45 protein-coding genes and 2 tRNA genes are annotated in these 52,178 nt (G+C 42.4%); 18 read left to right on the forward strand and 29 right to left on the reverse strand.

The window, feature by feature from the left end; translation table 11 throughout:
* Nucleotides 1-104 precede the first annotated feature (104 nt).
* From ACYVRA_RS03860 to ACYVRA_RS03885, 6 genes are all read left to right on the forward strand, one after another.
* Nucleotides 105-2,228 carry a GLUG motif-containing protein gene (locus ACYVRA_RS03860; protein ID WP_461251432.1) on the forward strand — a complete coding sequence of 708 codons (2,124 nt, stop codon included), beginning with the start codon at nucleotides 105-107 and terminating at the stop codon, nucleotides 2,226-2,228.
* A 427-nt stretch (nucleotides 2,229-2,655) separates the two neighbouring features.
* Complete coding sequence (locus ACYVRA_RS03865) at nucleotides 2,656-4,092, forward strand: hypothetical protein (RefSeq protein ID WP_461251433.1); 1,437 nt, start codon at nucleotides 2,656-2,658, stop codon at nucleotides 4,090-4,092.
* Nucleotides 4,093-4,117: 25 nt separating this feature from the next.
* A complete protein-coding gene (locus ACYVRA_RS03870) occupies nucleotides 4,118-4,639 on the forward strand; it encodes a hypothetical protein (protein WP_461251434.1) in 522 nt (173 codons plus the stop codon).
* Nucleotides 4,640-4,681: 42 nt separating this feature from the next.
* On the forward strand, nucleotides 4,682-5,080 hold the full coding sequence (locus ACYVRA_RS03875; RefSeq protein ID WP_461251435.1) for a hypothetical protein: 399 nt from the start codon (nucleotides 4,682-4,684) through the stop codon (nucleotides 5,078-5,080).
* 131 nt (nucleotides 5,081-5,211) lie between these two features.
* Nucleotides 5,212-7,881, forward strand: coding sequence for a CHASE2 domain-containing protein (locus tag ACYVRA_RS03880; protein ID WP_461251436.1), 2,670 nt, complete (start codon nucleotides 5,212-5,214; stop codon nucleotides 7,879-7,881).
* Nucleotides 7,882-7,915: 34 nt separating this feature from the next.
* Complete coding sequence (locus ACYVRA_RS03885; protein ID WP_461251437.1) at nucleotides 7,916-9,568, forward strand: hypothetical protein; 1,653 nt, start codon at nucleotides 7,916-7,918, stop codon at nucleotides 9,566-9,568.
* 224 nt (nucleotides 9,569-9,792) lie between these two features.
* Here ACYVRA_RS03885 and lon read toward each other — a convergent pair whose 3' ends face one another.
* The 6 genes from lon to ACYVRA_RS03915 all read right to left on the reverse strand — a co-directional run bounded on the left by lon (nucleotide 9,793) and on the right by ACYVRA_RS03915 (nucleotide 15,841).
* Nucleotides 9,793-12,366 (reverse strand): endopeptidase La, encoded by a 2,574-nt coding sequence (gene lon, locus ACYVRA_RS03890; RefSeq protein ID WP_461251438.1) that lies wholly within the window; start codon nucleotides 12,364-12,366, stop codon nucleotides 9,793-9,795.
* A gap of 4 nt (nucleotides 12,367-12,370) precedes the next feature.
* Entirely contained in the window at nucleotides 12,371-13,633 is a 1,263-nt protein-coding gene (gene clpX, locus ACYVRA_RS03895) for an ATP-dependent Clp protease ATP-binding subunit ClpX (RefSeq protein ID WP_461251439.1), read from the reverse strand.
* Nucleotides 13,617-14,219, reverse strand: a complete 603-nt coding sequence (locus ACYVRA_RS03900; protein WP_461251440.1) for an ATP-dependent Clp protease proteolytic subunit — start codon at nucleotides 14,217-14,219, stop codon at nucleotides 13,617-13,619. The genes clpX and ACYVRA_RS03900 overlap by 17 nt, the downstream gene beginning before the upstream one ends.
* A gap of 21 nt (nucleotides 14,220-14,240) precedes the next feature.
* The gene (gene tig, locus ACYVRA_RS03905; RefSeq protein WP_461251441.1) at nucleotides 14,241-15,590 is read right to left on the reverse strand and encodes a trigger factor; all 1,350 of its coding nucleotides are present in this window, start codon (nucleotides 15,588-15,590) and stop codon (nucleotides 14,241-14,243) included.
* Nucleotides 15,591-15,622: 32 nt separating this feature from the next.
* A tRNA-Leu gene (locus ACYVRA_RS03910) sits at nucleotides 15,623-15,703 on the reverse strand.
* Between the two features lie 3 nt (nucleotides 15,704-15,706).
* Nucleotides 15,707-15,841 (reverse strand): hypothetical protein, encoded by a 135-nt coding sequence (locus ACYVRA_RS03915; protein WP_461251442.1) that lies wholly within the window; start codon nucleotides 15,839-15,841, stop codon nucleotides 15,707-15,709.
* Nucleotides 15,842-15,993: 152 nt separating this feature from the next.
* Here ACYVRA_RS03915 and ACYVRA_RS03920 point away from each other — a divergent pair.
* Together ACYVRA_RS03920 and ACYVRA_RS03925 are read left to right on the forward strand one after the other, a co-directional pair.
* A tRNA-Lys gene (locus ACYVRA_RS03920) sits at nucleotides 15,994-16,066 on the forward strand.
* 329 nt (nucleotides 16,067-16,395) lie between these two features.
* The gene (locus ACYVRA_RS03925; protein WP_461251443.1) at nucleotides 16,396-18,333 is read left to right on the forward strand and encodes an AAA family ATPase; all 1,938 of its coding nucleotides are present in this window, start codon (nucleotides 16,396-16,398) and stop codon (nucleotides 18,331-18,333) included.
* A 132-nt stretch (nucleotides 18,334-18,465) separates the two neighbouring features.
* On the opposite strand, the gene ACYVRA_RS03930 is transcribed toward ACYVRA_RS03925, so the two are convergent.
* A complete protein-coding gene (locus tag ACYVRA_RS03930; RefSeq protein ID WP_461251444.1) occupies nucleotides 18,466-18,828 on the reverse strand; it encodes a helix-turn-helix domain-containing protein in 363 nt (120 codons plus the stop codon).
* A 111-nt stretch (nucleotides 18,829-18,939) separates the two neighbouring features.
* Here ACYVRA_RS03930 and ACYVRA_RS03935 point away from each other — a divergent pair, with 111 nt between their 5' ends.
* The 4 genes from ACYVRA_RS03935 to ACYVRA_RS03950 all read left to right on the forward strand — a co-directional run bounded on the left by ACYVRA_RS03935 (nucleotide 18,940) and on the right by ACYVRA_RS03950 (nucleotide 21,720).
* Complete coding sequence (locus ACYVRA_RS03935; RefSeq protein ID WP_461251445.1) at nucleotides 18,940-19,119, forward strand: hypothetical protein; 180 nt, start codon at nucleotides 18,940-18,942, stop codon at nucleotides 19,117-19,119.
* 20 nt (nucleotides 19,120-19,139) lie between these two features.
* On the forward strand, nucleotides 19,140-19,889 hold the full coding sequence (locus ACYVRA_RS03940; protein ID WP_461251446.1) for a hypothetical protein: 750 nt from the start codon (nucleotides 19,140-19,142) through the stop codon (nucleotides 19,887-19,889).
* A gap of 166 nt (nucleotides 19,890-20,055) precedes the next feature.
* Complete coding sequence (locus ACYVRA_RS03945; protein ID WP_461251447.1) at nucleotides 20,056-20,646, forward strand: metallophosphoesterase; 591 nt, start codon at nucleotides 20,056-20,058, stop codon at nucleotides 20,644-20,646.
* 84 nt (nucleotides 20,647-20,730) lie between these two features.
* Nucleotides 20,731-21,720: a hypothetical protein gene (locus ACYVRA_RS03950; RefSeq protein ID WP_461251448.1), complete on the forward strand. Its 990-nt coding sequence runs from the start codon at nucleotides 20,731-20,733 to the stop codon at nucleotides 21,718-21,720.
* 37 nt (nucleotides 21,721-21,757) lie between these two features.
* Here the strand turns inward: ACYVRA_RS03950 and ACYVRA_RS03955 are convergent, their stop codons facing one another.
* Entirely contained in the window at nucleotides 21,758-22,963 is a 1,206-nt protein-coding gene (locus tag ACYVRA_RS03955; RefSeq protein WP_461251449.1) for an N-acetylneuraminate synthase family protein, read from the reverse strand.
* Between the two features lie 65 nt (nucleotides 22,964-23,028).
* Here ACYVRA_RS03955 and ACYVRA_RS03960 point away from each other — a divergent pair, with 65 nt between their 5' ends.
* From ACYVRA_RS03960 to ruvC, 3 genes are read left to right on the forward strand one after another with little or no spacing between them, the layout of a single operon-like run.
* The gene (locus tag ACYVRA_RS03960; protein ID WP_461251450.1) at nucleotides 23,029-23,253 is read left to right on the forward strand and encodes a hypothetical protein; all 225 of its coding nucleotides are present in this window, start codon (nucleotides 23,029-23,031) and stop codon (nucleotides 23,251-23,253) included.
* Nucleotides 23,254-23,294: 41 nt separating this feature from the next.
* Entirely contained in the window at nucleotides 23,295-24,035 is a 741-nt protein-coding gene (locus ACYVRA_RS03965; protein WP_461251451.1) for a YebC/PmpR family DNA-binding transcriptional regulator, read from the forward strand.
* Nucleotides 24,022-24,540, forward strand: coding sequence for a crossover junction endodeoxyribonuclease RuvC (ruvC, locus tag ACYVRA_RS03970; RefSeq protein WP_461251452.1), 519 nt, complete (start codon nucleotides 24,022-24,024; stop codon nucleotides 24,538-24,540). Before ACYVRA_RS03965 ends, ruvC begins: the two co-directional genes overlap by 14 nt.
* A gap of 100 nt (nucleotides 24,541-24,640) precedes the next feature.
* Here ruvC and ACYVRA_RS03975 read toward each other — a convergent pair whose 3' ends face one another.
* Complete coding sequence (locus ACYVRA_RS03975) at nucleotides 24,641-25,057, reverse strand: PIN domain-containing protein (RefSeq protein ID WP_461251453.1); 417 nt, start codon at nucleotides 25,055-25,057, stop codon at nucleotides 24,641-24,643.
* Complete coding sequence (locus ACYVRA_RS03980) at nucleotides 25,054-25,323, reverse strand: type II toxin-antitoxin system Phd/YefM family antitoxin (RefSeq protein WP_461251454.1); 270 nt, start codon at nucleotides 25,321-25,323, stop codon at nucleotides 25,054-25,056. Before ACYVRA_RS03980 ends, ACYVRA_RS03975 begins: the two co-directional genes overlap by 4 nt.
* A gap of 107 nt (nucleotides 25,324-25,430) precedes the next feature.
* Between ACYVRA_RS03980 and ruvA the strand changes: the two genes are divergently transcribed.
* The 3 genes from ruvA to queA are packed head-to-tail and all read left to right on the forward strand — an operon-like array spanning nucleotide 25,431 to nucleotide 28,109.
* Nucleotides 25,431-26,018 carry a Holliday junction branch migration protein RuvA gene (gene ruvA, locus ACYVRA_RS03985; protein ID WP_461251455.1) on the forward strand — a complete coding sequence of 196 codons (588 nt, stop codon included), beginning with the start codon at nucleotides 25,431-25,433 and terminating at the stop codon, nucleotides 26,016-26,018.
* A gap of 1 nt (nucleotide 26,019) precedes the next feature.
* Nucleotides 26,020-27,045: a Holliday junction branch migration DNA helicase RuvB gene (gene ruvB, locus ACYVRA_RS03990; RefSeq protein WP_461251456.1), complete on the forward strand. Its 1,026-nt coding sequence runs from the start codon at nucleotides 26,020-26,022 to the stop codon at nucleotides 27,043-27,045.
* Nucleotides 27,045-28,109, forward strand: coding sequence for a tRNA preQ1(34) S-adenosylmethionine ribosyltransferase-isomerase QueA (gene queA / locus ACYVRA_RS03995; RefSeq protein ID WP_461251457.1), 1,065 nt, complete (start codon nucleotides 27,045-27,047; stop codon nucleotides 28,107-28,109). Before ruvB ends, queA begins: the two co-directional genes overlap by 1 nt.
* Nucleotides 28,110-28,296: 187 nt before the next feature.
* Here the strand turns inward: queA and ACYVRA_RS04000 are convergent, their stop codons facing one another.
* From ACYVRA_RS04000 to ACYVRA_RS04090, 19 genes are all read right to left on the reverse strand, one after another.
* A complete protein-coding gene (locus ACYVRA_RS04000) occupies nucleotides 28,297-28,884 on the reverse strand; it encodes an energy transducer TonB (protein ID WP_461251458.1) in 588 nt (195 codons plus the stop codon).
* Nucleotides 28,877-29,278: an ExbD/TolR family protein gene (locus ACYVRA_RS04005; RefSeq protein WP_461251459.1), complete on the reverse strand. Its 402-nt coding sequence runs from the start codon at nucleotides 29,276-29,278 to the stop codon at nucleotides 28,877-28,879. The genes ACYVRA_RS04000 and ACYVRA_RS04005 overlap by 8 nt, the downstream gene beginning before the upstream one ends.
* Complete coding sequence (locus tag ACYVRA_RS04010) at nucleotides 29,278-29,679, reverse strand: ExbD/TolR family protein (protein WP_461251460.1); 402 nt, start codon at nucleotides 29,677-29,679, stop codon at nucleotides 29,278-29,280. Before ACYVRA_RS04010 ends, ACYVRA_RS04005 begins: the two co-directional genes overlap by 1 nt.
* Before the next feature lie 9 nt (nucleotides 29,680-29,688).
* Nucleotides 29,689-30,345, reverse strand: a complete 657-nt coding sequence (locus ACYVRA_RS04015; RefSeq protein ID WP_461251461.1) for a MotA/TolQ/ExbB proton channel family protein — start codon at nucleotides 30,343-30,345, stop codon at nucleotides 29,689-29,691.
* An 8-nt stretch (nucleotides 30,346-30,353) separates the two neighbouring features.
* The gene (locus ACYVRA_RS04020) at nucleotides 30,354-31,202 is read right to left on the reverse strand and encodes a hypothetical protein (protein ID WP_461251462.1); all 849 of its coding nucleotides are present in this window, start codon (nucleotides 31,200-31,202) and stop codon (nucleotides 30,354-30,356) included.
* Between the two features lie 9 nt (nucleotides 31,203-31,211).
* Complete coding sequence (locus ACYVRA_RS04025) at nucleotides 31,212-33,821, reverse strand: TonB-dependent receptor plug domain-containing protein (RefSeq protein ID WP_461251463.1); 2,610 nt, start codon at nucleotides 33,819-33,821, stop codon at nucleotides 31,212-31,214.
* 1 nt (nucleotide 33,822) lies between these two features.
* Nucleotides 33,823-35,364 (reverse strand): methyl-accepting chemotaxis protein, encoded by a 1,542-nt coding sequence (locus tag ACYVRA_RS04030; RefSeq protein ID WP_461251464.1) that lies wholly within the window; start codon nucleotides 35,362-35,364, stop codon nucleotides 33,823-33,825.
* Nucleotides 35,365-35,382: 18 nt separating this feature from the next.
* The gene (locus ACYVRA_RS04035) at nucleotides 35,383-37,281 is read right to left on the reverse strand and encodes an adenylate/guanylate cyclase domain-containing protein (protein ID WP_461251465.1); all 1,899 of its coding nucleotides are present in this window, start codon (nucleotides 37,279-37,281) and stop codon (nucleotides 35,383-35,385) included.
* Nucleotides 37,281-39,515 carry a hybrid sensor histidine kinase/response regulator gene (locus tag ACYVRA_RS04040; protein ID WP_461251466.1) on the reverse strand — a complete coding sequence of 745 codons (2,235 nt, stop codon included), beginning with the start codon at nucleotides 39,513-39,515 and terminating at the stop codon, nucleotides 37,281-37,283. Before ACYVRA_RS04040 ends, ACYVRA_RS04035 begins: the two co-directional genes overlap by 1 nt.
* A 34-nt stretch (nucleotides 39,516-39,549) precedes the next feature.
* Complete coding sequence (locus ACYVRA_RS04045; RefSeq protein ID WP_461251467.1) at nucleotides 39,550-41,559, reverse strand: methyl-accepting chemotaxis protein; 2,010 nt, start codon at nucleotides 41,557-41,559, stop codon at nucleotides 39,550-39,552.
* 12 nt (nucleotides 41,560-41,571) lie between these two features.
* A complete protein-coding gene (locus ACYVRA_RS04050) occupies nucleotides 41,572-43,065 on the reverse strand; it encodes a CheR family methyltransferase (RefSeq protein WP_461251468.1) in 1,494 nt (497 codons plus the stop codon).
* Between the two features lie 2 nt (nucleotides 43,066-43,067).
* Complete coding sequence (gene cheB / locus ACYVRA_RS04055; RefSeq protein ID WP_461251469.1) at nucleotides 43,068-44,075, reverse strand: chemotaxis-specific protein-glutamate methyltransferase CheB; 1,008 nt, start codon at nucleotides 44,073-44,075, stop codon at nucleotides 43,068-43,070.
* Complete coding sequence (locus ACYVRA_RS04060; RefSeq protein ID WP_461251470.1) at nucleotides 44,072-44,530, reverse strand: hypothetical protein; 459 nt, start codon at nucleotides 44,528-44,530, stop codon at nucleotides 44,072-44,074. Before ACYVRA_RS04060 ends, cheB begins: the two co-directional genes overlap by 4 nt.
* A 2-nt stretch (nucleotides 44,531-44,532) precedes the next feature.
* Complete coding sequence (locus ACYVRA_RS04065; protein ID WP_461251471.1) at nucleotides 44,533-45,018, reverse strand: chemotaxis protein CheW; 486 nt, start codon at nucleotides 45,016-45,018, stop codon at nucleotides 44,533-44,535.
* A gap of 26 nt (nucleotides 45,019-45,044) precedes the next feature.
* Nucleotides 45,045-47,033, reverse strand: a complete 1,989-nt coding sequence (locus ACYVRA_RS04070) for an ATP-dependent DNA helicase (protein ID WP_461251472.1) — start codon at nucleotides 47,031-47,033, stop codon at nucleotides 45,045-45,047.
* Between the two features lie 134 nt (nucleotides 47,034-47,167).
* Entirely contained in the window at nucleotides 47,168-48,406 is a 1,239-nt protein-coding gene (locus ACYVRA_RS04075; RefSeq protein WP_461251473.1) for a M20 family metallo-hydrolase, read from the reverse strand.
* Nucleotides 48,403-49,371 (reverse strand): UDP-glucose 4-epimerase GalE, encoded by a 969-nt coding sequence (gene galE / locus ACYVRA_RS04080; protein WP_461251474.1) that lies wholly within the window; start codon nucleotides 49,369-49,371, stop codon nucleotides 48,403-48,405. Before galE ends, ACYVRA_RS04075 begins: the two co-directional genes overlap by 4 nt.
* Nucleotides 49,372-49,400: 29 nt before the next feature.
* The gene (locus ACYVRA_RS04085) at nucleotides 49,401-50,903 is read right to left on the reverse strand and encodes a hypothetical protein (protein WP_461251475.1); all 1,503 of its coding nucleotides are present in this window, start codon (nucleotides 50,901-50,903) and stop codon (nucleotides 49,401-49,403) included.
* 2 nt (nucleotides 50,904-50,905) lie between these two features.
* A partial coding sequence (locus tag ACYVRA_RS04090) for an efflux RND transporter permease subunit (protein WP_461251476.1) occupies nucleotides 50,906-52,178 on the reverse strand: 1,273 nt, incomplete at its 5' end.

The following is a 52,178-nucleotide window of genomic DNA, read 5'->3' on the forward strand; positions in this document are numbered from 1 at the left end:
CGCTCGCCCTTGAATAAGGCTGTCCGTCGGGACGGTTACGCGGTTCGGTTCTGGTAATGCGCGGCTGAGTATCGCACCAGGGGATAAGGGTTACAGGCTCGGCGGTGGAAGTTAAAACTCAGGTGGAACTTGCCGCCATGAAAGACGGTTTAAATAAACAGTATGTCCTTGCCGATGACATCAACATAACAGGCGCATGGGCTCCGATTGGCAGCAATACCGCTCCATTCAGAGGTAAATTATACGGGGCTGGCCATACCATAACGATAAACAGCGGTTTTAGCGGCAGTGGAGACTTGGGTCTTTTCGGCTATGCTGAAGGTTCGTCCGCTTCGCAGCCGTCGTCTGCTTCGCAGCCGGTGGTAATCCGCGATTTAACATTAGTGTACGCCTATACAGGTGAAATTAACGTAGCGGCAAATCTTTCTACTTCATTTGAAATGTACCAAACTAATCTTTATCCTCAGCCTGGACAGCCAGTTGGAGAGTTTTCTGGTACTTTTACTTTTAGAGCTTTAAAGGTTGGAGGGTTAGCGGGACACCTTAAAAATTCTGAAGTTTGCAATATAATCACTTCTGGCGGTACCATTAAAGTTAAATCTAGATTCATTAGCGGCTCTGTCCCTAATCCAGGTATTCAACTTCCACCAGGTGTGGATTTACCTGACGGTGGTGTCTTACTTGGCGGCATCGCGGGTTATGTTGAAGGCGGCACAATTAAAAACTGCCGCGCTGCACTTTCGACACAATTTAATTCAGACAACAATGTATCATTATTAGCCGTGACCGGCGCGATAACCGGACTAGCTAAGGGTGGCATAGAAAAAGTGACCATTGCCGCAGATGCTATAGCCGATGTTACGAAAGTTTTTTTTGGAGTAATTGGCGGCGCTGTGGGTGTAAGCCAACAAAACACCTTGACAGATATTACGTTTTCTGACGGGACAGTTTCATTTTCTGGAGATTCCATGATGAGCGCTTGCGCGGGCATAGTAGGAATGTCCTCAATGGTAACCATGGAAAGGTGTTCATTTTTAGGCGATATAACAGCAAACACCAATGCCGAAATAACAATTGGCGGGCTGGTAGGGAATAATGAAACAAATTCAGGAAGAATAAGTAACTGCTGGGTACAAGGGAACATCACTTTAACTAGCAACGGCAGCCCATTAGTCGGCGGTTTCCTTGGAGTTTCAAAAAACAGAGGTACTTTTGTGATAGAAAACTGCTCCTTTAATGGCGGGAATATAACGGTAAAGAAGGCGACAGATGCGGCAATAGCAGTGAATGAGGTTCGTCGTATTGATGTAGGCGGCTTTTGTGGAAGTTTTGCGGGCGATCCTTTCCCTACCTTAAGAAACTGCGGCGCTCTTTCAGGAACTTTAACCGTGAATGTTAAAGGAATACTCAGAGTCGGAGGTTTTATCAGCGATATAGTAGGAGTTATTTCCGACAGTTTTAGCCGTATGGATATTGTTGTGGATAGCAATGATTCACCAGCTTGCAGAGTCGGCGGGTTTTCAGGTATGTCAACTGGTACAATAAATAGATGTTTCGCAACAGGAACCGTAAGTGTAGTAACCGTAAGCACGAATTCTATGCAGGATAGTGGAAACGCATTTGGACGGCCATCTGCTGGAGGTCTGGTGGGTACTTGTAATGGTGGGGCAATAAGCAATAGCTATGCCTTAGGAAATGTCATGTTGTCTGATAGCGGCACTTTTGGTCCTGCCGCTGCCGGCGGTCTTGTAGGCCGTATTGATAAGAACAGTAGCAGCGTAAGCAACTGTTTCAGTGCCGGTCAGGTAAGTGCCCAGTACACCTACACAGGTAGTCAAGGTGTTGGTACTGAAGGGGGTGCATACTCAGGCGGTATTGCCGGGTTTAACGATGGGACTATTCAAAGAACTGCGGCTTTAGGCGCGAGTATCACAGCCAGAGGCAACGCAAAGGAGGCGAAACGCATTTTGGGTAGCGGATCAATTGGCAACTCTAATTATAATTACGCGCTAAAAACAATGTCCATCGGAGTGGGCGATGCTAACGCAACTACCTTGACACCGCAAACTGCCGTTTCTAACTTGGCTGGCGATGACGGTCAAGACACAGATTCCAGCATATTCTACAATTTGACTTTCTGGAGAGATACATTGAGTTTTTCTTCGGCTAACTGGAATTTTAGCCGTGTCGCAAGAGACGGCTATCCGCGGTTGTCGTGGGAACAATGAGGAGAGGAAGTTATTAGTGTGTAGTAGGTAGTGGATAGTGAGCGAGATTAGCAAACGAAGCATGATGTCATCAAGCTTAGATTTCTTACAACAACACTAATAACTACCCACTAATCCCCTTTGTGATCTTTGTACCTTTGTGTTCTTTGTGTGAAGTCTTCTCGTAAAAATCTCGTAAAAATCCAAATTAACAGTACAATTCAGATGTTACAGATTACTAATAACTATCCACTATAATACCTATAGCCCGCCATTTTGACATTTTAAGCAAAACTGTAAATTTGTAAACAGAAACCTTTAAAATGCTAAAAAAAGCTATTTTCAATCAATTTATTTTGCTTTTTTCCTGAAATCTTTTTAAAAAGGTGATATAATAATTACATATTAATAGGTATTTTATTTTAGCGTTTATAAAGGTGGTAGGTTTATGTTAAAAACGCGATGTTTGGGCATGGTTGCGGACAAAAATAATATTTCATTCCTCATTTGTTCACGTTTGTTTCTCATTATACTATTGTTCGCTCTTAATTGCACATTGCTCTTTGGATTGGATTTTAATATACGCCCCCGAGGTTTTGTCTATCTTCCGCCTGATATTAGCGTCGAGTCCGCCGGCGGCAATACGATGTACGGCATAGGCGGCGGCGGCGATATAGGCTTTGAGATTGACCTGTCAAGCGTCTGGCCTAACGCGGCGGGTATAGGCTACACATTAGGCATCGAAGGCGGAATGTTGTTTAGCGGCATTCAGGGCAATGGGGAAAAAAGCGTCAGTATTTATTCGGCAGGCGGCGGCGTGGGACTGTACTGCTTCCCACTTTCGCGGCTCTTTGTCAGAATTGACGGCTCTATCGGCGCGTACATTCCAAGCTTTGACGGAAATACCGGCTTTTCCGGTTTGTTCTGGCGCGGCGGCGGCGAATTAGGCTTCCGTTTTACGCCGGGCTTTACCATTGCAGCTAACGGCGGTTGGCGGCAATATCAGTTAGAAAATAGCGAAGTATTCAATTCGGGTTTATACGCGGGATTGACGGCGCAGATAAGCTTTCAAACCGGCAATAACGCGAACCGTGAAACGGTTGGAGTTAATTTTGACCAGTACGAGCCGGTGTACCCCGCTTTCATGCAGTTGTACCAAAAAAACGCCATTGGCTCGCTTGTTATACGCAATAATGAAAACGCTGAAATCCGCGACGTGCGGGTTAGTTTCCGCGCTTCCCCATACACGGCTTCGGAGTTTCCCTGCGGGAACATTCCGTTTATAGCGCGCGGACGCGGCGTTAATCTTCCTCTGTTAGCTGATTTCTCCACGGAGATTTTACGCTTTACCGATAAAGGCCGCATTTTAGGCGAAGTTGTTATACGCTATAAGTTCTTAGGCAAGGAGAGGGTAGCGGTACGTTCGGTCATTTTAGCAACTAACAACCGCAACATGGTAACGGAAGGTGATGCGGCGGCTCTTGCGGCTTTTATTTCCCCAACGTCGCCTGAAACTGTTGATTACGCGAAATTTATCTCCGGGCTGTCAAGAAACGACCGCCGCGTCGGACACAACCCTAATTTTCAGTACGCGATATGGCTTATTGAAGGGTTAAGGGCCAGCGGCGTCATTCTTGGAAAAACCTATTCGGATAAAACTGAGGCGCAGTTCCCGGCGGAAACATTGTCTTTCAGGAGCGGCAACACAAGAGACCTTGCCCTGCTTGTCGCGGGATGTCTTGAAAGCGTGGGGATTCCCGCCGCGTTTGTTCAAACGGAAGATGATTTTTTAGTAGCAGTATCACTTAACATAAACTCAAGCGCCGCGGAAACTCTGTTCAGCAGCACCGGAATGAACGCCGTTGGAAAAATACTGAATAATTGACGACAGGGTATGGCTGCCGCTGTCAATGACCGCGTTTAACGAAGGATTTACCGCCGCGTGGACGAAGGCTGTCACGGTGTTAAATGAAAATTTTATGGCTGGGAAAACGGCCGATTTTGTCATAGTGGAAGACGCATGGTCAATTTACCCGCCCGCGCCATTTCCTGAACAGGGAGGCCGTCCTGTTCGCACGGACGCGGCTGTGGCGGGAAGGGAAGTAAATCGCGCAATTCAACTGTATATTTCCACGGAGATACAGCCGTTATTAAATCAGGTGCAGGCGCGCGTCAGCTCTTCTCCTACGGCGGCGATGCATAACAGGCTTGGGATTTTACAGGTGCGCGCCGGACGAGTAGCCGACGGAAAGGCAAGTTACGAACGCGCCGCCGGAATGGGTTCCGTCCCGGCGATGACCAACAGAGGCAACCTTGCCCTGAGCGAGAAGGATTACGCCACGGCGGAACGCTGGTTCCGTCAAGCGTTATCAAAAGACGCCAAAAACGCCGCCGCCCTTCGCGGCTTAGAACAAATAGCGGAGAGCAAATGATTTGGCTGTTAGCCAAAAATATTATAGACTGAGGAGGATTTTATGAAGAGGATTGTGATTTTATTTGCTATGATGTGCGTCATGGCGGTCTGCGTTTTCGCGCAGAGTTACACCGTACAGAGCGTTACGGGGCGTGTTCAGCAGGAAAAGGGCGGCAGCCGCGTGGAGTTAAAAGTCGGTGATACGATTACCGCCGATACGGTTATCCATACGGGAGTAGGCGCGTCTGTGGTGTTAAAAACAGGGGATAAGACGCTGAATGTTTCGGCTGCCCAAAGCGGCAAAGTGTCTGAGGTTGCCTCAGCGTCTTCCGCGGTACGCATAACGGGAAGCGTAGCAAAAACGGATACAGGCGCCGTCAATAGGACGACCGCCCAAGCGTCAACAGCTTCCGCCCGCGCCAGCGAAGCCGCCCAAGGTGAAGACATCGCCGCGGAGTAGGGGATAGCAGTGAGCAGTGAGCAGTGAATAATGAGCAATTAGCAATTTTGTTGTTTGTACGCTGTTCGTTGTTGCAACAAGCTATATTTTCGTACATAAACATTGCTCATTGCTAACTGAGATAGAGAATAATGGCAAAAAATAAGCAAAACAAATCTTTTATTAGAGTAACTCTTGCCGCTTTTGCGTTATCGTCTCTTTTATTTCTCACTTCGCTGGATAACAAGTTTTTCGATCTTTTTCTGCGTTTTTTACCGTCGCTGACGGAAAACGAAAAAGTTTTTGTCCTGACGTTAGACGACGATTCCATCAGTTACGCGGGGGGCTTCCCCTTCCGGCGCGAAGTAATGGCCGACGTGGTTATACTGCTGAAAGAACTTGGAGTGCAGACAATCGCCTTCGACTTGAGCTACCTTGACGAAAGCCCTTACCGGCTTGATCCCGATTACGCGGCGGAAGTGTTTGGCAGTTATTTGGATAAAAATTTTACCCTGTTGGACGAAGCGTCAAATTCGGTAATTGACGCAATCGGCCCTAGAACAAGCGGCAGCGAGCGCGAACTTTACAAAAATGATATGAAAAACCTGTACCGCAGCGTAAGGGGCGATTTGGAAACGTCACTATCACTTTTAACCAGGGATGTTGACGAGTACTTTGCCAGGGCATTGGCTTTTTCTGACTGTTCGTGGCTTACATTGACCATGCTCCGTCAGGAAGACATTTTTGAAGGCGGTGAAATTGCAGCTAACGCGGAAATAGACCAATACCTTAACGATTATATCGCGTTGGAATACGTTATTAATAATGGAGACCGTAAAACGCCCGATATGGCCGGCGTAATGCCAGCGATAAACAAACTTATGAGCCGCGCGAAAGGCGCGGGCTTTGTAAACGCCTCCCCGGATACTGACGGTTTTAGGCGGCGGATAAATCTTTTGGTAAAGTACAAGGGCGCGTATTACGGGCACTTGGCGTTAGTCGCCATGCAGGAAAAATTAGGGTATGCGTCGATAGAAGTTTCCAACAGCGCCGTAACGCTGGTAAAACCAAACGGCGGAAAAATGCGAATCCCACGCTCTCAGGACGGCAAAATGCTTTTAAAGTGGCCTAAAAAATCATTTTACGATTATAAGATAATGTCGCTCGTACAGCTGATACAGCATACCGTAATTGAGCCAGTGTTTGCGCGTAACATCTCCCTAATGAATGATTCGGGTTTTTTCTTTTATTGGGATAATGGGCCTAATCCCTGGGAATATTACTTTGAGTCTGAAAGAATTAAAAACGCGTCGCTTGCGGAAAATGGGTCGGCAGGTACCGAATGGCTTTCGACGCGGGAGAGTTTTTTCAATTCCTGCGCGGAGTTTCTTAACGGCAATTATGAAAAAACAATACTTGCCGACGTGGGCGACGATGTTGATACCGCGGATTTTGTGCGTGAATTGTTCGACGTATGCCGCGGCCAGCTTAACCGAATGGCGGAAATTAGAAAAGACGCCGCCGTCTTGCGGGACGGTTTTTGCGTCATCGGCGCTGACGCCACGTCAATGACAGATAACGGTCTTATCACTTTTCAGGAAAATTACCCCAACGTAGGCACATACGCCGTCGCCGCAAACATGATGCTTTCAGGCGAATTTTTAAGCGATACGCCCAAAATAATTCCGGCGATTATCGCCCTTTTATATTCCCTGTTATTAGGATTTCTTTTAAGCCGTTTTGGCAACAAAATGTCAATAATAACAGGCGTATCCGGTTTGTTTCTGCTATGCGGCGCTTTTGCGGCTTTCTTTATGATTAGCAAAATATACATTGGTTTCGCGGTACCTTTAACCGCTACTGCGCTCACTTTTATTTCAATGATGGCGCTAAAATTCCTTACAGCCAGCCGCGAAAAAGCGTTTTTGCATAACGCGTTTTCCCGCTACCTTGCCCCTGAAGTTATTACGGAGCTTATAAACGACCCCGACAAACTCAACCTTGGCGGCGAAAAACGCGAAATGACCGCTATATTTACCGACATTCAGGGCTTCTCGACAATTTCCGAAAAACTTGATCCAGTCCGCCTTGTCCAATTGCTAAACCGTTACCTGACGGCGATGAGCAACATCATCATGGAAAATCTGGGCACGATTGACAAATACGAAGGGGACGCGATAATCGCGTTTTTTGGAGCGCCCGTATTCCGCGAGAACCACCCGTCTCTTGCCTGCAAAAGCGCGCTTGCGATGAAGGCGGCGGAGCGGGAATTGAACAAGACCGTAATGGAAGAAAAGTTAAGCCCCTCTCCGCTCTTTACCCGAATCGGCATCAACACGGGCGAAATGGTAGTAGGGAACATGGGCGCTGAAAACAAAATGGACTACACGATTATGGGCAACGCGGTAAACCTCGCCGCCCGCCTTGAGGGAGTGAACAAACAGTACCACACTGGAGGCATACTGATAAGCGAATATACAAGGGCAAAGTTAGGTGAAGAATTCCTGATTCGCCGCCTTGACAGGGTGCGCGTAGTGGGCATTAATACGCCGCTTCGCCTATATGAAATGCTGGCGATTAACGATGAGCAATTGTCAATGTGCAATGGAAAGGTGAGCAAAGAAGAAATAGAGCGATGGGAGAACGCGATTGATCTGTATGAAAAAAAGAATTTCAAAGAGGCATTGGGACTGTTTAAATCCATCATGGAGAAAAATCCCGATGACAAAGTGGCTGAATTGTACGCCGGCCGTTGCGCGAAATACGAAACAAATCCGCCCCCAGACAACTGGGACGCGGTAAATAACTTGACGGAGAAGTAAAATAAAAGAAGAAAGAAGAAAGGAGAAATGAGTTATGAAAGAAATAAAAATTATCAAACAAGGCTTAGTATTCCATAATAGATTCTCAAACAACAACCGCACTTCCCGCTTTTTTCTCTTTTCTCTTTTCTTTTTTATTTTCCTCTTCCCATGTTTCGCTGACAATGACATAACGCTCTCTCTCGCTCCGGTTTTTGAAATACCGGTTGGCGCTGATTATTTAAGTTCAGGCATGGGAGCGTCGGCTTCTCTTGATTGGGCGTTCCTGCCGTTAGGTAATAATTTTGATTTTGGCCTTAGCGCGGGAGGCGGCTTTTCAAGTATTACCGCTGATATTGGCGATCCGCTTACAATCATTGAAGGAAAAATAGGCCCGTTTGCCCGTTGGAGGCCGATGGACCGCTGGGCTTTCCGCGCCGGATTAAGCGGCGGAGTTTACCAGTATTCAAGAGGCGATTTAAACGAAGCAAAAGCAATGGCGTCTTTCGCTTTAGGCGTTGAATTTCATGTCTTGCCTTATCTTTCGATATTTGCCGAAGCCGGTTATAATTACCGCTTTTATGATCCGTCTCAGCCAATTTCTTCTATAAAGACAATAATGGGCATAAGGCTAAACCTCTCTGAAATAATGAGCGGAAGGGCGCGGGTAAGAATAGAAAAAACTGAGCAGTACCGGGTGTTTCCCGTTTCTTGGGCGTGGTATGAGCATAACCCTATCGCGAAAGTGAAAATCTCAAATGACGAGCCTAACGCCATTACGGACGTTACGCTTTCTTTTTATATGGACAGTTATATGAGCCAGCCGTGGGCGTTTGCCACCCTGCCCCGAGTAGCAAGCGGTGAAACCGTGGAGGTTCCCGTAACCGCCCTATTCAATGAAGTTTTAATCAACTTGACGGAAAATACCAACGCCGTAGGAACGATTCAAATTCAGTACCGCAGTTTGGGAGCGAAAAAAGACAGTAACGAGACGGTCATGATGCCGATATTTCACCGTAACGCTTTCAGTTGGGAAGACGACCGCCGCGCCGCGGCCTTTGTCTCTCCACGCGACAGTTCAGTCCGCATATTTTCCCGTTTTGTGGCAAGCGCGATTCAGGCGCAGGATTTGTCAGGAGGCAGCGCTTCTTCCGCTACCCCTAAAAACGTACGTTACGCCGCCGCCATGTTTGAGGCCCTGCGCCTGTACGGCATTAGTTACGTGGTTGTGCCGGCGACATCCTACAAAAGCCTTTCAGCTAACGAAGCCGCTCTTGATAATGTCAGTTACCCCTATCAGGCTTTATACTACCGCGGCGGCGACTGCACCTACCTTTCAATTCTTTTTTGCTCATTACTCGAAGCGGTTGATATAGAAACCGCTTTCATCACTGTACCAGGGCATTTGTACCTTGCTTTCGCGGTTGGCGATGACTCATGGCGCAAAGGAAGCGCGGACATAATCGAAAAAGACGGCAAACGCTGGATGCCCGTAGAAATAACGGTTCCCGGCGAAGGTTTTACCCGCGCGTGCCGAATCGGAGCCGGTGAATGGAGACGCTACGGCGCGCAAGCCGCGTTATATCCCATCCGTGAAGCGTGGGAATTATACCCCCCCGTAACCGTCCCCGCCTCAGGAGATCATCCGCCCGAGATGCCTCTCGCTTCTGACATTATAAAAGCGATGGAAGCTGAGTTGCGTAAATAAGATTAAGTATAAAAAGACCTCTCGCAGAGGCGCAAAGGCGCAAAGTTCCTGTTCGATAGCCCATTATTAACTAAATATATTATATAACTACAAATATTGAAGGAAAAACGATGATCTTGCGAACAACAACTTTGCGTCCTTTGCGCCTTTGCGTGAGATTCTTTGCGAAAAATACTTTTCCTACAGTCTCTTGCGCCTCTGCGAGAGGTCTTCTCGAATAAATGTCAGGATTTTTTTAGTATTCTTGAGTCAAATAGCAGATTGAATACGTCGGCGGCGGTTTCGGCGAATTCTATTACTAATGAAGAACGGATGTCTTTATCCAATTCATTCCAGTCTTCTTCGTTGTCTTTGGGGAGTATTACTTTTTCCATGCCATTTCTGATGGCGGCTAACAGTTTTTCTTTTAAGCCGCCGATTGGAAGAACTCTTCCCGTGAGGGTAAGCTCGCCTGTCATGGCGATGCATGTGCGCGGCGGAACTTTGCAGAGGGTGGAGAGCAGGGAAGACGCGAGAGTGATGCCGGCTGAAGGCCCGTCTTTGGGAATAGCGCCTTCTGGAACGTGGATATGGAAGTCGGTTTTTAAAAGGTCTTTCGCGAGGAAATTGTATTTGTTTCCCGTGCTGCGAAGATAGGAAAGGGCGATGCGCGCGCTTTCCTTCATTACGTCGCCGAGATTTCCAGTTATGACAAGCTCCCCTGTCCCCGAATAGCGGATTGTCTCAACGGGCAGGATGGTTCCGCCAGTTTCCGTCCATGCAAGCCCGTAAGTTACGCCGACTCGCGCTTCCCTGAATACTACGTCCCTTTTATATTTTTTCTTGCCAAGTAATTTTTCAAGATTGGCGGGCGTTATAATTTTATTAAATTCTTTTACGGGTTTGTCTTTGCCGTAACCTTTATTTACCGCGTCCCTCGCTATGCGCCTTATGCACCGCGCCGTCTCGCGTTCAAGATTGCGGACTCCAGATTCCATTGTCCAGTAACGGATGATGTTCTTAATCGTATCGTCCCTGAATGTGATTTTTGCCGAGGATAATCCGTTTTCGCGTAACTCTTTTGGCACAAGGAATTGTTTTGCGATGCTGAGTTTTTCATTTTCTCCGTAACCGGGAACCTCAATTATTTCCATGCGGTCAAGGAGGGGATACGGAATTGAGTGGAGAGAGTTTGCGGTAGTTAGAAACATTACTTTGGAAAGATCGTATTGAACTTCAAGATAGTGGTCAACAAAGGTTGAGTTCTGTTCCGGGTCAAGCACTTCAAGAAGTGCGGACGCGGGGTCTCCGCGAAAATCGCTTGAAAGCTTGTCAATTTCGTCTAACAAAAATACGGGGTTGGTAGTTCCCGCCTTGCACATGGACTGAATAATTTTACCGGGTAAGGCTCCCACATAAGTTTTCCGGTGCCCCCTGATTTCCGCCTCGTCGCGCACGCCGCCCAATGAAATACGCACAAAATTCCTTCCCAGAGCGCGCGCGACAGATTTTCCCAAGCTTGTTTTCCCTGTTCCAGGAGGGCCTACAAAGCAGAGGATAGGCCCTTTTACCGAATGGGGAACTTGTGTTTTCAAGTTATCTTTAACCGCGTCTTTAACTGCTTCGTCTTTGAGCGCGTCGTCTTTAATAGAGTTGTCTTTTAACGTTTCGTTATTAAGCGCTTCGTCAGCCTGTAACTGCCGCACCGCGATAAATTCAATTATTCGGTCTTTCGCCTTCTTCATGCCAAAATGATCTTCATCAAGGATTTTTTCGGCTTCGGCAAGGTTGACGGAATCCGCCGTGAAATTGCTCCACGGGAGGTCGGCTATCCATTCAAGGTAGCCTCTTAATACCGCCGCTTCAGGGGAAAGGGGCTGGAGTTTTCGCAGCCTTTTTATCTCTTTTTCGGCCTTTTCCTTAACGTCAGCAGGGGGATTCTTTTCCTTGATTCTTTTTTCAAGAATGGCGAACTCATCCTCTATTTTATCCTTGCCAAGCTCTTTGTTAATTTCGCGTAACTGTTCGTTAAGAATATATTCGCGGTGGCGTTTGTCCATCCGTTTTCTTACTTTGCCTGAAATGTTTTTTTGAATACCGTATATTTCATTTTCTTTTTCCAGCATTTCAAGGATCGCTAGAAATCTTTCCCTTGTGTCGGCGTATCCCAAAAGCTCAATTTTTTTCTCTGATTTTATATTTACTGCGTTAGACACAAGATTCGCAAGGCGTTCCGGGTCTTCCGATTTTTCAACAGCGGTAAGAGTGTCGGAATTTATTCTTCCAGAATATTCCGCGTATTGGGAGAATGATTTTTGTACGCTTCTCATCAAACCTAAATCTTCGGAGCTTAACGGTTCGCTTAAACCGATTGTTTTAATCGGCTCCACCCTTACCATCGTATAAGTTTGATTATTATTGAGGGAAATAATTGTTCCCCGGTATTCGCATTGAAACACAACGCGGAAAGTATTGTCGGGAAGTTTTAAATGCGAAATTATCCTTACTACCGTGCCAAGCGCGTAAGGCTCGTCGGATGACAGGCGCAGATCGTTCTTTTTTAAACATGCCGCAAAAAGGCGGTTATCCCTTTTAATGGCCTCGTCCAAAGCGGCAATGCCGGGCTTAAATGTGATAAAAATCGGAATCACTGTTTGAGGGAAAAGAACAAGGTCCCTTAACGGCAACAATGGAAGATCTTCCGCGGATAATTCTTCAGTTCCCGAATAATCATAAAATAAAGAGCTTTTATCCTTACGTCGGGAAAAGAATCCCAGCGCGGAAGCCCCCCTTTTTTTTTCTTCAGTGTTTTTTCCCACAGCGTTATGCGCTCTTTTGTTTTTGCTCCAGATATATTATCTGCGGCGGTTCTGATTTTTCCACTGTATCTTGGGAAATTACTATTTTTTTATCGCCCGGTATTGAAGGAATGTCAAACATTATGTCCGTCATCAGTTTTTCAACAATCGCCCTTAACCCGCGCGCGCCTGTTTTTTGCTTAATAGCCTTGTCCGCTATCGCGTCAATGGCTTTTTCCGTAAACTCAAGCGTTACGTTGTCATAAGAAAGGGACGCCTGGTACTGGCGCACAATGGCGTTACGCGGCTCCGTGATGATGCGTTTTAAATCTTCGAGTTTTAATTCTTCAAGGCCGACGATAATGGGAAGCCTTCCTATAAATTCGGGAATCATGCCGAAACGGATTAAATCGTCAGGGTGCATCGCGTCGTAGAGTTCCTTTAATGATTTTTCCCTGCCGCCTCCCTCGGAGCCAAAGCCCAATGGATGATTCACGACGCGCCGCGCGATTAATTTGTCGAGTCCTACAAACGCCCCGCCGCAGATAAAAAGAATATTTGTAGTGTCAATCCGTATCATTTCTTGATTGGGATGTTTCCTGCCGCCTTGGGGCGGAACGGAAGCGACAGTCCCCTCGATTATTTTTAAAAGCGCCTGCTGGACGCCCTCGCCTGAAACGTCGCGCGTAATTGAAACGTTTTCGCCCTTACGCGCTATTTTGTCGATTTCGTCGATATAAACGATGCCCCTTTCCGCGGCGGAAATATTTCCTCCCGCGCTTTGTATCAATTTAAGCAAAATGTTTTCAACGTCTTCGCCGACATAACCGGCTTCCGTTAAGGTTGTCGCGTCTACGATGGCAAACGGTACTTTTAATTTTTTCGCCAAAATTTTCGCTAGTAACGTTTTGCCGGTTCCCGTAGGGCCGATTAAAAGAACGTTTGATTTTTCAATTTCAACTTCGTCGCTTTCTTTGGACGGGGGATTCGCGATTCTTTTATAGTGGTTGTAAACGGCGACCGAAAGCGCTTTCTTGGCGTTGTCCTGACCTATGATAAACAGGTCAAGGTATTTTTTAATTTCCTGCGGAGTTGGAATATCGCCCGTAAAGTGCGATGTAAGCTCATGCTCTTCTTCGCTTAAAATTTTGCGGCAAACTTCTATACATTCATCGCAGATAAAAACGTCATTGGGGCCTGCGATTAATCTGCGTGCCATGTCGGCGCTCTTTCCGCAAAAAGAGCAGACTCTCTCAAATACTTCAGGTCCATTACGAAGTTTTGCCATCTTTCTCCCTCGTTAATATGGAGTCGGCTATGCCGTACTCAACCGCGTCCTGCGCGGACATAAAAAAGTCTCTTTCCAAATCGGACGCTATTTGTTCTATTGACTTGCCGGTATGTTTGGCAAACAATTCTATTATTAGTTTTTTTAAGCGGACAATCTCTTTTGACTGAATGCCGATGTCCCGCGCCTGTCCCTGCGCGCCGCCCCACGGCTGGTGGATAAGCACTCTTGAAGACGGAAGAACCTTACGCTTTTCAACGGAGCCCGCCGTCAAAATAAGCGCGGCCATGCTGGCTGCCTGTCCAAGGCAAATTGTCTGAACTTCCGATTTTAAAAGCTGGATAGTGTCATAAATCGCGAGGGCCGCGGTAACGGAACCGCCGGGGGAATTAATGTAAAGGTTGATGTCCTTATCAGTATCCTGGCCGTCCAAAAACAGAAGTTGGGCGACGACAAGATCGGCGGAAATATCATTTATCTCCCCGTCCATAAACACAATGCGGTCTTTTAACAAACGGGAAAAAATATCGTAGGAACGTTCACCCATTCCTGTTTGCTCAACTACGATAGGGACCAGACTGCTCATTTTTATACTCATATTTTAAATTTAACCATTATCTGTCATAAAATCCAGATAATTCTCCTTTTTTCCTTGTTTTAAATTGTTTTCCGCGAACATCAAATCTGTAACTTTTTTCTCTCTTATGTCCTCTTTTAAATAAAAAATCGCTTCTTCGTTGTAATGCTTCTTTACCTCGTCAATTTCCACGCCGTTTGCCGCGGCTATTGATTCAAATTCTTTTTCAACTTCTTCGTCAGAGACCTCAATTTTCTGTTCTTCCAATAAAGTTTCAATTATCAACCTTGAATGAAGCGCCTTTTCAGCCATTTCGCGCCATTCCTTGTCTTTTTCAGAGTCGCTCATCATCTGAGCGATTGTCTCAGGGTTTGTGTTGTAATACCGCGCTAAACGCCGCCAGCGGCCTTCTATTTCAGCCTTAATCATGGATTCGGGCAGGATGACGGGCGTGTTTTCCATTATTTTCATTAAAAGCGCGTTTAGTTTTTTCTCTCTCAGGCGGATTTCAAGGTTTTTGTTCAATCTTTCTTTAATGCTGTTTTTAAGATCATCCAAAGTCTTGAACTTTTCATCGACATCCTGCGCCAAATCATCGTCTAAATCGGGAAGTTTTTTCTCTTTAAGCGCCGTAAGCGTTATTTGAATTTTTATTGAATTGCCCGCGAGAGCCGGCTCAAAATGATCCTTTTCAAATTTCTTGATAAATTCCTTTGTCTCGCCTTTTTTCATCCCTATGACATCATCGTCAAATTTGTAAACATTGGTTCCCGAGCCGATGGTAAAGACAAAATCCTTACGCTGCATATCGGGCATTGCTTCGCCGTTTTCTTCAAAAAATTGGTAGTCGATGGTTACAACGTCGCCTTTTTTCGCGGAAGCGTTGTCATCCTTATCCATGACAATGGCGTTTCGCTCGCGGATTTCATCCAGTTCTTTATCAATGTCCTTTTTCTCGACTTCCGCGTAAGTATACTCAACCTTTAGCCCCTTCCACTGCCCGATTTTCACTTCCGGCAAAACATCGTAAATTACGGAAAATTGAAGGTCGCTATCAAAGTCAAGAACTGGCTTCCCCTGAAGTTCCGGGGTGGAGTAGGGCAGCGGTTTGTCGCTTCGCGGCAGATTTTCATCTTTAAAAACCTCCTGTAACGACGATTCCATTATCCGCCCCAAAGCGTCGTCTTTAAGCGCGTCGCCAAATTTCCGTTCCAGCACTTCCCTCGGTACTTTCCCCTTGCGGAAGCCCGGCAACTGCATGTTTTTGGTATATTCCCCTATCATCTCATTATACTGGGAAAGTGCATCCTCTTTGGGGACGGTGATATTTAAGGATACATTTGATTTTTCAAGCCTTTTAATTTCTTTTGTAATAGCCACTATTTTCCTCTATATTTTAATAATTCTTTTCCTGCGAGAGAAGGGACTTGAACCCTTATGCCTGCGGCACCAGATCCTAAGTCTGGCGTGTCTGCCAATTCCACCACTCTCGCCTGCTATGCTATTTTATAACATAAATAAAGAATGGTACATACCTCGCTATGACCGCGGCGCGGACGGCTGGATAAATCCAGCCTCATTTTTTCATCGTGTAGGAGCTGTACGGCGCCGGAACGATTGGTGTTTTTCATCTACACCCCTTGACGGGGTGCGGTTAATTGTTCCCACTCTCGCAAATAAGCGAGCCTCTTTATACATTTTATCAATTTTTGGGCATTTATGTCAATGTGAAAGTATAGCTTAATTGACCTGTTTTTGATATTTTGATAGTATATCTGTACTTGGGCCGCTAGCTCAGCTGGTAGAGCAGCAGACTCTTAATCTGCGGGTCGGAAGTTCGATCCTTCCGCGGCTCAATTTGAGAATATGCTATTAATATAAACGTCTTGTCAAGGCAGTTTTTTTTATTAAAATAGTTGAAAAAAATAATATTTGCGTTATAATAGATGTAAGGCAAAAAAAGTAAGAAGTTGATATATAAGATAAAAGTTAAATAGATTTTGCTGAACATATAGATATTATTTATTAGGAATGAATGGCGGCGTAACCATTCGCAAAAAGAGTTTTATTATTTTAATGTTTCTCACGAATACTATATTTTTATAGGTCTGTAAAAATAATGGGGAAAGTGGTAATAAAATGGCGGTATACATTGAATACCGGAAAAAATGAGTAAGGAGGAATTATGAAAGACAGGGAAATTACCAATTTTACACGTAACGGGAAATCACTAACCCGTGTACGGCAGGGAAAATTTAAAGGAGGAGTTATGGAGAAAATTTCAAAGATTAAGTCAAATACGGTGAACCAATGTTTAAATTGGCGGGATATTCTTGTTTGCATGGATTTTAATAATGGAATATTTAACAAGGTTGCGGAATTCCGGCGCAAATTTTCGCGTGTTTTTATGCTGTCATTCATTGATAAGGAGTCTTTAAGATTTAATATCCTTGAAGAGATTCAAGAGGAAAACGCTTATCAACACGTTTTAATGATAGCGGAAATTTTACTTGCCCCATTGTATAAGAAAGCCGACGGCAAATCAGAATATATGATCGGCAGCGTAAAGGATTTATTGATTGCGGCGATACTTCATTGCTTATGCTCGGATTATTCTGATAAATCCATGTATGGCGTGTTGTCATTTCTTTCTGGAGCAGGCAGGGAAAACGGGAATAGCGATATAAGCGTATTTGTTTTTAAAGATATGATAGATTCCGTATATTGTTCTAATGAAATAAAAGAAATCATAAGAAACGCGATAAAAAGAATAAATTGCCTGTCAAAAAAAGAAAAAAAATACGTCTTTTTACAGGCGTTAAACGCCCTTAAAATATTTGAGGAGCCTATAATGCGTTTATTGTCAAGTTCAAGCGACTTTTGCCTAAACGATTTTAAAAAATTTAACAGGCCAATTTCGCTCTTTGTTGAATTTTCGCCGTTAAATTATAAGGCTTTTTCCCCGTATTTTGAAATTATCTTAAAAATGATAAAATATTCATTAAGCGAAATTGAAGACAGGCTTTTGATTCTTAATTCAAAATGCAAGACAGCCGGTAAAAGCGTTAAATCATTTGAATTTTTAGATAATATGGATAATGAGCCTTCATCATTAAAAAGCAGGGATGATTTTTTATTTGAATGTTCAGAAACAACCAAGCCAAAACAAGAATCGAGAAGATGGTTTGAAATACCGGACGAGGCTTATATGGCGTCACAAGATATGGAGCCTATTTTTATAAGTACAATACCAGACAATGATGAGCTGGAACAGCGGAAGAAAGAAAAATTAAAATCAAAAGAAATGGAATTGATTAAATACGAAGACATATTAAATGTAAATTTATTTTTTAACAAAGAGATAAACGAGCAAATAAACAAGCTGGAAAATATTTTAAATGAAAAGAATTTTATTGATATTAAAGAAAGATTTAAGAAGAAAAACCAAATATGCGGAATTGTTTGTATGATATTTGGGGAGCCGGGGACTGGAAAAACTGAAATGGTATTGCAATTAGCAAAGAAAACGAAAAGGGACTTATTAAAAGTCGATCTCTCGGTTATTCGAAAAAGGTATGTGGGACAAAGCGAGAAAGCGATAAAGAATTTATTTTCAGAGTATAAAAAATTATATGATAACAGCGATATCGCGCCAATACTGTTTATTAATGAGGCCGACGGCATATTTCAAAAACGGATAGGCAATATTGATAATGAAGCAAACACGACGCTTGCTTTGGATTTTAACACTATTCAAAACATGATTTTGGACAAACTGGAATGTTTTGAAGGCATAATGATTGGAACAAGCAATTTTATACAAAATATGGATGAAGCTTTAGACCGGCGGATACTGTATAAAATTAACATTGCCAAGCCCGACAAACATACTCAAAAAGAAATATGGAAAAAGAAAATACCAGAGTTAGACGACATGACAGCTGAAAAACTAACGGATAAATTTGATTTTACGGGCGGGATAATAAACAATATCGCAAAGAAAATTGATATAAACGCGCTTTTGTTTGGGGAAAATGTAAATTATGAAAATTTGGAGAAATTATGCAAAACGGAATTTAATATTAAGAAGAAAGAAACAGTAATTGGGTTTTGTTCTAAATAGGGGGAAGGGAGCTGTCCAAAAAGAATATTTAACCACGGAGGACACGGAGTTTTTTGTAAGAAAAGATTCTCTTTCTCCGTGTAATTCTGTGTTCTCCGTGGTTTTATTCTTACTTATTGGACAGCCCCTGTCCTACTTTGCTTTCCGCTCCTGATACTGATGGGTTAACGGCTTTTTTAATGATTCGATAAAAGCAAGCACGGCGCGTAATTCGTTTTCGTTCATTTCTTCGATGTCCATAATTATTTTTCGTTGTAACCCGGTTAATTTGCGCCCGCGCCCGGCGAGCATTTTTGGGTCTTTGCCTTTTAAAATCCATTCTTTAGAATAACCGTATAACTGCTCGATAAGCAGGGCGGTACTGTTTGCCATGCCGGATTCATCCCTAATGAGTTTGGATATATAACTGTCCGTTACATTAATGCTTTTCGCAAAGTCTTTTTGGGACACTCCAATCTCGTTGACAATCGTTCTTATCCGGTCAGATAAAGCCATATACAAAGAATACCCGTTAAATTATTGACGGTCAATGTAGTTTTTTACTGTTGACAAGTGTAGTGTATCAATATATTATTGTAGTAGGTTAATATTGATAAGGGGGATTTTATGGATAAGGAACGCAAGCTAAAAGACGAGATTATCAAGTTTGTCCAGGATTCTTCTGAAGATGTAAATTCAAATATCGCTGTTTTTATCGCGGGAATGAAGGCGCAGAAAAATTTGACGGATAACTGTCAGAAGACTGATAACGGGTTTACCATTGTAAAGAATTCGAAGAAAAAGTAGAATAGATATAAGGATTTTTTATGTCGTCAATAAAATATATGAGTAGCACATTGTATAACGTTGAAGACGTTAAATATATTTTAGAAATATATTTTGACGAAAAAAAAGAAAAAAAAGGCGTTCTTATCTTGCCTGTTTTTGTACTTGACACTATACATTCATACCATATTGAAATCAAAAAGTACGATGTTGTAGGAAAACAGCTTGACTGCTTGGAGCGTCAATTTTTTGACAATTTAATAACCGAAATTCCGATTGAGGAATTTGAAGAACCTGTAAAATTTGAGGAATTGGTTCTTCATACCCTCCCGCCGAAAATATATAAACTGATGCTTGACGGCACATTCACCTTAAAAAAAGACGCGGACAGAAACATATACGGAAATGTTCCCGCGAATCTGAAAAGTTATAAAAAAAGGGGAATAAAGGAATATATTGACTATCTTTACACGAAAGAAAAAATATCAGCTTATGAAACACAGCCGATAATTTCTTGTAAAACTATTAAAATAAATAATAAAAAATACTATGTAATTCTTACCAAAAATATCGAAGATGACAAAGACTTTTTCTTTATTAAAATAACTAAAGAAAAAGATGAACCATATTACCAAGTAATAACTGATAACTTAAAACTCGCGAAACGCAATTTTAATTTTATAAATAAAAAATTTGTCGATGCCCTGTATAACCAAAATGAAAATAACTCCGCTTACAAAAGAAAAATATTAAAACGAAGAAATCAATTATTAACGCATTTTTTTCGGTAATAGGTTGGGAAAATTTAAATATTCCTTGACAACATATTAAATTAAAGATAAAATGTAGTAGCTCAAATATATGCCATTGCCTTATAATTGAGCCGCTTTAATATGATAAGGAGACAAACATGAAGGTGATAAAAATGATTACTTGGGAAGAAAACAAGAGGGATTTATGATTTATTTTACGGCGGATAATCATTTTTGTCATAATAATATTATCTTGAGTTGCTTGCGACCGTTTAAAGATGTTGATGAGATGAACAATGAAATGATTCACAGGTGGAACAACGTTGTCAAAAAAAATGATGAAATTTACATTTTAGGTGATTTCATGTACAAAGGAAAAGGCAAAGATGCGAATGAAATTTTATCAAAGCTTAACGGACGAAAATATCTTATAAAGGGAAACCATGAAAAATACCTTAATGAAAAAGAATTCAATTCAGACGCTTTTGAATGGATCAAAGATTATTATGTTCTTAAATATGAAGGATTAAAGATAGTTCTTTTTCATTTTCCAATGTTAAGTTGGGACGGCTCTTATCATGGCAGTATTCATCTTTATGGGCATGTTCACAACAGCGGAATTAAATACCCTGATTTTGGGGAAAAGCTGAAGTTACTCGGATATAGAGCTATAAATATCGGCGTGGACGTGAATGACTTTTATCCCGTGAGCATAAAAGAAATTATTAATAGGGTTAATTCTCAAAAAAGGGACAACAAAAACAACCCTGAAAGTGATAAAGATATTCAGTTTTAAAAAATGAAAAAAGCGTAAGTTTTCCTTGGTATAAGCTAATTGACAATACAACTATATAAATATAATATAAATTAACCTATACCCATGGAAGAAACCGTTCAAAACCAAATTATCAAACTTGCCACAATAAAATTAATGCCTTATAAAATATTTATTAAAACGCTTTTAAAAATAGAAGAGCAGGGTATAGTTCAGGAAAAAGACTATCGCAAACTTCGTAAGTTGTTTCAAGGGCATATTATGCCATTTATGAAAAAAGGAAATTTAAAAAAAGTTGCGGCTAACATGGCGGCTATCGGAAAGTATGTCGGCGTTGGGAATGAAAATTACAGGCTTAGGGAAGAATTGCAAAAGCCGATTTTGGCGATTGTCAATATTTTTACGCGCGACTTGGGGTTTGGCGGAAAGTTGGATGAAACGCTTTTAAAAAAATTTGAAAAAGCTGAGGATGAATATTTCCCGCGGCTTTTCAGGCAGGCGGTAAAAGAAGCGCTTGATAATGTTCTTGTAATTCACAGCGATCATTGCCTGTTTAACCGCGGAGGATACGCGCTGGAAAAAGACGGCGAATATATTATTTACACCCTAATTAATGATCATCCGCGCGGCTGTAAAATAATGATAGGCCCGTTTGCAAATACTCAGGATACGGAAATATTATTTAAAGTTTATATTCCCCGTTATATACAAATTGCCTGTCCGGAACTTGCCGTAAGTGATACGGAAAACAGCGTTATTGATATTTGTATTCCGGAACGCGAAATGCCGTTAAGCGTTTCAAGGCCGTTAATGGATTCCTGTCTGATAGAACTGGAGCAAGAAGAAAGTTATAACGGATACATTCCTTCATTTTCATTTGACGACATGGATTCTCTTGCTTTTTGCCGCCGAAACTATGCCGAGGTTGCCTTTGCTCTTGGGCAGAGAGTAAAATATATTTTTTTATATTCTCGTGTTTTTAATGAAGGATTACATCTTCATGAATACATTAAAAAACTTATGGCAATTGACCCATTTCGAATTTATCCTGACATTCCCTGGGAACTTACATCTGACGGTGATATGGTGATTTAATTTACTGTGGAAATATCATAAAAAAAAATTTAAAAGCCTAAATGTCCTCAAAGCGTATCCCTTCCCCCGCGGGGATAAAATTCCTTGCGGTTCGTCCTTTAATAAATTTTTCCCAACATGGCTCAAGTCCGGGACGCAGAAGTTTTTCCGTCCTTAAACACGCGTAATCGCCCTCTTGCAACATCTCTCCCGCGGCAATGTCCCTAAGCGCGTGAATGGAGCGGTTAGTAAGGCGGTAATTGGCTTTTTCTGAAGGGGCAAGCTCTTTAACGCCGCTTCCTAAAATTTGGCTTACAAAGTCTTCGCCGCGTTCACGGCTGTAGTAAGCGATTGTCTCTTTCGCTCCGGCTTCGGCGGCGCGGCGGACGGCGCGTACCATACGGGAAAATTCTTCGGGCGGTTGAGCGATTGGGTCGTCAAGGCCGCCGTCGGTTTTGGAAAGGCAGAAGTGCTTTTCTATCACAGCCGCGCCCATAGCCACCGCCAGAGCGGGAACAAGCTCGGGATCTGAACTGTGGTCGCTCACCCCGACAGAAACGCCAAAAATAGCCGCCAGATTTGGAAGAACCTTCAAATTATATTCAATCTCCGGCGCGGGGTAGGAAGTTACGCAATGCAACAGGCAAATTGAGGTCTTTTCATGCGAATGTAGAATCTCTGGTTCACAAGACGCGGATTGCGTTTCTTTTTTACTTTGCGCCTTGGCGAGCATTTGCGAGATGTTTTTTTGAAGTATTTCCACCGCATTTTCAATGTCAGACAGCCGTGAAACCCCCGAAGAAAGCAAAACAGGCAGATACCAACCGGCAATTTCCTCAAGTAAACCGGTAAAATTCAACTCTGGAGAGGCAATTTTTACTATTTTTGGTTGAATTTCCCTTAAAATTCTTGCGCTTTTCAAGCCAAATGGGGTGCAAAGGAACAAAAGTCCCTTTGATTCCGCGTATTCCTTGATTTCCGCGAAAAATTCGACAGGCGTTTCAAGAGCTTTAAACTGGTCATATAGCTTGATTTTACCGCCAGGAAGCGGCACTTCCCCTGTATTTTTGTGCAGAATTTCATCGGCATAAACCATCTGGACTTTTATACATCCGGCTCCGGAGGCAAAGGCCGCGTCAATCAACTGCCTTGCTTTTTTAATATCGCCGTTGTGGGAAGTGCCCAATTCAGCGATAATTAACGGGTTTTTGGAGCAATATACAGACTCCCCGATTATTAACAAATTTTTTTCATTTTCATTCATATAAGTACTCGACATATTTTAAAATTTTTTGTATACTATAACAAGATAATAAATTAGGAGGCTTTATGCAGAGCATTTATTGTGATGTTTGTAAGAAAAAGGTTGATGATCCGGTGACCCGCAGGACATTCTTCTATTATGGGGACCATAGTGTTTGCGAACCTTGTAAAGATAGTCTGGAAGATCAAATTAAAACCCAGATAAGGGCTAAGGAACCTTTTGCTACGGAGTGGTATGAGAAATATGTAGATGATATTATTACCAAAGCTATTCAAAAGGGAAAAGCCTGATTAAAAGGCGCGTTTTCATTCTACTAAAGTAAGGAGTTACCATGTCGGGCCACAGCAAATGGGCGACGATTAAGCACGCAAAAGGGGCCGCGGATGCAAAACGCGGTCAGATGTTTACTAAATTAATAAAAGAAATTTCTATTGCCGCCAGAATGGGCGGAGGCAGTTTAGACGGAAATCCGCGGTTAAGAACGGCCGTTCTAAAAGCCAGAGCCGCGAATATGCCCAAGGATAACATCGACAGGGCGGTTAAAAAAGGCACCGGTGAGCTTGAAGGCGTAAGCTATGAAGAGCTTGTTTATGAAGCCTACGCTCCCGGAGGAGTCGCTATTTTTATCGAGGTTCTGACGGACAATAAAAATCGCGCCGCCGCCGATATTCGTAATATTCTGACGCGGGCGGGCGGCCAGCTTGCCACTTCCGGTTCAGTTTCCAGACTGTTTAAACGTATGGGCGTAATTACCATGGACGGAGAAAAGTATACGGAAGACGCGGTAATGGAAGTGGCGATTGAAGGCGGCGCGGAAGACGTTTCAGCGCAGGATGGAATTGTCGAAGTAACTACCGCGCCTGAGGATTTTGAAAATGTCTTGAATGCTCTACAGGCTAAAAATTTTGAAACTATGAGCGCGGAAATAAGCATGGTTGCCGAGGCGGAAGTTTCATTGGACAATGACGGGACTGCTAAAGCGCTCAGATTAATTGACAAACTTGAAGAAAACGACGACGTGCAGAATGTTTACTCAAATATAGCGATTCCCGAAGGGTTTGACGCTGGCTAAAACTAACCCGCAAGAAGGCGAATTTCGCAGGATTATAGGAATTGACCCCGGTCTTGCAAGCACAGGCTGGGGCGTCATTGACTCTGTTGACGGAAAAATAAAATATTTAGATCACGGCGTTATTTTAACAAAGGCGGACGCTCCAAGAGCGGATCGTCTTTTTTTAATTTTACAGCGTATACGCGATTTATTAAAAAAATTTAAACCGAGGGAAGCGGCGATAGAAACTTTGTATTTCGGCAAAAACGTCTCAAGCGCCATTCCGGTAGCCGAAGCGAGGGGGGTAATATCCGCGGCAATAGCGGAAAAAGGCATTTACCTTCATGAGTTTACACCTAACGCAATTAAGCAGGGCGTAACCGGAGTAAGCGCGGCGGATAAAAAACAGGTGCAGGAAATGGTCAGGCTTATTTTAAAACTGGAAAAAATCCCAAAACCCGACCACGCCGCGGACGCCCTAGGAGCCGCTATCTGCGCGGTAAACAGCTCTCTTAAAACTTCCTAGTAATTTGAATTTTTCCGAGAAGACTTCACACAAAGATCACTAAGAAACAAAGATCACAAAGGGGGAAAAAGGGGTTTATGTCCGTTATCTTATCGTGAGTTTAGAACTCCCAGGGATTTAGTAAATTTATCCCTTCGATGTCTTCAAAGTCTTTTGTGTTTCTTGTAACAAGGAACATGTGGTGAACAATCGCGGCTGCGGCAATTAATGAATCGGCGACCGGCAATGTCCTTTTTACATCGGCTCTTATTTTTCCCCATTCCAGCATTACCTCGGTATCAAAGGTAATGATACGCTCGTCAAACCACTGCGGTAATTCCGCATACAGCCAAATTGAAAGCTCGTGCTTTTTTTTACCGTAGGGGAGTTTTTCTATACCGTAACATAACTCACCTAAGGTAATAGCCGGTATATACAAATCATCCCATGGTAGGGTATCCATAAAAGATTTGACATTTTCGCTGCAATTTGATTTTTGCATTTCGGATATTACATTGGTATCCAGAAGGTATTTCACAGGATAACCTCTCTTGTTTTTTCCACAAGGCGCGGCGGTAATTCCAGTTCTATGTCCCGCAGGGGGGAATTCTGGATAAATTCAAAGAGCGTCTGCCTTGGACTTGATAATTTTTTGTATTCTTCATAAGAAAGAATAACTGCCGTTTCCTTACCCCGAACTGTGATAATTTGAGGTAAAAATTCCGCTTCTTTAACAACTTCACTAAACATAGCTTTTGCCTCCTGTAATTGCCATTTGGCTTTTTCTTTTGTTTTTACATTCATTTTTATTTCCCTCTTATTATAGTCTGTCTAGTCAGATTATAATATGTTTTCCAGTTTCTGTCAAGAGAATTCTTCTTTTTTTTCCTAAAAAATGATATGCTCATGCTATGTTTAACAGTATCCGTGGTATTGTCAGCGGGAAAGGCGGTGAGGCAGTTTTTGTCCTTTCAGGCGATATTGAATGGGAAATCGCCATGCCGATAAATGACATACAAACCTTGCCCCAGAACGGCGAATGTAGGGTTTTTACTTGGCTGTACCATAGGGATGACCAAATGAAGCTTTTCGGTTTTAATAATGAAAGCCGGCGGAATACGTTTTTGGAACTCATAAAAGTTGAAGGCATCGGCCCCAAGGGCGCGATAAAAATAATGGGCGGCATAAGCCAAGATGACCTTGAAAGGGCGCTTGAAAACGGGGATATTGCGCGGCTTGAAGCCGTCCCCGGACTTGGCAAAAAGACGGCGCAAAAAATGCTGCTTTCGCTAAAGGGTAAACTTGTCCAAATGCAGCCGCTTGACATTGTTTCCCCGTATAACGAGCTTGTTGAAGCGCTTGTCGGAATGGGCTATGACAGAAGGCAAGCGGCGCAAGCTTTGGCTAAAGCGGAAAGTTCAATAACTTCTGATTTGCCTGCTGATGAAAAAGAAAAATTAATATTTAAAGAAGCGGTTTTAAGCTTAAGCGGCGCGTAAAATGAAAGAAAAAAGCCCTGTAAGGCCTGAATTGATTATCGAAGACGCGCAGGACATGGCGCTTCGTCCCCGCAACCTGAAAGAATTTTTAGGGCAAAAGGGAATGAAAGAAAATCTGTCGGTTTTTATTTCCGCCGCGAAAGAACGCGGGGACAGTTTGGATCATCTTTTTTTAATCGGGCCAGCGGGGCTTGGCAAGACTACAATGGCACAGGTTGTGGCAAATGAAATGGGAACCGGTTTTGTTCAAACTACGGCTCCCGCCCTTGAAAAACCAAAAGACCTTGTAGGCTTTTTAACTAATTTAAAAAAGGGCGACGTGTTTTTTATTGACGAAATACATAGCCTTAAACCCGCTATTGAAGAACTGCTTTACATCGCGATGGAAGATTACGGAATTGACTGGGTTATAGGGCAGGGTCCGAACGCGAGAACAATGAGAATCGCGATTAAGCCGTTTACTCTTGTGGGCGCGACGACAAAGGCGGGCGTTGTTTCAAGTCCTCTTATAAGCCGGTTTGGCATTACCTGCCGTTTTTCATTTTATGAACAGCAGGATTTGGAAGCCATTGTCCGCCGTTCAGCAGGTCTTTTAAAAGTAAAAATAGATAACGACGCAGCCTGCCTTCTTGCGAAATCTTCAAGGGGCACTCCGCGGGTAGTGAATCAACTGTTAAAGCGCATGAGGGATTTTGCCCAGTACGCGGGAGAGCCTTCCATTACTTCGGCTGTTGTTCACGACGGCCTGTCGCGTCTTGGAATAGACGGGCTTGGCCTTGAAAAACAGGACAGGGAAATTTTAAAAATAATGATTGAACGTTATAAGGGCGGCCCTGTCGGGGCTGACACTCTGGCTATTTCAATAGGGGAATCCGTTGAAACTCTGGAAGATTACTATGAGCCGTTTTTAATACAAGCCGGCCTTATACAGCGCACTCCGCGTGGAAGGGTAGTGACAAATTTCGCCTACGGCCATCTTGGATTAGCGCCTAACAATGCCGCGAATAATGAAGGTTCTCTTTTTTAATGAAAAAAAGCGATTATAATTTTAATCTTCCGGAAAATTTAGTCGCGCAATACCCTGCTGAAAAGCGGGGGCAGAGCAGGCTGATGACGCTTGATCGCCTGTCTGGCGCGCGCGCGCATACTGAAGTCTGCCAATTGCCAAATATTCTTTGTAAAGAAAAATTCTTAAGCGCCGGCGGCGAAAAGCCTCTTTTAGTTTTTAACGACACAAAAGTACGCAAGGCGCGTCTTTACGCTTTTCACGGGAAAACCGGCGCACAAACTGAATTTCTGCTTTTAGATGACATTAATGGGGACGGCCTATTATGGAAAGTTATGGCAAAGCGCGCGCGCCGAAAACGGATAGGGGACGTTTATATATTTGCGGAGGACGCGCGGGAGCGGATTAGCGCCGTTGTTAGCGGTTTTGAAGACGAATATATTCTGTTAAAATTTGAAAACCCCATAAACGACGAATGGCTTGAAAAAAACGGCCATATCCCATTGCCGCCGTATATAAAGCGGGAAGATGTTTTATCAGATACGGAACGTTATCAGACAGTTTACGCGAGACAAACAGGCTCCGCGGCGGCTCCTACGGCGGGGCTTCATTTTACAAAAGAGATATTAGACGCTTTTGATTCCCATGGAATAGAAAGAGTTTTTATAACTTTGCATGTAGGTTTGGGAACGTTCCTTCCCGTCCGTACTGAAAATATTGAAGATCATAAAATGCACAGTGAATATTTTTATATTGACGATAATGGCGCGGCAAAAATTGAAGAAGCTAAAAAAGCTGGAAGAAAAATTATCGCGGTGGGAACCACAAGCGTAAGAACTTTAGAAAGCGCGTGGATAGACGGAAAACTTAAGCGCGGAGAAAACAAAACTTCAATCTTTATTTACCCAGGCTATAAATTTAAAGTAACGGACGCTATTTTTACAAATTTTCACACCCCCGAATCAACTCTGCTGATGTTAGTCTCTGCATTTGCCGGCATAAAATTGATCCTTGAAAGCTACGAGGAAGCCATAAAAGAAGGATACCGCTTTTTCAGCTATGGCGACGCTATGTTACTTTACTAATAATAAATTTTTCCCTAAGATCTTTCACACAAAGAACACGAAGGAAGAGAAGAACACAAAGAGGAATAAGTGGTTTTTGTCCGTTATCTTATCGTGAAGCTCACGCATAGCCTACGAACAAAAACCCCTGATCCCCCTTTGTGATCTTTGTCTCTTTGTGATCTTTGTGTGAAGTCTTGGCGTAAAATTACTTAATCCTAAATACCACAGGATAACGATAACGGCAGGAGACGGGTTCATCGTTTGCGAAGGCGGGGGTTCCTTTTCTGCCTGTAAACGCTTTTACGGCTGCTTCTCCGAATCCTTTGCCTTCAGGTTCTTCGCGCATAATGGTTATCTTTTGCACAAAACCGGTGCGATCTACAAATAATTCTAGAACAACCCTCCCTTCAATGCCTGAGCGTAAGGCGATGGGCGGATAAACTAAGGCTGACATAAGGGCTTCTTCGTTAAATATCGGCCTTGTGGAAACCTCGTGCATTTTTAAATAATTATCATAATTTTCAAAATTGACGTTTAATGTTCCTGCGGGGACTACATTTTGAACGGGAGGAGTATCGGTTTCTATCATTACTTCGGCTATTTCTTCAACTTGCGGAATTTCCGGGTCAGCGGGAGGGGGAAGTTCGGCAATATCTGTCAGCTTCATAACTCTCGCGTTTTCCGGAATATCCTGAACGACCGCGCCCGTGTTAAAAACCAGAAAAAATATTACAAGCAGATGAAGCGCGGCGGTAATAATAAATATAATCAGGCGTAAATATTTTTCATTCATTGGTTTTTACCACAAAACTTACAACGCGGTATTGGAGAAGCTGCATTATTTCCAATACGCTGTTAATATTTTCATAAGGAGTGTTTTTATCCGCGATTATATGCACTCTTGTATCAGGAGCCAAAAGGTAAAGGTTTGTTATCTTTTGCTCAAACGCGTTACGGTCGGCGGGAGTTCCGTCAAGATAAATATCTCCTTCTAAATCTATCCATACTTCAAGGTTTCTTTCTTCGGTAGTTCTAAGCGCTTTTTGCGCTTCAGGATATTCTATTTTTACTTCTTTGCGGTAATTAATTAATGAGACAAGCATAATAAAGACTAACAGCAGAAATCCGATATCCGACATTGAGGACAGCGGGATGTTAAATGTTTTTTTTGGCCGTCTGAAATTCATTAATAATCCTTTTTCATGGAAAACGAGAATGAATCAATTTGCAAGTCCTGGGCAAGCTCTACAAACGATACGACATTTTGCCAATGGGCCTTGCCGTCAATTGTAATAATAACCGCTATATTTGGATTTTCCTTTTGGGCGTTTTGAATTATTGTTTTTGCTTTTGGGATAGTTAATACTTCCTCGTTATGCAATATTTCACCTTTTGAATCCATTTCAAAGCGCACTAATTCTTCTTTTAATATCATTCTCGCGGAATCTTTTGCGGGAAGATTAATTATAAAGCCTTTATTGACGTTAAAACCGGCAATGACTAAAAAATATATAATTAAAAGGAAAGCGAGGTCGCTTGCGGCGCTTGATTCAAGAAAGCCGGTTTTTTTACGGCGCGATATATTCATTTTGCCTGTTTACTTTCCCTCGGACAGGCTGCTTTCCATCTGCGCGATTAAATCCGAACAGACGCCTTCAACTCTTGCGGCAAATTTATCAACGATATGGCTTAAAATTGAGTGCGCGATCATCGCGATAATCGCTATTATAAGGCCGAATACCGTGGTAATGAGGGCTTCGTAGATGCCGTTTGCGACAATCTGCGCGTTTACTTCGGTAGCTTCGGCAATTGATTTAAAAGCGCCAATCATTCCCGATACCGTTCCAAGAAAGCCGGTTAACGGGGATAGGGAGCCAAGCGCGGTTAGAAAATTAAAACCGTTTTCAAGGGAATTGATGCAGTTTTTCGCTTCGGTTTCTACGGCGCGTTCGGCGCGGTGCACTAAAAACGGCTGTCCCGTTTTTACCTGCTTTAACAGGGTTAAAATAATACGCGCCCCAATCCGCCGTTTTGACAAGCCCGAAAGATACTCGCATGCCTCTGAATAACCGTTTGATTCCACATAGTTAGAAACTTTATCGTACAGATCATCAACCTTTAAATCATGATAAAGAATATAAATAATACGTTCCAAGGAGATTGCGACGACGGCGATAGAAAACACAAGAAGGGGCCACATGAAAATCCCCCCTAACTTAAAAAGTTCCAGTACTGAAAAAGTATCAGTTTCCATTTCTTACCTCACTTAATTTTTGTAAAGATTATCTCTTTAGATAATAATTCTACAATATTTTTCCATTCATATTCCAGATATATCCAAGCGATTGCCTCTTCCCAGTCGCGCAGTAAAGTGCCTGAATTTCTTATAGGCCATAATTCTTTGGAGAAAGTCCGTTCCGTGTAACCGGTATTCCAGCGTATGCTGTCGGCTTTTTGGAATTTGTCAGTATCCTGAATCCAGCCGTCCGGCCTTTTTTTCTTTGAAACCGTCTCCGGTAACAGGATTGGCCGCCAGAATGCTTCAAAATCGTCAATATCATCGATTATTTTCCCTTTTTCAGGATTAAACGACGCCATCCATTCTGTAACGGCAAGTACGCGCTCGCGCCTGTTGCGTAATACAGATAAGGCCTCGTTTCCCGTTAAACGGGTATCGTAACGCTGAACTCGTCCTTTGGTAATTTGAACAGGTTCTATCTCTTCAATTTTAAGAGTTGCGGTACCGTCAAATTTTAAGTTTCCGGTTCCCATTAATTCTAATGTGTATTCATTCCAGCCATGATCGCTTCCGGCGAGGAATTCAATGGACGTAAGAAAGATGGCGCCTTCTTCGTCAGGGAAAGATCCCAACAGTTTTATCATGGGAAAATTTTCCAGAGTGATTATAATTGATTTTTCTTTATCTTTTTTTTCTACAACAAAAATTTTTATTTCCTGCTGGTTTTCTCCTTTGCCTGAAGCTTCATAAACGGATACGGTTTTTAATTTGAAGGCGGAGCCGTCAAGTACCTGCCCGGCTTTTTCTATAATAACGCAGTTAAAAAGTAAGAATATCGGGATAATTAAAATAAATATTTTTAAAATTTTCATATTTTACCTTTAATAGCTTATTTTAAACCCAAACGACGGAATTGGAATAGGTATATCATAAGTCGCGGAGAAACTGCCCGTGTCGATTTCGCCCGTGTACTGGTTAAAACTTGTGTTTCCCTGGGCAGTATACAATAATCCAAGAATATTTTCTATAGCGAAATAAACTTCAAATCTTGTTTTTCCGTTTTTATTGCCGCCAAAGAATGAAAATTTGACATCCATCGGCAACGCCGGGGTAGTGCGGTTATCTTCATCGACGACGGAAGGCCAATAAAATTTTTCGATAAAGTAACTGTTTTCCCCGTTTTCACCGTCGTAAACCAATACGGGATAACTTATAGGCCCGTCTCCCGTTCTTTTTTCCAAGAGTACGCCAGAGGCGACTCCAAAACGAAAATAAATATTAATTCTGGGCGTAGGTTTAATGTTTACTATCAAGTTAAAGTTATGAAACCTGTGATATGACGGGAAATACCAGTCATCGCCCATGTTTCCGCCGGATATTCCCATTCCGCCCGAACTGCCTTTGGGATCGCGGTACTTTGCCCATGTAAATGAATAAGAGAGCCAGCCGTCCCAATACCGGCTTTGTATTTTTTGCAGCATAACGTCTATTCCCCATACCTTTCCCTCGCCGTCAAATTGAGGACTGATATTAACGGAATCACTTCCGGGGCTTACTGAAATATACATTCTGTCAAAAACTTTTTTGTAGTAACCTTCGATATTTAAAATTATAGATTCGGGAAATTCAAATCTGATTCCAAGAACGGATGTCCAGCTTCTGTTAGGCTTAATTTTATCAATATTATATTTTTCTTCCGATTCAAAGACTATGCTGTTTATGGAAGAAAAAAGCCCCGTTCCCGCGGATATGTCAAGAGAGTTTAAGACGCCTTTGTTGCGTAAAATATTTAAATCAATATTTATCCGCGGATTTAAGACGGGATCGCTTTGTGACGTAAAACCGTCTCCAAATAATATAAAATGATCAACGCGGATTCCAAACTCGGAGCTGAAACGGTTTCCCGCCGTATTAAATTCACCAAGCAGATAACCGGAAGTTGTCATAAATTTATTTTGTGAATTGGGGTGGTAACTCATTGGCATTCCAATTATGAATCCTGTTGGCGGAAGAGGCGATAAAAAATTTTCAATGTTAGTTTTTATTGTTTCATCCTCAAGGCTTGAGAATGAAGTATCTATAAACGCTTTCTGATTGCCTTTAGATTTTGAAAATGAAAATAATTCCTGCACGCCGATGGCGGCAAGGAAAAAGTCTGATAATTTCCAGTCATAATCAATGCGTCCTTGCACGTTGTATTTTGAATCAGACTCGGTAATGATCATGTCTTGTAAATACTGATATTTGTCAGGATCTAATCCCTTTAATGTTAAAAACCCTTTTAGAGGAAAAGCGTCAGTAAAATACTTATCATGAATGTTGTATTCAATTTTTCCGTCTAACTCCATGCCTTCATATCCGGCGCCTATAGTAACTTTTAACAGCATGTCATTGTGGGGATTCCATGATAAAGATGTGGTAAAAAACCCCTGATAATTAACATAATCAAAATTAATGTAAGTATCGCTGTTTAATTTATCCGTAAAGTTTTCATTTTTAAATTCTACGCCTCCTCCGTCCATGCCAAAAAAACCTGTCGCCGATAAAATAACGTTGTCCGTAAACCTGTAATCTCCGTTAATTGTCGCCGATCTTATATACGGCGCTCTTCGTATATAATTAATTACTTCATATTCAGGAATTATGGTTGCCAGTTGTTTAGCCGCCCATATTACAGGATCGTAATATGTGACGCGCCCCATAAAAAGAATGCCTCCCTTTCCGTTTATCGGGAGGGAAAGATTAAAATTCGCGGCGCTTGTATTTAGACCAAGTTCAAATTCAGTTTCCGTAGGAGACGGCTCTTTTGACGTTATTTCCAGCAGTCCTGAAATTGTATGCCCGTAACGGGTGGAAAACACGCCGTGGGATAACTGGGCGCTTTTTACCATTCGCGGATCAAAGATTGAAAAGCCGCCTCCCCAAAAGTACGGGTTATTGATGTAAAAGCCGTCTAAAGACGCGTTCATGTCTCCGGGGTGGCCGCCGCGGATACTGGGTTCGGCGTTGAAAAGACCTGAGTAACCTACGCCCGGAAGGAGTTTTATCGTGCTCATTACGTCTTCTATTACTCCGATTTCCGCGGTTTGGGCTATTTCTCTCTCGCTTACGGCGACGCTGCGGCCTGTTTTTGATTCGCTTGTCCCCGGTTTTGACGCTTCAACCACTAGCTCGCGCCCTTGCAAAAACGACGAAAGGCTTAAAGAAACTATAAAAGAATTTCCCGTAACGGGAATTGTTATGGCGCTTGTCTCATAACCTGGATACGCGGCGTAAAGAATTGTTTGCCTGTCGTCAGGAACCGGAATTCTTGCCTTTCCGTCCCTGCCGCATACATATTCGTTTCCGCCCCTCGCGCGGACGGTCGCGCCTTCCAGTGGAAGTTCCAAGTCTCCGTCAAGCACTTGAATTGTAATATCGCGGCAGAAAAGGGGAATAGCGGAAAGAAAAAATACCGCTAATAAAATATTTTTTTTAATATTAATTCTCATTTTATTCTTTTGACGCGTTGTCCGTATTTGATGAAGGCGCTCCTCCTTTTAAAATGGAATCTAATTTCTGAATCATTTCCGTAAGTTCTTCCGCTGACGAAGTCGCCACTCTGGTTGATTGTATAAAATTTGACAGTCCCTTTGAAATATCAGATATGGCTATGTTAATTTGCTCGGTAGACTTTTGCTGTTTTTGCGTTGATATTGTAATCGTTTGGGCCTGATTCGCGGTAATTTCCGCGCCTGAACGGATTTCGCGGAAAATGTCCTCAAGTTCCTTGATTAGGTTGTTGCCTTCAGTGATTTTATCCGCGCTTTCTTCGCTGGAAATAATAAGCGAAGAGGAAGAATTCTGTATTTCTTCAACTTGTTCGCGGATTTGCCTTGTAAGGGAGGCGATGTCGTCCGCAAGCCTGTTTACTTCACTCGCTACGACTGAAAAACGCTTGCCGCGTTCACCGGCGCTCGCGGCTTCCAGAGCGGCGTTAAACGCTATAACTTTTGTTTGATCAGTTATGGTATTTATATTTTTTACAATATCGCGTATTTTTAATATTTTGTTTCCAAGATTGATAATTCCGGTGATTACTCCGTCGTTCTTTTTCTTAATGTCTTCCAGTTGATCAACATTGCGTTCAAGTACGGAAAAACCGTGAATAACGTCATTTTCCATTCTGGAAGCTATGGTGGATACGCTGGCGGTTTTTTCGGATATATCGCCGGCTATTTGGGTGTTTTCATTAATTGTGCTTTCAATCTCCTGAATGCTCGCCGCCTGATTGTTTGCGGTTGTAAAAATATCTTTTGATGAAAAGAAAATGTCATTAGTAGATTTTTTTATGACTTTAGCCATTGTGCGGGTTTGTTCTACAGTCGCTAAAGCCGCGTCGGCGGCGCCCGCCTGGGATTCTATCATGCTTTTAAACAATGTAAGATGGCGTTTGCATGCCATTCCCGCCGTAGCTCCCGCGACAATCATTCCAATTACGCGGAGCATTTCGTTATACAGTGGAAAACTCAATGGTATTACTTTGTCATTAAGCGTGAATGAATATGGCAGATCAAGAACTTTTCCGTTCATGATGACTACAATCAGATAACACACGGCGGAAAATATTCCGGAAAAGAACGCGCAGGGGACGCTGTACCTGAAAGAGCCCGCCATGATAAGCACGATATAAAAAAGGGCTTGTATTGAAAGGAAAGTGATGGGAGGCGATATTTCAGGATATGTGCAACCCGCCCAAATGGCGCCGCTTATAAGAACCGAGTCTAAAATTACGCAAATATATTTAAAATATGGATTAAGAGCGCTTTTTCTTTTTATATAGAAATACAGGAAAATTGAATAAAGCAAGAAGCCCGACGTAAACGTATACGCCCTAAAAGGAAAGTGTTCAAGCCCGCTTAATTTCCTTATAAATGATACGACGATAATGGATAATATAAAAATCAAGGCAAGAATAAACCTGAATTTGTTTATCAGTTTTTCTCCGTCATATTCATCGCGGCTGATTTTTTCATTTGTTTCTTTACTGGTCATATTATTCTCCTTTAAAATTTATTTTTCAGTAAACGTAATTACCCCGTCCCAATCGTCGCTTACAGGCGATTCTGATAATTTAATAGAACGTTCAAGATAAAGTCTTGACAGAAAATCATCTTTATCGCTTTCCAATGACTTGTTAAAATATTCCTGCGCCAGTTTCCATTCGCGCAAATAAAAAACGCGAAGCCCTTTATTGTAATTTACCAGCGTGTCACGGTTAATTAAAAGAGACTCCACCGAAGTTATATCCGCTGTTTCTCCCGAGCGCAATTTTTTTCCGTCGGCGCCCTGAAAACCGGAATAAACGGCGTATATGCCGACGGGTTTATCCTTTCCTTTTACCCGCACATTGTCAATTTTACGGAAAAGAAATTTTTCTTTAGCCGCTTCAAATACGGCCTCGGAAACTATAAGAGGATGATAATACGCCTTTGTAAGACTTTCAAGACGGGAGGCTAGATTAACAGTGTCGCCTATTATCGTGTAGTCCATTTTGTTTTTAAATCCGATATTTCCTAAAATACATTCGCCGTAATTTATTCCGATTCCTACTTTTACTTTATCGTTAAAAAACTCCATGCCCGCGTTATTTATTTTTTCAAGGGCGGCAAGCATTTTTACCGCCGCTTTTATCGCGTTTTCAGGGGATTCTTCATTATTTTTAAACGCTCCGAATACGGCCATAATCGCGTCGCCAATAAATTTATCCACGTGCCCGCTTTCAGAAATTATCTCGCTTCCCATTTTTGCGAAAAAATTATTTAAAAAATCAACTACAACCTGTGCGTCATAATGTTCGGACATATTAGTAAAATTCCTAATATCACAGAACAATACCGATACTTTCCTGTTTTCGCTCAAGATGGTTTTTTTCGCCGTTTCATTGATTATCTCGTCCATCACGTCTCCTGGCACATAACGGGCGAACGCGGCGCGGGTTCTTTTTTGAAGCTCGACAAAATTGTGAATGGAAAGCGCGTTCGCGATGATTGGAGACGCGGAGCTGGCGAATACGTTGACATTTTCCAAAATCGCTGGGGTAAAATACTCATTTATCGAATTCGCGATATGCAGGGAAGCGAAATTTTCACCCGCTGAAGAGAGGGGAATAAAAATATAAGAAGATATGGTTTTCCTGTTTTGCCCCGTCGGGCGGAAATTTTTTATTTTATTGGAAATAATTTTTAAGCCTTGAAACAGATTATTAAAATCCGACTCGCATACTCCTAAAAAATTATCATATATTTCTTTCGTATACGCGCTGAAATTATTAGTATATATAAACACGATTCCGTTATTTCCCCTGATAATTAAAGTTACAATTTCCGCTTCACAAACCGTATGAAGAAGCTCAATTATTCCTTGCGCCGTCATTTCAATTGAATTTACCTTTTTAGACAAATCAGAAAGAAGGCCGATAATTGTTGTTTGGAAAAGTTTGTTATCAAGAAGATTATTTACTATTTCTATAATGGAGTCGTCGTTTATTTTTCGGCTTTCTTTTTCAATCGCGTCAAAATCTATTTCCTGTACGGTAGAAAATATTTTATCTATAAGGGTGATCAGCATACTTATATTTTCTGGCGATTTTTCAATGTAATAATCCGCTCCCGTTTGCAGTCCCCAAAATTTGTCCTTTGTTTCATCAAGGGAGGTGAACATAATAACGGGAATGTTTTTGGTGTTTTTGCGCGATTTTAAAAAGCGCGTAACCTGATAACCTTTAAAAAGGGGCATTTCTACGTCGGAGATAATAAGATGCGGTAAAAACCCATACACTTTTTTAATGCCTTCAAAACCGTTAATGGCCCTTTGGATATTATATTTTGACTGATCAAATGAGCTTATCAGCATTTCAGCGAAAATATCGGAATCTTCCATTATTAATATTCGTTTTAATTCTTCATTCATTATCCCGCTCCGACAAGTGAATTAACGGCATCGAGCAAATTATGGTTATTAAAAGAATTTTTAACAATATACCGCGAAGCTCCAAGCTGGTAGGTGCGTTTTTGCTCTTCTTCATTATCCATTGATGAAATTACAATAATTGGAATCTTTGAAAGGTCATCATTCTTTTTAAGATTTTCAATAAGCATAAAGCCGTCCATAACGGGTAAATTTAAATCGGTGCAGATTAAATCATAATGATTTGTTTTAGCCGCTTTTAACGCCTGCGCCCCGTCCGCGGCGGTATCCACGACATATCCTTCCGATGAAAGAATTTCACTTTCAATTTCACGGATTGGAAGCGAATCGTCAACGACAAGAATAGATTTTTTTAATTTTTCAAATTCAATGGCGTGTTTCTTAATATCCAGCGTTTTTATGCGTTTTGCCATTTTAATTACGGTGGGAATATGCAAAACGCTGACCATTTCATAGTCTTGGTTTAAAATAATGCCGGAAAAAACGCTCATGTTCTCCATAAAAGCGGGCATTGTTTTAAGAATTACTGATCTCATGCTGTCTATATTATTGACGGCGATAGCCGCGATTTCTTCATAAGAACGGATAATTACGACAAAAAGTATGTCTGACGCGCTTACGGCGTCCGTTTTAATCTGTAAAATCTGGCTTAGATAATATAATTTAATAATACGGTCGTTATATTTTATTTCAGGTTTGTCCACTACGGTAATTATCTCATCGCGGTTTAAAAGCATTATCGCTTCGACAAAATTGGCGGGAATAATAAATTTCATTCCGTTACATTCAATTGGAAAGCCCATAAGGGCGGCGATGGAAAGCGGGACAATAATTGTAAACTTTGAGCCTTCCCCCTGAACGCTGTCTACAAGAATGCTCCCTTTTAACGATTCCACACATTCTCGGACCACGTCCATTCCAACCCCCCTGCCTGACACGTTGCTTAAGGTGCCAGACGTTGAAAAACCGCTTTGAAAAATTAAATTTATAAGTTCTTCTTTAGTAAGGCCTGCCGCCGCCGCTTCCGCCACAAATCCGCTTTTTACGGCTTTCTGCCTGATTTTTTCAAGATCAATGCCGCGTCCGTCGTCGGAAATAATTATTTTCATGTTGCCGCTTTCACGCGAGCAAATAATGGATACCTTGCCGGTTTCGTCCTTTCCGGCGGCAAGGCGTTCCTGTGGAGTTTCAATCCCATGATCGACAGCGTTACGCACAAGGTGTATAAACACTTCTGATATTGTTTCTATAATGTTTTTATCTATTTCATTTTCCTGCCCTTCGATGGTAAGACGGACTTTTTTTCCAAGTTCCTGTGAGAGATGAAACACATAACGCTGGTAACTGTCAAAAATAGTTGAAATAGGAAGGGTACGCAGCGAAATTACCCTGTCATAAGCGGTTCTTATGCTGTTTTCCGCGTCAAGAAAGTAATTCTTTAAAGACGAGTTTAACCGTTCCCCCATTCTTTCCAGCTTTCTGAAATTTGCCGCTTGTATGGGATCATGTTTTTTATACTCTTTAAGCGATTTTGAAAACTCCTTCATAAGCTTGGTAATTTCAATGCTGTTTTGAGAAAGGCTTTTTGCCGCAATTTCAAGCGTATGTAAAGAGGCTATACTTTTTATTATTTCATCTATTTTTTCAAGAGGAACGCGTATGGATTCGCTTTTTGTATCTTTGCGTTTTTCCGCGGCTGGAGTTTTATGAGCCGCTTCTTTTTCTGACGGCGCTTCCGCAGTTTCGTCCGTTTGCGGCAAAACCGCTTCTTTTTCCGCGGATTGTTTTTTTATTGAAGCGGATTTTTCCGTTTTTGGCAGAGAATACTCTTCACCTGACGCAAGCAGAGACAAATTTTTTACATATTCGCCAAGTTCAATATTGTCGTCTTTATCGTTTTGTATTACGTTTATTCCGTCTTTAAGAAGATCCAAAGAAGAAAGGATCAGTTTTAACGCATTCTCTGAAAAACCTATTCTTTGTTCGCGTATGGCGACAAATACGCTTTCAAGCGAATGGCTTAATTCTTCGATACGCTTAAACTCAAGCATACGGGAAGTGCCTTTAAGGGTATGAAGGGCGCGCAGAAGGGTGGCAAGATCGTCTTCTACGGAAACGCCGTCTTTTATGTCAAATATAAGGGTTTCAACGGTGGATAATATTTCAAGTCCTTCATCAATATATTTTTTGATGAATTTTTCCCTGTCTATCGCCATGACCGCTCCTGAAAATATTTTCTTGAATCCGGCATCATTTATTATTACCGCCCGTTATGTGATATTTCTCAAGAGTTTCTTTAAGTTCTTTTGACATATTGTTAAGCTTATTCACCGTTTCCGACGTAATGACGGTGGCGTGAACAAATTGGTTTACGCCCGCGGAAATTTCTTTTAACGCCGAGAAAACCTGGGAAGCGGCGTATTCCTGCTGTTTGCTTAAAGATGAAATTTGCTGCGTGCGTATCGCGACATTTTGGGAAGCGTCCACTATATTTTCAAAAACTTCTTTTTGCTCGACGATTCTATTGTAGCCTATGTCTATTTTCCGCGAGCCGTTATTTGCTTCCGTTAACAGGCTTTGCGAAGCTTCCTGTAATTCTGAAATTTTTTCTTTTATTTCGGATGCGGATTCAACGACATTGTCGGCAAAGCGGCGTATTTCGGAAGCCACTACAGAGAAACGGGAACCGGCTTCGCCTGATGACGACGCTTCAAGGGCGGCGTTAAAAGCGATAAGTTTGGTATGATCGGCGATTGTGTCAATAAGTTTTACCGATTCGTCAATTCTGGAAAGCATTTCGGCAAGGTTTCTGATTATTTCAATAATTTTCGCGTTTTGATTACGCACGTCAAGCATCATGTTTTCATTTATTTCCCTAAGTTCCGCGCCCCTTCTGCTAAGTTCTTGCGTTTGGGAGGCAAGATGCGCCACTTCCGAAGTTTTTTCGGCGGATTGCGCTGAAATGTTTCTGTTGTTTTCCATTGTGGTTACAATTTCAGAAACGCTTGCGGATTGCTCATTGGCGACGGCTGTCATTTCTTTTGTAGTGGAGGAAAGCTCAAATACGGACGTTGAAACCATTGAAGTATTTTTATTAAATGACGAGAATGTATTTTGCAACTTGGACAAAAAGACGCCTAACGCTTTCATAAAATCGCCAAGTTCGTCATTTGAAAGCGATTCTATTTTTACGGTAAGATCGTTTTCATTTAAACGTTTGAATACTACGCTCATGTTGTCGGTAGCTTTGCGAATGCCGAAATTTGTAATAAAAATTATAACAAACGCGAATAATGTCGCAAATACGGCCGCTGCTAGGGATAATATAAAACGAAGCCTGTATGTTAAAATTCTTTTTGAAATGAGAGTTTGCAGACGGTCAAGGGACGCGGTTTGAAGCCGAAAAGTAGCGTTATTTACGCGGCTTGCCACGTCATAAAGAGATGGAATAACTTGAGTATTTAATTCAGGCTCATTAATAATATTCCCTACGGTATTCGCATAATAAGCGATGTTGTCATAACAGGATTTTAAAAGTATTTCAAAAGATTCAAGAGTGTCAGTATTATTCTTTCTAATGGTTCCCGCCGAATTAAACCTGTTTTGTATCCGGGAATTGTCCGAATAAAGCAATAATTCAAGATTAAGCTGAAGTTCCGTCCTGCGTCTTTGAGTGAACGCGCCGGATTCAATAGTTCTTAACAAATTTCCTATTAAAACTACCCTGTCCTGCGCCTGCGGCAGTTCATGAATGGAGGCCGCTATAAGATACGCGCTTTCAATATCGCTGTCCGTAACAAGCCCTGAAATATCCCCTATATAAACTATCATTCTGTTTAAATCCTGCATTATCTGCCTGTATGCCCATAAAACTGAATCCCGAATCACGGTTTTTGACATATTCTCCCAATTTTCAATAAGAGTCTGGGGAGATACGACATAAGCTTCATGTGAAAAATATTCCTCATATTTAACCTTTATTTCCGTGAGCAATTCCGTTATATGCTGTTTGGTATAATCAATATCGCCCGGAGAATTATCAATATAAATACGGATATAAAAAGGAATGTTTTGCATTAACTCAAAGACGGGACGAAGAACTTCGATGCCTTTAAGCTCAATACTGTCTTTTTTTATTGATGAGAAAGATACGGAAATAACGGAATGTAACATTATTCCCAATGGCAATAAAAAAACAAAAGCGCTGACAGTTAATTTGGTAATTAATTTTATTTTTATATTTTTAAAATTTATTTTCATGCAAAACCTCTTTTATGATAATTTCTTTTCCAAAATTCTCAGGAAATAATCGGGAGAAAATCCGCCCATAAAACATTCATAATTACGTTCGCGGTCAGGTTCCAAGTTTTGCAAAAGTTCTATGCTTTCAATTGTTTTTTTTATTTTATATTCATATCTTGTGGGATTTCCTTCAGCGGCAATAACGGCGATTCTGTAGAATGCCGGCCAAAAATATTTGTCTTTTACCGATGATTCAACATAAAATTTTTCCGCTTCCTGCAAAAGGTCACTGTGAAAATAATGTTCGCCCCTTAAAAATTTTGTAAACGCGCCTGAATTGTTTTTTTCAAGGTATGAGATGACGGTATCGGCGTTTTCAAGGTCTTGCGCGTTTAAAAAATAAACGGCTGACGCAGCGAGAGCGCTTCCGTGAAGAGCGTCATAATTTTCATTTATAAGGGCTTTAAGCGTTTTTTCCGCGTTTGGTTTGCCGTCTTCTGTTTTAAGAATTTCAGTTGTTTCAGCGCAACTAACGGAAATCTCTTCCCTTTTTGGATTCGCGCGCCGTATATGTTTTTCCGCGTCGGGTTTTTCACGCCTGTTAAATTGACGATTGTTAATTAAATACGGTTCCGTTGGAGCGGTAAATGTTCCTAATTGATCATAAATAAACGGAGTTCCAGTTTTTTGAAAATAAAATACGTCGCTGGAATTTTTATTCGCCAGCAAAGGATGTCTTACGGAAGACGTTTCTGAAATACCCATAAAAAGAAGGCCGTTGCTAAAAAGCGATTCAGCAAGATTATTAATTACAAAAATTCTGTTTTTATTAGAAAAATAAATTAAGGAATTTCTAAAAAATATTATGTCATACTGTTTTTCAAGCCCGCGCATGATATTGTGGGGGAAAAAACGCACTTTTTTGCGGATATTTTGAGATACGATAAATTCATCGTTATCGTGGATCAGGTATGAGTCAAGAATATGTTTCCATGAAGAACCGTCAGAGCGCAGCGCGTTTGACGTATAACGGGCGTTTTTCGCGATTTCTATAGCGTCAACGCATACGTCAAAAGCGTCGATTGTAAAATCAAAATTAAGCCCGTTTTTTATATGATAATCAAGAAGCATGGCGATACTGTACGCCTCACATCCTATTGACACGGCGGCTGAGCATATTTGTAACGGGCGGCCAAGTTCCGCCAATTCAGGCAAAACTCCCGCAAGAAGATCAAAATGGGCGCCTTCCCTGAAAAAATATGTTTCATTAACGGTAAGAAATCTTGATATGCTGAATATCTGCTCACGGGAAGTAAGAAGATGTTCATAAGCGGCTGGATTTTCTATAAAAGACGAGCCGCAATTATTTTCAAGATATTCATTTAATTTAATAAGCGGTTCGCTTCCCGCCCTTATGCCAAGTATTTGTTCAATGCGGTAATACAAAAATAATAAAGCTGGGTTAGAAAGCACTTCAGGCGGAACTTCCACCGTACTGTCTGAAACCGCTGCGCTTAATGGCATTTCTAGCTTTCTCCTCCCGTTAATGATATTAATTTGGGCGCGATTTCGTTTAATGGCAGAACTATGTCTACGCAGCCTGTTTCAACCGCCGCCTGCGGCATTCCGTAAATCATGGAAGTCGCCTCATCCTGCGCTATTGTTATGCCGCCCGCATTTTTTACAAAACGGGTGCCTTCCGCGCCGTCATTGCCCATACCGGTAAGAACGACGCTGACAAGGGAACTGCCATACTGCTCGGCCGCGCTCTTAAATAAAAAATCAGCCGCCGGTTTTTGGCTGTTGACAGGGCCGCTGTCGTCAAACGCGATGCCTGACGAGCCTATTATAAGATGTTTTTCCGTAGGGCCTACATAAACATTTCCTCTGGAAGGATAAACTCCTTCTTCGGCAATCTGTATATTAAGCTGCGAATAACCGTCAAGCCATTGCACAAAGCCTTTGTCAAACCCAGATGTATTGTGCTGCACGAGCAATATCGGCACTGGAAAAGCCGCGGGTAGGGCGGAGAATAACTGGCATAGGGCCATAGGGCCGCCTGTGGAAGACGCTATAACCACGCATTTAATTTTCTTTTGAATAGGCGCGCTTTGCCCGTCGGCTTCCTGCTGTAACGAAAACTTTTTCTTTATGTTTGATATGTGTTTTAACGTATTAAATATTTCGCTTCTCTGACTGTAGCTGGTTTTAGAAGTAAAATTATCTTTAGCGAAAAATTCATGCGCTCCCTTAACCGCGGCCTCATAAGCCATTTTTGCCGTATCATGAGTGCTGATTACGACTATGCCGCATTGGCTGAATTTTCTAATCTCTACAATAGCGTCAAGCCCGTTCATTACGGGCATTTCATAATCCATTGTAATAAGGTCAGGGTTGAGTTTTCTCGCTTTGTCTACGCTGTCACGCCCGTCTTCGGCTTCGCCGACAATTTCAAATGAGCCTTCGCTTTCAAGAAAATCCCTGATAATTGAACGAGCCAGCGGGCTGTCATCAACAATTAAAGTTCTAATCATGTTATTAATTCCTTATGAATATTATGAACCAACTGACGCGGATCGAGCAGAAGGACAAGTTCTTTTGTTGTTTTGTCTTCCACCGTTCCGCCGTGCCTGTTATTAAAAAATATGCCGTTAAAAATAAGCGCAAATTGCATTACGCTCATGATTTTTGGCAGCGGATAAATATTTTCGGTTAAAAGGTCTTTCTCGCTTTCCACCGCCGTACTGAATAATATCACTCTATTTTCCATTGAATCATTGTTATTATTGCCGTCTTTTAAAATTATTCCGTGTTGTACGTTCGCGTCAGGACAATTAAAAAGCAATGGAAGGGATATGTGTATATTGCAATTTTCAGCGTTAAAATCAATTTTATGATTTATTTTTTCCTGATAAAGAAAAATTGAAGATACGCAATCCATCGGGATGGCAAGGGAAAACCACGAATAGGAACAAATGAACACCCTCATCTTTAAGCTATCTCCTTTGAGACGCGGCTTATTATCATGTTCGCGTCAAGAACAAAAACATCGCCGTTTTCCCACTTGAACGACGCGCGGATTAAATCCGTCAGATCCCCTGAATCAGCGTTTCTTTCTACAATAAGCAATTCTTCATTCTGTATGTCTGCGATACCCGCCACATCGTCAATAAGGAAGGCGATTCTGTCAATATCTTCCTTAAGAATAATTATTTTGTTGCGCGGACTTGGAGTTTTTTGGAATAAAAGCCCGATGTCAAATAATGCGTATGGCGCTGAGTATCTGTTTATAACGCCAAGCACATAAGGAGGCATTAGAGGTAACGGGAATACTTTGTCAAATAACGCGATTTCCCCAATAAGGCGGGATGGGAAACTGTATAATTTCCCTAATATGGAAAAGACAAGGAATTTTTCATTGTTTACTGTTTCTGCAGTATCCTGTACGAGTTCTTCAGTGTTCGCGTAATCCGACATCCTTTACCTCAAGAGATATTATAGCATTAATATAGGAAGTTTTCTATGTCTTGTAAAATAATGTTAAGATTGCTAAAGCTTGTTTTTGTTTCGGGCAGAGCCTGTCGAAATAAACTACCATAGGCTTTTTTTAAAATTCGCCCGTCAAGAACAGCGACTACGCCCTTGTCGGCGCTTCTGCGCATAAGTCTGCCAAAACCCTGTTTAAACTTCATCACAGCCTGGGGCAAAGATAGTTCTAAAAAGGGGTTTCCGCCGCGCTTTTCCACAGCCTCCCTTCGCGCTTCATGGACGGGGTCGCCGGGTGTACGGAATGGCAGACGGCAGATAATGACAAGCCGCAGGGTGTCCCCTGGCGCGTCTACCCCTTCCCAGAACGAATCTGTGGCAAAAAGGCAGGAGCTTTCGTCGGACAGGAAGGCCTGTAACAGGCGCGTGCGGTCGTCATCCCCCTGTTTCAGGCATTTGATGCCCATTGGGGTAAGTTCCGCTAAAGCGGCGTTGTAACTGCCTGTTAAAGACTGGTAGGAAGTGAATAGCACAAGGGCCGACCCTCCTGCGACGGCGGCAAGTTCTGCCACTGCTTTATTGACAAATTCCTGATACCCTTCTTCGTCGGGGAGGGGAGCGTCTTGCGGGGCGGCAAGGAGGACGGCGCTTGAATAGGGGAACGGGGAGGGGAAACAGCCTGAAAGCGGCGGACGGGAATTGACGCTGCCGATGCCGCAGCGGCTTGCCCAGAAAGTGAAATCATCGTTAATAGCCAATGTCGCGGATACGCAGACTACGGTTTTATTTGGCGAAAAAACGCTGTCCTTTAGAATGGGCGCCAAATCCAGAGGCGTTTTTGTAAAGACTGCCCAGGGGTTATTTTTAAACCGTAATTTTTCAATCCATAAAACATGATCTTCGTGTTTTTTGTAATGGCAAAAAACATTGCATATCTCGGAGGCTCCTTCAAGCCTTCTTACGATAGTTTTAATTTCCCAAACAATGGGATCGGCCATTTGCTCGTCGTCAAGTTTTTCTAAAACATCTCGAATTATATTTGTCAGGCTGAGTATGTTTTTACGCAACGTCTTGAAATTTGGGAATAACGCTTTTTTTAAAAACGATTCATCAACAGACGGGGAAAGCCTAAAAATTCCCTCTATGCCGCAGAGTTCCAAGGCGCAGTCATCAAGGCTTTCAACTGACGAGCGTATTTTTTGAATAACATCGGCCATGTCATCTAATCTGTCTTCGCCTGAGGGCAGCATAGCGCACAGTCGTACCAGCAAGCCGCGCATGTTTGCCTTGCGCGTATTGTAGAGTCTTGAAAGCTGGCGGAAAATTCCGGTTCTCGCGAATTCCTGAGAAAAGAATGAAGTCGCGGCGTTTTCAATCGTGTGAGCCTCGTCTATTATAAGCCGGTTAAAAGGAGGCAAAATTACCGCGCTTTCATAACCCGCGCCCTGGTACCTTGCGGCTAAATCCGCGAAAAGCAGATGATGATTCACGACGATTATGTGGGCGTTATTTGCTTCCCTGCGAAGCGCGAGTATAAAGCACTGTTCCCTCCAGGGGCAGTGGCTTCCCAAACATAGATCAGATTCAGAGCATACGCCCGCCCACAGAGTTTCGGAAGGCATAAATGCAAGTTCCGATTTTGCCCCTGTTTTTGTTTTCTTGGACCATTCAACAATATTGTCAATTTCTTTTTTATCAAAATCAAAAAGCAAACCTTCGCGTAACGTGTCGTCAAGACGGCGCAGGCACAGGTAATTGCCCCTTCCTTTCATAATGACGGATTTAATTTTAACGTCCGGCATGCTTGAAGCGACAAGCGGGATGTCCTTCTCAAATAATTGCTGTTGCAGCGTAATGGTAGCGGTGGAGATAACGACTTTTTCCTTGTTTGCGAGCGCGAAGTGCATGGCGGGAAGGAGGTAGGCGAATGATTTTCCCACGCCCGTACCCGCTTCCGCCATAACAATAGAGTCTTCGTTAAAAGCGCGGGTAATAAGGGCAAGCAAGTCAAGCTGAGCCTTACGCGGCTCATAGGAAGGAAGCAGCCCTGCGACGGATCCTCCTTCGCATAAAGAAGCGATTATTTTCTCAGAGTCAATAATTTTTGCCGCGCTGATTTTGTCCCCCTCCCTGAATAACGCTAACTAATAGCCAATAACGCGAAAACCTTGGCGTCACCAAGAATGTTTTCCAAGAGCGCGTACTCATTCGGCTGGTGAAGGGTTTCCTGCGTCTTTGTCCAGACCGCGCAGTCTATACCGATGTTGCGAAGATATGCCGCCATCGTGCCGCCGCCTATGCCGATAGGGCGCGGCTGGACGGAATAAACTTCCGCCGCCGCTCTAGTCAGTAATGTGACAATGGGCGCGTTTGCGTCAGTCGGGCTGGACTGCATTAACTGAGGCAGCGAGTATTCGACTGTAACGTGATATTTATTTTCTATTTCAGTTTTTATTCTGTCAACTTCAGCTAATACTGAATCTGGCGAATAACAGGGGAGGACGCGCATATCCATGCAAAAAACATCCTCGCCGGGAATAGTATTAATGTTAGGGACGTTGGCTTCTTTTTTTGTCGGTTGAAAAGTAGAGTAGTCAGGGTCAAACATCGGATCGTGTTTGTCAAATTTAGCTGAAAGTTCAAAATGAAGGCGCACGGCAAGGTCGGCTCCAGCAAGAAAAGCGTTGGCCCCCAAATCCGGCATTGAACCGTGCGTCTGTTTTCCGTGGGTTACAAACCTCGCCCATAAAATGTTTTTTTCGGCGATTTCAATACATTCGCCTTTTATGTCCCCTCCGTCAGGCACCAGTACCATGTCATTTTTATTAAATAAACCGCCGTGGTTTTTTACAAGCCACTCAATGCCGTAAGCTGACCCCATTTCTTCGTCTGCCGCGAATAAAAGCTTTATTGTGCGCGAAGGCATTAACCCCTGACTTACAAACGCCAGCGCCGTAATTACGGAAGACGTTAACCCCTGCTGATTATCCTCCACGCCCCTGCCTATAACCCTAGGTCCCGGAGAATCATTTTTGCATATAACAGTCCATGGATTACTGTCCCATAGTTTTTCTTCTCCGGGCGGGACAACGTCAAGATGGCTTAAAATCCACAGTCTTCCTTTACTGTCATCACCGCCTTCAATTGTCGCGATTAAATTCGGGCGTTTTTTGCTTTCTACCCTGTCATCGGGCGCGTCAAAACGCTCAAGCTGAGTTATGCCTCGGACGCGAAGCCAATTTTCAAGGAAAAAACACTTTTCAAATTCGCCGTCTCCTCCCGACTCAGGCGAAATGGCGGGAAGTTTTGTCAGTCCGCTCTCAAGTTCAACCGCCAAATCCGCGGAATTATCGATATACGAAAATAATTTATCTTTCATTTTGAATACGCTCCCCAGCTTGTTTTAATCAATGTTTCCATATCGGAATAACGGGCATGCCAGCCCAATAATTCCCGCGCGAGAGAGGCGGACGCGGTAAGCATGGCGGGGTCTCCGGCGCGGCGGCCAGTGATTTTCGCGGGTATGGGCTTTCCTGTTACTTTACGCGCCGTTTCAAGCACCTCGGTTACGGAAAAACCTTTTTCGCTGCCAAGATTAACGGTAATGCTTTTATTGTTTTTTATGATATAATCAAGCGCCATAAAGTGGCCGATAGCGAGATCGCTTACATGGATATAATCACGTATGCAAGTGCCGTCTGGAGTGTCATAATCGTTTCCAAAGACCTGCATTTCCTTTCTAATGCCGCAGGCGGTTTCCATGATAACGGGGAGAAGATTCGCGGGATTTTGCTCAAGCCCTTTTATTCTGCCTTTTACGTCGTAGCCTGCGGCATTAAAATAGCGGAGGCTCGCGTAACGGATGTTTTTTAGTTTTTCATACCAAAATAAAAAGCGTTCGATTTCCAGTTTTGTAAAACCGTAATAATTTTCCGGGTTTGTCGGGTGTTTTTCATCAATAGGCAGGTATTGAGGCTCACCGTAAACGGCGGCGCTTGATGAAAAAACGATACGTTTAATGCCCGCCTCGCAGGCGGCGTTTAAAATATTTAGCGTTCCCATGATGTTATTGCGGGAATATTTTTCAGGATTGTGCATTGATTCACCGGCTGCCTTGGACGCCGCCAGATGAATAAGAGCGTCAAATGTAGAGCTTTTCATGGCGGCGATTAGCGATTGGTAATCGTGAATGTCGCCGTGAATAAACTTCGCGTCTAAAAAAAGATTTTCACGAAGCCCGCTTGAAAGATTGTCGTAGACGACGCAGTTACAGCCATTATCGAGGAATTCCCTTGTTACATGACTGCCTATGTATCCGGCGCCGCCTATAATTAATATGTTCATAGGATCATTATACAGTCTTAATTAAAAAATTAAAACACGATAGACATGGCCAATTTGACAAAACTGTTTTCCCAATACTGGCCCAATTCTCCCTTTTTATTTCCGGTGAAAATACCCGCGGCTAATCTTGCCGTCAAATTGCCGTCAGTCCACGCAATCGAAGGAATTATGTAAAAATCGGCGTCTTCTATTTTCCATACGCACGTTATGCCGGTTTCAAGTCTGTCCCTAAAAAAGTTTTTATACAAAAATACGCTAAGACGCGTGGAAGTTATATTGGTTCCCGCTTCCGAGTCAAATACAGGATTATCCCCGACTTTATCATCTAATAAGCGGATAGTTTCATCGCATTGCGCGTTGACGTTAATTCCCCAAAATAACTCCCTGTCAAAACCAAGCGCCCACGCGATAAACGGATTTTGAAGAGAGCCGTCATCGCCTGAAAAATCTTCGGTTATATTAATGGCGGCTTCCGCACGAAGATTAAACCCAAAAAGAACCTGCGCGTAATCAATTCCAATTTGATGATAACGGGTATAATTTATTTTCGGAGACAGCAAAGAAATATCGCCGGCATAACTGCCGGGATTAGACAAAATTCCATTGATAAGATCGTCAATAAAATAGTCCACTCCATCACTTGAAAGACAGTAATTAGGCCTGAATAAATTACCATAAAAATATTGAATGCCCAAATCCGCGGAACTTACAGTAGTCGTAAAACGAAGCCCTGCCTGGAAATATTCAATTCCTGACGTGTCAGGAAATTCAAACGAATAATCGGATAAATCTAAAGAACCCAACTGACTATATAAGATTAATTGGTCAGTTAGTGGCAAAGTTTTAATATAATTAATTAATCTTGCTGATATCTCTTTTTTAGAATTTTCCATCATGGTTGAGTATTGGATTGGCGTCCATCGCCCTTCTGAAGCGAAGCGGTAGCCTGTAAAGTTGGGAATAAATACTCCCTCAAGTTTGGAAAAATTTCCGGCGTTCCATGTAATGTGAACCATAGGGCGGGCTATTTTTCTTGCCCTTATATCCGTAATATCTATAAGGTCGGTATAGTCGAGCGGGTTAATTACATCTAACGGGCCGTTGCTGTCAACTTTTCCCCATGTTAATTTTCTGAAACCGGCTTCGATATTCACAGTGCTGATATAGGCGCGAAAATAAAGTTCGTCAATAACAAGGGGGGTATAATTCCATTCTTTTAAATTTGAACTCCATGTCCATAATTCATTTATGGAGGGAGAGTTAAAATTTAATATGGAAAATATGTCAATATAAGGGCTTGTAAACTCCAAATTAAGTTTAACATTCCATAACGAGTCAATAAATGTTTCTTCGTCATTTAAATCATAAATATACGGTATCGCCTCGGCGGAAATTTCACCGCCAACCGTAAATGCCGCTGAAGATTTTGGAGTGTCTTCATCATCATCAGAACCAAAACCAAAATCCTGCGCCATAATAACGCCGTTTGTCAACAGTATAACGGCTGTAAATAAAAATACTTTTCTTAACATAATCACTCCTTATAAATGAATTTTGGCTTAATTAGCGCAAGCAAGGCGGGAAGCACTGTAAGGCTAACAAACGCGCTTGAAAACATTGTAATGGCGATTAACATTCCAAGATCGCCTAACATTACAAAATTAGACAGCATTAAAACGGCAAAACCGGCGCCGACTGACAAAGCGTTAATAATTATCGCTTTCCCCGAACTGAAAAACACCTGACGCAAAAAATCGCCCCCGCATTTTGATGCGCTGCCGCCTGAAGCGAGGTATTCCCTCTTATAAGCTTCCATGCAGTGAATGGAATAATCAATGCCAATGCCGACGGCTACGGCGGCGACCATTGAAGTGCCAAGATTCAATTTAATGCCCGCGAATCCCATAACGGCAAAATTTATCAGTATTGAAATTGATAACGGTACAATTCCGATAATGCCGGCAATAATAGATTTATTGGCAAACGACACTATTATAAAAACGCAAATTATGGAAAACAACATTGAAATAACCTGCGTTTGCACGACCTGATCATTTAATGAGCTTTCTACCATTGTAGTGCCGCCCAAAGTAAATTTTACGCCTGGGGGAAAGTTCGCGGCGGCGTACTGTTCTATCGTGTGGAAAATAGCGTGGCTGTCCTCAATTCCCACAGTACGCAACTGCACAGTCGATTTAAACGCCGTAGGTTCAAGAGGATCGTTAGCGTATTCGCTGATGTTTCCCGAAAGCAGGACAAGGTAATTTGCTATTAATTTTTGTAAGTCTTCTTTGGTTTCTTTCCCATAACGTTTTGGATCAAGCGGTATTTCATAATACGCGGAACCTTCATAATTTATCTGCTTTTTAAGTTCCCAAATAAGGTCATTAACGTTCATCGAGCGTGATTTTCCCGCGGCGCTATCGAACAGTTCTATTAATTCAGTTCGCGTGTAAAATTTATCTTTGTCTGCGTTTGAATTATTGGCGTTATTAGAAGAAGATTCCGTTGAATTGTCGTACTCAAAAGAGCCAAAATCATCGTCATCAAAATCGCCAAATCCAAAACTGTCGGAAGTTTTTGAGGAAGGGGATGACGTTACTTGAAGCCCGTCGGGGCTTTCATTCGCGTTAAAAACCTGATTAATGCGCTTTACAAGGTCTGTAAAACCCATAACTTTGCCTACGCCGGGAACGTTCTTCTGCAAATAAGAAGAAAGCCCGTCCATGGCCGCAAGAGTATCAGGGTGTAAAATAATTTCCGTACTTTCACCGCTTGCGACGACGCTTACAACTTTTGAACCGCCA

The sequence above is a fragment of the Treponema sp. R8-4-B8 genome (assembly GCF_054786175.1).

Coding starts and splice junctions, on each gene's coding strand:
- ruvB (WP_461251456.1), top strand. CDS start 26,020: ATGAAAGAAAAAAGCCCTGTAAGGCCTGAATTGATTATCGAAGACGCG.
- ACYVRA_RS03945 (WP_461251447.1), top strand. CDS start 20,056: ATGATTTATTTTACGGCGGATAATCATTTTTGTCATAATAATATTATC.
- cheB (WP_461251469.1), bottom strand. CDS start 44,075: ATGATTAGAACTTTAATTGTTGATGACAGCCCGCTGGCTCGTTCAATT.
- ACYVRA_RS03980 (WP_461251454.1), bottom strand. CDS start 25,323: ATGAATGTAAAAACAAAAGAAAAAGCCAAATGGCAATTACAGGAGGCA.
- ACYVRA_RS03915 (WP_461251442.1), bottom strand. CDS start 15,841: ATGAAAAACACCAATCGTTCCGGCGCCGTACAGCTCCTACACGATGAA.
- ACYVRA_RS03960 (WP_461251450.1), top strand. CDS start 23,029: ATGCAGAGCATTTATTGTGATGTTTGTAAGAAAAAGGTTGATGATCCG.
- ACYVRA_RS03950 (WP_461251448.1), top strand. CDS start 20,731: ATGGAAGAAACCGTTCAAAACCAAATTATCAAACTTGCCACAATAAAA.
- ACYVRA_RS03965 (WP_461251451.1), top strand. CDS start 23,295: ATGTCGGGCCACAGCAAATGGGCGACGATTAAGCACGCAAAAGGGGCC.
- ruvA (WP_461251455.1), top strand. CDS start 25,431: ATGTTTAACAGTATCCGTGGTATTGTCAGCGGGAAAGGCGGTGAGGCA.
- ACYVRA_RS03865 (WP_461251433.1), top strand. CDS start 2,656: ATGTTAAAAACGCGATGTTTGGGCATGGTTGCGGACAAAAATAATATT.
- ACYVRA_RS04065 (WP_461251471.1), bottom strand. CDS start 45,018: ATGTCGGATTACGCGAACACTGAAGAACTCGTACAGGATACTGCAGAA.
- ACYVRA_RS03885 (WP_461251437.1), top strand. CDS start 7,916: ATGAAAGAAATAAAAATTATCAAACAAGGCTTAGTATTCCATAATAGA.
- ACYVRA_RS03930 (WP_461251444.1), bottom strand. CDS start 18,828: ATGGCTTTATCTGACCGGATAAGAACGATTGTCAACGAGATTGGAGTG.
- ACYVRA_RS03875 (WP_461251435.1), top strand. CDS start 4,682: ATGAAGAGGATTGTGATTTTATTTGCTATGATGTGCGTCATGGCGGTC.
- ACYVRA_RS04000 (WP_461251458.1), bottom strand. CDS start 28,884: ATGAATGAAAAATATTTACGCCTGATTATATTTATTATTACCGCCGCG.
- queA (WP_461251457.1), top strand. CDS start 27,045: ATGAAAAAAAGCGATTATAATTTTAATCTTCCGGAAAATTTAGTCGCG.
- ACYVRA_RS04010 (WP_461251460.1), bottom strand. CDS start 29,679: ATGAATATATCGCGCCGTAAAAAAACCGGCTTTCTTGAATCAAGCGCC.
- ACYVRA_RS04075 (WP_461251473.1), bottom strand. CDS start 48,406: ATGAAAGATAAATTATTTTCGTATATCGATAATTCCGCGGATTTGGCG.
- ACYVRA_RS04045 (WP_461251467.1), bottom strand. CDS start 41,559: ATGAAAATAAATTTTAAAAATATAAAAATAAAATTAATTACCAAATTA.
- ACYVRA_RS03935 (WP_461251445.1), top strand. CDS start 18,940: ATGGATAAGGAACGCAAGCTAAAAGACGAGATTATCAAGTTTGTCCAG.
- ACYVRA_RS03900 (WP_461251440.1), bottom strand. CDS start 14,219: ATGAGCAGTCTGGTCCCTATCGTAGTTGAGCAAACAGGAATGGGTGAA.
- ACYVRA_RS04060 (WP_461251470.1), bottom strand. CDS start 44,530: ATGAGGGTGTTCATTTGTTCCTATTCGTGGTTTTCCCTTGCCATCCCG.
- ACYVRA_RS04025 (WP_461251463.1), bottom strand. CDS start 33,821: ATGAGAATTAATATTAAAAAAAATATTTTATTAGCGGTATTTTTTCTT.
- ACYVRA_RS04050 (WP_461251468.1), bottom strand. CDS start 43,065: ATGCCATTAAGCGCAGCGGTTTCAGACAGTACGGTGGAAGTTCCGCCT.
- ACYVRA_RS03880 (WP_461251436.1), top strand. CDS start 5,212: ATGGCAAAAAATAAGCAAAACAAATCTTTTATTAGAGTAACTCTTGCC.
- ACYVRA_RS03955 (WP_461251449.1), bottom strand. CDS start 22,963: ATGAATGAAAATGAAAAAAATTTGTTAATAATCGGGGAGTCTGTATAT.
- ACYVRA_RS04020 (WP_461251462.1), bottom strand. CDS start 31,202: ATGAAAATTTTAAAAATATTTATTTTAATTATCCCGATATTCTTACTT.
- ACYVRA_RS03870 (WP_461251434.1), top strand. CDS start 4,118: ATGACCGCGTTTAACGAAGGATTTACCGCCGCGTGGACGAAGGCTGTC.
- ACYVRA_RS03940 (WP_461251446.1), top strand. CDS start 19,140: ATGTCGTCAATAAAATATATGAGTAGCACATTGTATAACGTTGAAGAC.
- ACYVRA_RS04035 (WP_461251465.1), bottom strand. CDS start 37,281: ATGAATGAAGAATTAAAACGAATATTAATAATGGAAGATTCCGATATT.
- ACYVRA_RS04040 (WP_461251466.1), bottom strand. CDS start 39,515: ATGGCGATAGACAGGGAAAAATTCATCAAAAAATATATTGATGAAGGA.
- ACYVRA_RS04030 (WP_461251464.1), bottom strand. CDS start 35,364: ATGACCAGTAAAGAAACAAATGAAAAAATCAGCCGCGATGAATATGAC.
- clpX (WP_461251439.1), bottom strand. CDS start 13,633: ATGGCAAAACTTCGTAATGGACCTGAAGTATTTGAGAGAGTCTGCTCT.
- ACYVRA_RS04015 (WP_461251461.1), bottom strand. CDS start 30,345: ATGGAAACTGATACTTTTTCAGTACTGGAACTTTTTAAGTTAGGGGGG.
- ACYVRA_RS04005 (WP_461251459.1), bottom strand. CDS start 29,278: ATGAATTTCAGACGGCCAAAAAAAACATTTAACATCCCGCTGTCCTCA.
- galE (WP_461251474.1), bottom strand. CDS start 49,371: ATGAACATATTAATTATAGGCGGCGCCGGATACATAGGCAGTCATGTA.
- ACYVRA_RS03925 (WP_461251443.1), top strand. CDS start 16,396: ATGAAAGACAGGGAAATTACCAATTTTACACGTAACGGGAAATCACTA.
- ACYVRA_RS04085 (WP_461251475.1), bottom strand. CDS start 50,903: ATGTTAAGAAAAGTATTTTTATTTACAGCCGTTATACTGTTGACAAAC.